This is a genomic window from Sphingobium wenxiniae (assembly GCF_007830065.1).
Taxonomy (GTDB): Bacteria; Pseudomonadota; Alphaproteobacteria; order Sphingomonadales; family Sphingomonadaceae; genus Sphingobium; species Sphingobium wenxiniae.
Window position 1 is genome coordinate 107345 of record NZ_VLKK01000007.1, and the last position, 53723, is coordinate 161067.

The window sequence follows — 53723 nt, forward strand, 5'->3', positions numbered from 1 at the left end:
GGCAATCCGGCTGGACGCCCCGGTCGTGGAACTCCACACGGGCCGCTATGCCGAACTGAGCGGCGCGGAACGGGCGCGGGAATTGCGGCGGCTGTCGGACGCGGCGGCGCTGGCCGCGAAGAACGGCATGGAGCCTCATGCCGGGCACGGCCTGACCTTCGACAATGTGGGACCGGTCGCCGCCATTCCGCAGGTCGCCGAACTCAATATCGGCCATTTCCTGATCGGCGAGGCGATCTTCGGCGGGCTGGAAAACGCCATCCGCGAAATGCGGCGGCAGATGGATCTGGTGCGTTGATTATCGGCCTGGGTTCCGACCTGTGCAATATCGAGCGGATACAAAATTCGCTCGACCGCTTCGGCGATCGTTTCGAGCAGCGTGTCTTCACCGACATCGAACAAGCCAAGGCCAACCGCCGCCCCTTCACCAAGGCGGGCACGCTCGCCAAGCGCTTCGCCGCCAAGGAAGCCTTTTCCAAGGCGGTCGGCACCGGCTTCAAACGCGGCGTGTTCATGAAGGATATCGGCGTCGTCAACGCGCCGAGCGGCGCGCCGACGCTGGCGCTGACCGGCGGCGCGCTCGCGCGGCTTCAATCCATGGTGCCCATGGGCTACAAGCCGGTCATTCACCTGACGCTCACGGACGATCATCCATGGGCGCAGGCGTTCGTCATCATCGAAATCCTGCCGCAGGACGATGCGGCGCCAGAGCCAAGCCCCCATCCATGACGGCATCCGACATGACCGAGAACAGCCCGCCCCCCGCAGAGGAAAGCCCTGCGCCGCAGGAGGCCGATACCGCCTCAAGCCCCGTCAACTGGTGGCATGAGGCGCGGAGCATCGCGCTGCTGATCCTGGCGGTGCTCGCCTTCCACAGCTTCGTCGCCAAGCCTTTCTACATTCCATCCGAATCGATGATGCCGGTGCTGTTGAAGGGCGACCGGCTGGTGGTGAGCAAATTTCCCTATGGCTGGTCCTATGTCTCGCCCAGCTTCCACCCGCTGCCTTTCCTGAAGGGGCGTATCTTCGGCCATATGCCGGCGCGCGGCGACATCGTGATCGTGTCGCCCCAGAATCGGCGGGAGGATTATATCAAGCGCGTGATCGGCCTGCCCGGCGACATCGTGGAAGTGCGCGGCGGACAGGTCATCCTGAACGGCCAGCCCGTGCCGCAAAAGGCGCTGAAACCCATCCGCGTGCCCATCGACGGCAATGCCCCCTGCCCGCCCATGCAGTTCCCCGGCGCGCGGCGGACGGGCGCGGACGGCGCGTCTTATTGCGAATTGCCGGTGAAGCAGGAAGTGCTGCCGGGCGGCAAAACCTATGTCACCATCGACATGGGGCCGAGCGCGCTGGACTGGTATGGGCCGGTCCGCATTCCGCGCGGCCATGTCTTCCTGATGGGCGACAATCGCGACAACAGCGCCGACAGCCGCGCGCCGCTGGAGGAGAACGGCCTGGGCGGGCCGGTGCCGTGGGAAGCGATCGGCGGACGGGCGGAATTCATCACCTTCTCGCTGGACGGCGATTCCACCTGGAACCCCCTGACCTGGCTTCACGCCCTGCGCAGCGGGCGGGCCGGGAACAGCCTGCGTCCCCGGAGCGTTGACGCGCCGAAATAGACGATCCATGGGGGAATCGGGTTTGAGCGACAAGATCCATATCGAGGAACCCGGCCCCAGCGAATACCGCAGTCCCCTTGTCCAGCATGAGATGAAGCGCGCGGGCGTATGGATTGCGATGGGCGTCGCGGTCGCGCTCATCGTACTGCTGGCCCAACCGATCATGCTCATCATGGGTGCGCTGGTGCTGGCTACGATGATGGATGGCGGAACCCGTCTGCTGGGCCGCGTGCTGCCCATCGGACGGGGCTGGCGGCTTGCCATCGTGCTGCTCGCCGCGCTGGCCTTCCTGATCTACACCTTCTTTCTCACCGGATCGAGCCTCGCCGCGCAGGCGCAAGCCATGCGCGTCATCGTCGAGGCGCAAGTGACGCGGATCGGCGGATGGATGCAGCAGCTTGGGATCACGACGACGCCCGAGGACTTCAAGAACCTGGCGAGCCAAGCCATGAGTTCGCTGGGCCGCGTCACGGCGGCGGTCGGGACGATGGTGGGCGCGCTGACCAGCGGGGTCATGATGCTGGTGCTGGCCATCTTCATCGCCGTCGAGCCGAAGCTCTACGAGCGCGGCGTCGCCTGGATGCTGCCGATGGAAAATCGCGCGCGTTTCTACAGGATCGCGGACAAGATGGGCTGGACGCTGCGCCGGCTGATGTTCGGGCGGCTGATCGGCATGGCGGTGGAGGGCGTGGGCACATGGCTGCTGCTGTGGGCGGGCGGCGTGCCGATGGCGGGGCTGCTCGGCATATTGACGGGCCTGTTCGCCTTCCTGCCCAATATCGGGTCGATCATATCGGGCATATTGATTGTTCTGGTCGGTTTTTCGGCAGGGGTGAACGCCGGATTCTATGCCTTTGGCGTTTATCTGGCCGTGCAGATCGTGGACGGCTATCTGATCGTGCCGATGGTCGCCAAGCGCGCCACGGACCTCGCCCCCGCGCTGGTGCTGGCGGCGCAGATCCTGTTCGGCGCGCTGTTCGGCATATTGGGCCTGTTCCTGGCGGACCCGATGATCGCAATGCTCAAGGTCTATCTGGAGGAACGGTCAAGGATGCTGGAGGCCGAGCGGACGGACGGCCTCGCCGTTGATCAGGAAACGCCCTAAGGAACGCGCATTCGATGGCGGTTATGGGTGGGGAGCGGACGTAGCGTGGGCCCTCTTTCTTCCGTCATGCCAGCGACCCGAAGGGCGGCGTAAGCCGCCATTCAACGAGTTTTTGCAATCCCCAAGCAAAAAAAGAGGCCCGCAAGCGGGGCCTCTTCCTTGATCCTGCGATGGAAGCGCCGGTCAGTTGCCGGGCAGAGGGGGCGGCGGCGCGCCCTGTTGCATCATCTGCTGCATCTGCATGATTTCCGCGCGCGACTTGAAGTCGTGGAGCTGGACGTCGAAGACCAGGACCGAATTGGCCGGGATCGGTCCGGCGGCCTGGTCGCCATAGCCGAGCTGCGGCGGAATCCACAGGCGGTACTTGCCGCCCTTCTTCATCTTCTGAAGCCCTTCGGAGAAGCCCGGCACGACGCCGTCCACCGGCATGGCGGTCTGCGGATTCTCGTCGAACACCGTGCCGTCGAGCAGCGTGCCCTTATAGCCGACCAGCGCCACGTCCTGCGCGGTCGGGCTGGGACCGGCCCCTTCTTCCAGCACCTTGAACTGGAGGCCCGACTGCGTCGTCTCGACGCCGTCGGCCTCCGCATTCTGCGTCAGGAAAGTCGCGGGCGACGGTTCCAGATTGCGCTGCCCGGCCCAGGCAAGGCCCCCCGCCGCCAGCACGATCGCGGCGACGCCGATCCAGAGGCGCGTCAGCGACCCCTTGGCAATGGGATGAAGGGGAACAGCCGTCGTGGACATGGGCGCGCGCCTTGCAGTTGGAAGAAGACTATTAAGGAAAGGGCGGCCCTGCGGCCGCCCCGTCAGACATGCTTACCGGACGCCGTCGCGCTCGGCGCGCTTGCGCTCCAGCTTGCGGGCGCGGCGGACGGCCGCGGCCTTTTCGCGGGCGCGCTTTTCCGAGGGTTTTTCGTAATGACGGCGCAGCTTCATCTCGCGATAGACGCCTTCACGCTGCAGCTTCTTCTTGAGAGCGCGAAGAGCCTGATCCACATTGTTATCGCGAACGATGATTTGCATAAGCCAGTCAATCTCCAATCGAAAACGGGCGGTCCGCCAGGAATAAAACCCTTCCCGGCGGGCCTCCCGAATAAAAATCCATGAGTCGTCGCAAGTCACCCTGCGCCGTGTGGGGCGCGCCCTACCAGCAGAGTCGCGCAAATTCAACCCTAAAGCCATCCAATCCCGGCAATCCGCCGCATAAGCGGTCCCCGCCTTGCGCGGCGGAGGGGATGGCGACCCGCCTTTATCCAGCCCGGCGGGCAATTTTCCGGCCTTTTCCCGCTCTTTGCGGTTGATCGGCGCGGCACTTCGTGATTTCCTTATCTCCGCCCGGGCGAAATGGAGGATGAGGTTGGCGACAATTATGAACAATCGCGCGGCGCGGGGCCATCGAAACCCCTCCTTTGCCAAGCGGATCAGTTCGCACCTTGCCGCCGCGCTCGTCGTCTTCTGCCTGCTCCAAATCTTCATCGTCGCGAAAATGGGCGGGTCGCTGGTCCTGCATCTGGGGATCATCATCGCCATCGGCGGCTTCGCCGTGGCCGCGCGAGGGCTGGAACGGCGCTGGCAGATGATCGAACATGCCGGACTGTCCCAGAACGGGCTGGCGCTGCGGTTCCGGCGCGATCTGCTCCAGCTTTGGGCTGCCAGCCTGATCGGCGCGCTGCTGTGGATTCCGGTGGCCATCATATACCACGCGCTGTTCGGCTGAATCCGCGGAGCTAAAGAGCCTTTCCTTCGTTCCTTGCCTGTTACAGGAGGAGCGGACATGGCCGACGCCACGATTTTCGACCGGCTCAAGCAGGATCACGATGCGCATCGGCAATTGCTGGACAAGATGGACGATGCCGGGGATCAGGCGGATCGGCTGGAAAAACTGTTCGAGCAGTTCAAGGTCGAAGTGACCGCCCATGCCGCGGCGGAGGAGGAAACGCTCTATGCCACCATGCTGGCGCGGCCGGACCTGCGGGAAGACGCGCAGCACAGCGTGGCGGAGCACAAGGAAATCGGCGATTATCTGGAGGAGATGGACGGCCTCCCCTTCGACGGCGAGGCGTGGAGACGCACCTTCGCCACGATGAAGAAGCGCTACATCCACCATATCGACGAGGAAGAGGAAGAGATGTTCCCCGATGCCGCCAGGGAACTGACGGCGGAAGAGGAAGAACGGCTCGCGGCTGTCTTTGCCCGGCGCAAGCCCGCCGAATTGAAGCGCGCCGAAGCGGAGAACGAAGCAGGGAAATAGGACGCGGCGCTTAGCCGGACGCAGGCTTGGCATTGCTTTGTCCGATTTAGAGTGGGACGCTCTTCTACTTGGGCACGCCCAGCCGGAGGGAGATGCCAGCGTTGGCTTACGCCGCCCTTCGGGTCGCTGGGATGAAGGATGTTGAATGTCCCCTTCAGCCAAAACGCGTCCATCCGCTTATCCATTCGCGCCCGATCGGTTTCCAGGCGCGTTTTCCCGCTGGCACGATCGCTTCGGCCGATCGATAGTGGAGAGGCAGGAGGATCAAGCCATGAGCGGACGGATCAGGGTCGGTATCGGCGGCTGGACCTATGAGCCGTGGCGCGGCACCTTCTATCCCGAAGGGCTGCGGCAGAAGGATGAGCTGGCCTATGTCGGCGCGCATCTGACCGCGACGGAAATCAACGCGACCTATTACGGCACGCAAAAGCCGGCGACCTTCGCCAACTGGGCCGGGGCGGTGCCGGACGGCTTCCGTTTCGCGGTCAAGGCGTCGCGCTTCTGCACCAACCGGCGCGTGCTGGCGGACGCGGGCGAGTCCGTCGCCAAATTCGTGGGGCAGGGTCTGGCCGCGCTGGGCGACCGGCTGGGGCCGATCCTCTGGCAGTTCATGCCGACCAAGACTTTCGATCCCGACGATTTCGGCGCTTTCCTGAAACTGCTCCCCGCCAGCGTCGAGGGCATGCCGCTGCGCCATGCGCTGGAAGTACGGCATGAAAGCTTCGACGATCCTGCTTTCCTGGCGCTTGCGCGGGATGCGGGCGCGGCGGTGGTGCTGGCCGATCACCCGGAATATCCCGCCCTGCATGGCCATGATGCGGGCTTTTCCTATCTGCGCCTGATGCGCAGCCGCGAGGAGGAAGCGACGGGCTACGCCACGGCGGATATCGCGCAATGGGCCGATACGGCGCGCGAAAAGGCACGGGACGGCGACGTGTTCGCCTTCTTCATCAGCGGCGAGAAGGTCAGGAACCCGGCGGCCGCCATGGCGATGATCGCGCGGCTGGAACGCTGAAACGGCGGCCTTTCCCCACTGACTGTGTTCCATGCGCAACAGGCTGTTGCATTTGCCGCAACTGCGAAGGCGTGCTTTGCGATTGTTACAACCGTGAGACGGGCGCATAGGCGCGGTCCCGGCCCGTCGGGTAATATAAAAAAGTCAAATGTTCGAAGGAATTTCAATATGCGTCATGCTTTCCAAGGTATCGCGCTGGTGGTCGCAGTCGGTGCACAGGTGCTGACCTTCTATTCGGTGCTTTTTGCCTGAGCGCTTTTCCGCGCTTTCCTCATTCCCGATCTGATCGGGACTCAAAAGGCCGCCCCGGGCATTCGCCAAGGGCGGCTCTTTTATTTTTCATCATGCCAGCGAACGCTGGCCTCTTTCTTCTTCTTAGGCATGATCCGGCCCAGGGAGATCCCAGCATTGGCTTATGCCGCCCTTCGGCTCGCCGGGATGACGGATTGGGCGATATTCGTTCCTGGCCGAACGGTCGTCGCGAGAATAGGACTCGCAAGCTGCGTAAAGGGGCGTGTCAGCCCTCCGCCAGCCAGCCCGCCAGCAGATAGGCGACAAGCCCGACCGGCCCGAGTGCGCAAAGCGTCAGCAGGACCACGGCGATGCGGATGAGCGTGACGTCCACGCCGATGCGGTTGGAAAGACCCGCGCACACGCCCATGATCTTTCCGTTGCGGCGGTCGAGGGTGAAGCTGTCGTTCATGAATCCGGCCTTTCGATGCGATGTTGCGATTGATGCGGAGCGGGGCGGCTCAGGCGATCGGAACCACCGGAACCGCCGCGCCGACGAAGATGCCGGCGAACAGGAAAGCCCCGGCGAGGGCGAAGGCGACGTTCTGAATCCTGACGATGGACATGGCGGTGACTCCCTTGACTTGGGGCAGCCGAACCATCCGGCCTGATGCCCCTTCGATTGCAGATTCGTTTGCAGGAGCCGTAAGCAGGAGCCGTGCCAATTGTGCTTTCCGGCTGAAATGCGGGTTTTGGGATGAAGTGCCGGCGAAATTGCGGTGAGAGAAATTCCGTAAGTTGGGATTATTTCCCTTTTATCGGGAATATTTTCGAACTGTAAGCAGGCGGGAGAGACAGCGGCCGGCTTGCCCGACCATGGTTGCGCCGCAAGCCGTTGCCGCTAGTCTGGGGTCGGGCGGGAAACAGGAGAGACCATGTCATGACCCAGCGCCACCAGCCTGAACGCTTGCCCGAGGACCGCAACTGGATCGCCTCCGCCGGACTGGACCGCCGCCGCCTGCTGGTCGCAGGCACCTTCGCCGCCGGTTTCGCCGCGGCCTGCCGCCCCGTCTCCAGCAGCGCGATCCAGACCTCGGCCGAAGGGCTGGTGGAAGAAAGCGTGTCGATTCCCGCCGCCGACGGCTTCGCCATGCCCGCCTTCGCCGCCCGTCCGGCAGACAAGGAAAACGCCCCGCTCCTCTGCGTGGTTCACGAGATTTTCGGCGTCCATGAATGGATTCGCGACATATGCCGCCGCTTCGCCAGGGCAGGCTATTATACCATCGCGCCCGACCTGTTCGCCCGCCACGGCGATGCGACGAAGATCGCCGACTTCAAGCAGCTGGTGAGCGGCATCGTTTCCAAGGCATCGGACGCGCAGGTGCTGGCGGACATCGACGCGGCCTATGCCTGGGCGGGCGGCCATGGCGCGGACGGGTCGCGGCGGGGCATCACCGGCTTTTGCTGGGGCGGGCGGATCGTCTGGCTCTATGCGGCGCACAGCGCGCAACTGGATGCGGGCGTCGCCTTCTACGGCCGCCTCGTCAGCCAGAAGACGGCGTTGCAACCGCTCAGCGTGATTGAGGAGGCGGGGAAGCTCAAGGCCCCGGTGCTCGGTCAATATGGCGCGCTGGACCAGGGGATTCCGCTGGCCGATGTGGACGCGATGCGCGCGGCGCTTGAACAGGCGGGCAAGTCCCCGCCCGACGAGATCACCGTCTATCCCGGCGCGGACCATGGCTTCATGGCGGATTACCGCCCCAGCTACGACGAAGCGTCCGCCAAGGCGGCATGGCAGGCGGCGCTGGGCTGGTTCGACCGTTATGTGAAAGCGGGCACGTGATTATTTCCCGGTCATCGCCTTCACCGCCGCCAGCGCGCTCTTCACATGATCGACATAGTTCATTTCGCTGTGGACGAAGGCGATCCGGCCCGACGGCGCGATGACATAGGAGGTGCGGTCGGTCAGCCCCGGCCGCATCTTGAGCGCCACGTCATAGCCCTGGACGATGCCCGGCCCCGCCGACGCCACCGCGAACTTGCCCGCGCACTCCCTGGTGGAGAAGGCGACCAGATCGTCGACCGGATCGGCGGACATGCCGATCACGGTGGCGCCCGCCTTCTTGAAATCATCGATATGGGCGGCAAATTCGCGCGCTTCGGCCGAGCAGCCGGGCGTGAACGCCTTGGGGAAGAAATAGAGGACGACCGGGCCGCGCTTCAACTGGTGCGACAAAGTGAGGGTGAAGGTCTTGCCCGCCAGGGCGCCGCGCGTGGTGAAGTCGGGCGCTTTGGCTCCAACGGCCAGCGCCGCCATCGCGCCGGTCGCGCCCAGGGCGGCGGCGGTGCCGAGGAAAAGGGCCGCGATTCGCGCGATCAATGGGCTTGGCATGGTTCAACTGTCCTTGTCTGGCGAAGCGGGCGGTTCCCACAATTCGATGGCATTACCTTCCGGATCGTGAATGCGGGCGAAACGGCCCGCATTGGGATGATCCCATTCGGGCTTGGTGATGACCCCGATCCGCGCGGCGCGCAAGTGGGCAAGCAGGTCGTCGAGATCGGCCACGCGGAAATTCATCATGAACGCCTTGTCGGCGGCGAAATAGTCGCTGTCCTGCTTGAAGGGCGAAAAGACCATGGGGCCGCCCAGCGTCTGCCACACCCATTCATTCGCCTGTGCGGCGGGATCGGACGTGCAGCCCGCGCCGACGCCCAGATGTTCCCGATACCATGCGGCCAGCGCATCGGGATCGCGCGCCCGGAAGAATAATCCGCCCATTCCCAATACCGGCATGGCTGCGCTCCTGATGGAGGGGCGGCGTGTCGCTGCCCTTGCCGCAGCGGAACTCTTTCAGGCGTCGCCGGTTCCTTGCGGATGCGTATCTATCTGCTCTTCGCCCTGCCGCTCCTGCTCCTTGCCTGCGATGGGGGGCATGACCGGCAATCCGGCATGACCGCCGATATCGAGAACGCCGCGCCGCCGGACGGGCAGGAGGAAGCGCCCGCGAACAATGCCGTCCCGACCCCGGAAAATGCGGCCTCGCCAAACGAGACGGAGGCCGGATCGCTGATCCCGGCGGCATTGCGCGGGCGCTGGACGGGCATGGACGAGGATTGCAGCGACAAGGGCGCTGAACTGAAGCTTTCGATCACGCCGAAGGATTTGATCTTCCATGAGAGCGTCGGGACGGTGACGGGCATCGAACGGCAGGCGGACGGGCGGATCAGGATCGACGCGTCCTTCACCGGCGAAGGACAGAGCTGGACCCGCAGCCTGACGCTCAAACCCTCCGCCAGGGGGCAGGAGCTGACCATGATCGATGACGGCGTGGCCGTGACGCGCAAGCGGTGCGGCTGAGAGGCACGGGTCGCGCTTCCTAAACCGGCTCCGCATCGCTAGAGCGGCCTGATGATCGGCCGACTGACACTGAGCGATTTCCGCAACCATGCGGATGCGCTGATCGTGCCCGATCATGCCTTCATCCTGCTGACCGGCGAAAACGGCGCGGGCAAGACGAACATATTGGAAGCCGTATCCATGCTGGCGCCGGGGCGCGGCCTGCGCGGGGCGGCGCTCCGGGACATGGCGCGGCAGGACGGCGCGGGCGGCTTCGGCATAGCGGCGGAAGTGGATGGCGTGATGCTGGGCACGGGCGTCGCGGCGGGCGCGCCGGACCGGCGGCAGGTGCGGATCGGCGGCGTCGCCGCATCGGCCAATGCGCTGGCGGATCATCTGGCCATCGTGTGGCTGACCCCCGCCATGGACCGGCTGTTCATGGACAGCCCCGGCGGACGGCGGCGCTTCCTGGATCGGCTGACGCTGGCGCTCCATCCCGGCCATGCGGTCCACAGCGCCCGGTACGAAGCGGCGATGCGCGCGCGCAACCGGCTGCTGGCCGACCCGCGGAGCGCCGATCCGCTCTGGCTCGACGCGCTGGAGGCGCAGATGGGGGAGCATGGCGCGCCGCTGGCGGCGGCGCGCGCCGATCTGACCGCGCGATTGAACGCGATGCTGGCGGATCAGCCGGACGCGCCCTTCGCCCGGCCGCTGCTGGCGCTGGAAGAGGCGGAGGGCGGGGGAGACGAGCCGCTTGGCCCGCGCCTCGCGCGGGAACGGCGGCGCGACGCAGCGGCCGGGCGCACCTTGTCGGGACCGCACCGACAGGACCTGACCGTCACCCATAGAGCCAAGGGGCAGGCGGCGGCGCTCTGTTCGACGGGGGAACAGAAGGCGCTGCTGCTGTCGATCCTGCTCGCCCACGCCGCGCTGGTGGCGGCTTCGCGCGGGCAGCCGCCGGTGCTGCTGCTCGACGAAGTGGCCGCGCATCTCGACCCATCGCGCCGTGCGGCCCTGTTCGACCGGCTGCGCGGCATGGGCGCGCAGGTGTGGATGACCGGTACGGAACGCGCGCTTTTCCAGGATGTTGGGGAGGCGACTCGGCTCTCCGTCACGTCCGGGCACGTTTTTCGTTCCGCCAGCTAACGCACCGCAGCAACGATTCGTCGCCCCGCACTTTTCAATTCGTCCCGCCTCTGCCCTAAGGCCGTCACGGGGATGAAACGTCTTTGAATAGTCGGGGGTTTGCACGGATGATCGGTGGTTTTCGCGCTCTGTTCGCGGCAATGATGCTTGCGCTCGGCGCCCTGACCGTTACGCCCGCCGCCGCCGGCGTCCTCCAGTGCGTACCCTTTGCCCGACAGGCTTCCGGTATCGAGCTTTACGGCAATGCGAATAGCTGGTGGGGCCAGGCGGAGGGCCGTTACGATCGCGGGCATGAGCCGCGCGTCGGCGCGGTGCTGGCCTTTTCGTCCAGCCGCGCGATGCCGGTCGGCCACGTCGCCATGGTGAGCAAGGTGGTGAACGACCGCGAAGTGCTGCTGACTCATGCCAACTGGTCCTATCGCGGCGGGATCGAGCGCAATGTCCGCGCCATCGACGTGTCGCCGGACAATGACTGGACCGATGTGCGCGTGTGGTACGGTCCCATCGGCAAGCTGGGCCTGCGTTCCAATCCGGCGCGCGGCTTCATCTATGCCAACCCCCCGCGCGACGAGACAAGCGGCGTGCGGTTCGCTTCGGCCGACCGCGCCACCGCCGGCGCGGAGGCCGCGCGCGGCGCCTACTGAGCGCTTAACCACTTCCTAAAAGTTCGCGGCCTAGGATCGTCCCCGGTGGGGCGATTCTCCGATTGAGGTCGCATGATGTTTCGTTACGTTCGCTGGGCGGCGGCGCTGCTGCTGTCCGGCGTGATGGCCGCGCCCGTGCTGGGCGCGACCGCGCTCCAGTGCGTTCCCTATGCGCGCATCGTGTCCGGCGTGGAGATCTACGGCGACGCGCTGACCTGGTGGGATCAGGCGGAGAATCGCTATCAGCGCGGGCACAGGCCGCGGACGGGCGCTGTCCTCGCCTTTCGTCCGGCGGGACCGATGACGCTGGGCCATGTCGCGGTGGTCAGCCAGGTGCTGGGCGATCGGCGCATCCTGATCCGTCATGCCAACTGGTCCGCGCCCGGCGCGATCGAGGAAGACGTGATGGCTGTGGATGTATCCCCGGCCGGCGACTGGAGCGAAGTGCGCGTGTGGCACAGCCCGACCGGGCAGATGGGCGCGCGCGTCAATCCTGCGTTCGGCTTCATCTATGGCGAAAAGGGGAAGCTGCGTCCGTTCACGCCCGATCCAGCTCTTGGGACCAGCACGCGTTTCGCCGGCGTCGATCAGAATCTGCGGAAGGATGTTCGCGTTCCGGCGCGTCCGGCGGCTTTGCGTTCCGCCTCGGACGACGCCCAACTGCGGCAGGCTGTGCTGGCGGATACGCGGGAAGTGCGCAGGGCTCCGCGCGGCCCGCGTCTGGAAAGCGATCCGCGCGTTCTCGAATATGCCGACGGCACGCCGGCTTCACGCTCGCTGCACGACATCATCACTGACGTGAAGCAGGAAGCGCGGCTGCGCTGAGGATTATTCCCCGGCCGCTTCGGGCGCATCCTGGGCGGCGTTTTCGAACCAGGCTTCGACGGGGCCGGACAGCTTGATCGTCAAGGGATTGCCGTGGCGGTCGCGAGTCTTGCCCGCCGCGACGCGAATCCAGCCTTCGGAAATGCAATATTCCTCGACATCCTTGCGCTCGCGCTCCTTGAAGCGGATGCCGATGCCGCGTTGCAGGACATCCATGTCGAAATGGGGGCTGCGCGGGTTGGTCGAAAGACGATCCGGGGGCGTGTCGCTCATATCTTGCTTCCTGTGGCCATGCGGCGCGCCTAGCCGCCGCCCCGCCCTCCGTCAACCATGGGCGGCGGCACGAGAGCAGCCCCAGGATCGATGGGCATTCAGCGACGGCAGGCGGGCCGTTCCCATTCATGCGATCGAACCTTTTTTCACGCGGAGGCGTGAAGTATCCGGAAGTCACGATGCGCAGCCCACCCATCAGCGTGCGGAGGGTCGGTCAGCAGGGCAACAAGCGCCTTTCGGCGCGCCCTTTTCCGCTTCTCCGCGCCTCCGCGTGACTCGGTCAGATCAGCCGGCTGCGCAGGACGATCCCTGAACGTCGATCCGGCCTAGCGGCATATCCGGACACGCACGCGCCGGCCGGTATAGGGGCTGCGGCGCCATTCGATCCAACAGCGCTGGCGATGCCCGCGCCAGTCGCTGCGGTTGTCGCGCCAGTGCCGCCGGTCGTTCCAGCGATGATCCCGGTCGCCGCGCCAGCCGTCGCGATAGTGATGGTCGCGCGCCTGTGCGGGAATAGCCGTCGCGCCGAGTCCGGCAATGGCCAGTCCCAGCACCGCTACGCCTTTCCATAAAAAGGTCATGATGCTTCTCCTCACCGATCCCGCCGCTCCACCGGCGGGACGTGATGGAGAGGATGGACAATGGCGGCTGAACGGTCCGGGAACGCGCCTGTCAGTTTGCGTTCAGCCTGCGCTACTGTTCCGCAGCGCCGCTTCGGTCTCCGTCATATAGTCGCGCGTGATCGGCAACGTGCGCCGGTCGCGGACATATTGGACCTGATAATTCACCATCCCGCCATGCTCGAACACCGTCGCCGCTCCGGCGAGATAGAAGGTCCACAGGCGGAAGAAGCTTTCGTCATACAGGGCGACGATCTCTTCCCTGTGCTCCATTGTCCGCTTGTACCATTCGCGTATCGTCAGCGCATAATGCAGGCGGAGCACCTCCACATCCGTCACCATCAGGCGCGTTCCTTCGCTGCCCCGCAGCATTTCGGACAGGGCCGGGATATAGCCGCCGGGGAAGATATATTTCTGCGTGAAGGCGTCGGTGATGCCGGGGCCGTCGATGCGGCCGATGGTGTGGAGCAGCATCACGCCGTCGGGCGTCAGCAGGTCGCGGCATTTGTTGAAGAAGGTGCGGTAATGTGCCGTCCCCACATGCTCGAACATGCCGACCGACACGATCCGGTCGAACGGCCCGTTCATGTCGCGATAGTCGATCAGTTCGAAGCGGACATGATCGGATACACCCGCCTCCTGCGCCCTCTGGCGCGCGACCTTGAGCTGTTCCTCCGACAGGGTGATGCCCGTCACGTCGACGCCGCAGGTGCGATGGAGATAGAGCGCCATGCCGCCCCAGCCGCAGCCTATGTCCAGCACCTTCATGCCGGGTTTCAGCAGCAGCTTGGCGGCGATGTGCGCCTTCTTGTCCTCCTGTGCCTGTTCCAGGCCGATGCCCGCCCGATTGTCGGCATCGGGCCAGTAGGCGCAGCTATATTGCCGGTCCTTGTCCAGGAACAGGGCATAGAGCGCGCCCGACAGATCGTAGTGATGGGCGACGTTGGCTTTCGCGCGGGAGCGGTGGTTGGCGCGCCAGAGCGTCTGGCGAAGCGCCTTGAACCCGCGCTTGAGCGGTCCCCTGCTGCTGATCGATCGGCCCTTTTCCCAGGCGTTGTTGACGCGGATGAGGGAGATCAGCTCCATAATGCCGCCGCCCTCGATCGCGACCCGCCCGTCGATATAGGCTTCCGCCATGCCGAGCCGCGGGTCCTTCAATATGTCCAGCGGAACGCGCGAATCGAGGAATGTGAGCGTCAGGCCGGGGAAGGCCGGATCGGGCGTCCCCACCGTGCTGCTGGAGCCGTCATGATAGATGACCGTAAGCTGGCCCTGCGAAACCAACCGCCTGAGAATCCGTTCGAATATCTTCATGTGCCGCAACCTGCCCTGTCATGACGCGGGCGTCAAATGCCTGCGTACCAATCATAGCCTGCGCGGTCTTCCCAATAGCCGCCCTTGCCCGCGCCGATACCGGACAGGCTCTCCACCGCCTCTATCGCCATCAGATATTTGGCGTGCTTGTAGCCCAATTGCCGCTCCACCCGCAGCCGCAGCGGCGCACCGTTCGCCACCCGCAGCGGCCGGTCGTTCAAGGCGAAGGCCAGGATGGTCTGGGGATGGAAGGCATCGATCAGGTCGATGCTTTCATAATAGCGCGCGCCCCCGCCCATATCGTCGGCGCAGCGCAGGACGACATAGCGCGCCCGGCCGTGCATCCGCGCGGCGTCGAGGATGAGCGACAGCGGCACGCCGCGCCACTTGCCGATGGCGCTCCAGCCTTCGACGCAGTCATGGCGGGTGATCTGCTCGCGATGGGGCATGGCGTGGAGTTGGGCGAGCGAGAGCGACAGGGGCCGGGCGACCATCCCGCCGACGCGCAGCCGCCAGTCGGCAAAGCCGCTCCGCCACAGCGCCCTATAGGCCGGCGTGTCGGGATTGGCGGTGCCGTTGGCGCGGAAGAAGGGGGAGATCTGATCCGGCCGGAATTCATGCGCGAGGGCGTCGGGACGCATCAGGCCACGCTGCGCCCATTTATGGAAATTGTCCGCCGAAAAGAGCGCATCGCGCACCGTTTCATGGCGCGCCAGCCGGTCGCAGCCCGCCAGCGCGGCGGCTCCCCCCAGCACCAGCGCGCGGCGGGAGAGAAGGCGCGTCATCGCCTTTTCTCCGGCACGCGATATCTGCCCGTGAGCATGGATCGAACCTCATTGAGCGGACCCGCCAACAGCACCATGAGGATGTGGACGAGGAAGAAGGCCGCAAGCGCGAAGGCGGCGATAAAATGGATCGACCGGGCGGACTGCCGCCCGCCGAACAGGTCGATCAGCCACGGCCAGGCCGCGTTCATGCCCGGCGACATGGCAAGGCCGGTCAGGATCGCGACTGGCAGCAGCAGGAAGATCACCGCCCCATAGCTGCCCTTTTGCAGCACAGTGTAGCGAAGCGCCGCCTCCCCCGTGGGAAAGCGCAGGCGGGCATGATCCTGGATATCCCGCCAGACGTGGCCGGGGGCCAGCTCTCCCCGGCGGAAGAGCAGGTCCCGGCGGATGTGCCCGTTGCCCAGGCTCCAGAACATATAGACAAGCAGCGAGAAGAGAAGGACCGGCGCGGCGGTCAGGTGCCAGTGCCGCGCCATGGCGAGATCGTAGAGCGCTGGCAGCGTGATCCAGCCGGGGAAGCGACCCGGTTCCAGCCAGGCATGATCGAAATTGGCCCCATATTGGCCCCAGTAAAGCCGCGGATGCGCGTTGAAGATACCCAGGCCGCTGGTGAACAGCATATAGAGCAGCATCGCATTCAGCCAATGCCACAGGCGCGTCGAAAGCCGATGGCGCTGCACCATGCGCGGCATGACGGCGGCGGCCTGGCCCTGTCCCATGACGGCAACTGTTACCCTTTTGCATCAGTCAGGTCAAAATGGATGTTCGGGGCGCAAAAGGAAGGACGCCGTTCATCTGGCAGCCATCTGGCGGGCGCATAAGCGCGCTCCCACCGCAAGTAAGCCGGCGGGCCCTGAAACGACTATGGAATGATAGCTGTATTTTTCAAGAGGGTCAGGATCAGAATAAATTTATAGATCAGTCCCTTTTAAAAACTGATTGAGTATCTAGATAAAGCTCATCCCGGTTCAGGGTGTCGAATAATATATGAGGAATATGATGAAGACTGCGTTTATCGCGGCGATTGCTGCTGCTACCGTTTCCGTCCCCGCTTTTGCACAGGATGCAGCTCCCTTTACTGGCCCGCGCGCTGGCGTGGTCCTGGGCTATGACAATATCCAAGGCAGCGACGGTTTCACCTATGGCGGCTCCACCGGTTATGACATCGCGGTCACGCCGCGCGTCACCGTCGGCCCGGAAGTGTCGTTCAGCGACTCCACCACCAAGGACAGCGGCGTCCATGCCAGCCGCGACCTCGCCGCTTCGTTGCGCCTCGGTTATGTCGTGACGCCGCAGGTGCTGGCGTTCGGCAAGGTCGGCTATGCCAATACCCGCTTTGAATATGCCGGCGCGCATCAGTCGCTGGAAGGCGTGCGTTTCGGCGGCGGCCTGGAATATGCGGTGACCCCGCGCACCTATATCTCGGCCGAATATCAGCGGACCGAATATGAGGATGATTTCGGCGGCCGTAATGCCGGCCTGGTAGGCGTCGGCTTCCGCTTCTAAGCGCGGCCGATCGCAGGAAGAAGGGCGGCTCCCCTTGCGGGCCGCCCTTTTTTTTTGGGTCAGGTCGCTTGCAAACCCTCGCGCCGGATGGCGTTTATGGGTGGTTTGCGGTCGCCCCCTCCCCGTTGTCATGCCAGCGAAAGCTGGCATCTCTCTTTCTTAGGGTGCAACCAAGCCTAAGGGAGATCCCGGCTTTCGCTGGGATGGCGGATAATGAACGTCCGCAACTGGCCGAAAGAAGCCGCCGGCGCGAGGGTTTGCAAGGTGCGTCATTCCCCTTTTGCAGGCCAGCAATGGACCTGCGGCGAAAAAAGCGCCAATCTTCGTCAATGTTCATGGGATGTTTCATGACGCTGCCGGGTCATCGCGCTCCGGCTTTCCTAGCGCAGGCACCTGTCCAGCCCGTCCCGCTGGACCACGCCGACGCGCGCGGCGATGCTGTTGCCGTAGCGCCTGGTGAAACCGCTCGGTGCGACCGCCGCCCGCTTCTTCGGCAATGGCAGGACAGCGGCGATCCGCGCCGCCTCCGCCCGCGTCAGGCGGCTGGCGTCATGATGGAAATACCGCAGCGCCCCCGCGTTCGCGCCATAGGTTCCAATGCCGGTTTCCGCGACGTTCAGATAGACTTCCATGATCCGCCGCTTTCCCCATATGGCCTCGATCAGCACCGTGAACCACGCTTCGAACCCCTTGCGGACAAAGCCGCCGCCCTGGATCAGGAACACATTCTTCGCGGTCTGCTGGCTGATCGTCGATCCGCCCCTGATCCGGCCGCCGCTGGCGTTATGCCGCATGGCCTGCGCGATGGCGTCGACGTCGAAGCCGTGATGCGTGCAGAAGCGGCTGTCCTCCGCCGCGATGGCGGCCCGCGCCATGTTCGGGTCCATATCGTCCAGGCTCATCCAGTCCTTCGTGAAGCCCCTGGAATCGAACAGCATCGTCAACGTCACCGGCGGCGGCACGACGCGATAAATCCCCACCATGAGCAGCGAGAACACCGCAAAGACGACCACGATCCTGATCGGAACGGTGATCCAGCGGGAAAAACGGCGCGAGGAGGAAACGGGTTTGGCGTTCATGGCGTCCTCGTAACGCGCCACCCCCGCTTCGTTCAAGCGGCCGCGGGCATTCTCCTTTCGGACCGTCGCCGTTCGATGCGCGGCATCATGGGAGCGCCGGAATGACCTTGCCCGGCGGCTGGCGGCAGATGGAGGCAGCCGATATCGCGGCCGTGTCGGCCATTTCCGATGCCGTGCACGGACCTTTCACGGAGGATGCGGAAATCTACGCCGAAAGGCTGGCGCTTTATCCGGCGGGATGTTTCGTGCTGGAACGGCAGGAACGCATATCGGGTTATCTCATTACCCATCCGTGGCATGCGGCGACACCGCCCCCATTGAACCGGCCCGTCGGAGCAATGCCGGCCGATGCGGATTGCTATTATCTGCACGACCTCGCGCTGCTGCCGGAGGCGCGGGGGTGCGGAGCTGGCCGGGCTGCGGCGGACTGCGCCCTGCGTGCCGCGCGCGCGGCGGGGCAGGAGACCATCCTCCTCATCGCCGTCGGCGGCGCGGAGGCTTTCTGGAAAAGGCAGGGTTTCGCCGCCATTGCCGGCAGGCGCGACGATGCGGGGAAGTCATCCTACGGGGAGGAGAGCGTGCTCATGCGCCGTCCGGTTTGCGCCGGGGACCGGGATAGGCTGTAAAAAAGCAGGATGCGGATGCTGTCCGATCCCCAATCGTCAAAGCCGCTTCACCCGGATGGCCTGGCGATTGAGGACAGCGCTTCCGAAAACCGTCATGAAGGCGATATCCGTCGCGTCGCGGCCCACGGCGATGCGGACCATGGTTTCAATGGGCGCAAGGCCGGTGGCGTCGACCAGATGCCAGGCTCCGTCCAGCCAGACTTCGACCACGGCATGGAAATCGGGCGGATCGAGATCCAACGCATAGACGGAGACGAGCCGGGCCGGAATGTCGCAGGCGCGGATGAGCGCGGCGGTCAGATGGGCATAGTCGCGGCAAACGCCCTGTTGGGTGACGAAGCTGTCGACCGCGCTGGTCGTCGCGTCCGAACTGCCGGACACATAGCGCAGATTGTCCCGGACCCATTGGACAAGGGCCTGCACCAGCACGCCGCCTTCCAGTCCGGGGAAATGCCCTTCGACGAAGCCGCCGAAACGGTCCGCCTCGCAATAGCGGCTGGGCCAGATGAAGGGGAGCACCGATTCCGGCAAATCGGGCAAGGGCGATTTGCGCAGCCCCGAAAGATCGGGTGCGATGCGCTCCACCTCCACCGCCGCATGATAGCGCAGCGTCATGCGCCCGCCGCCCGCGCGCGTCCAGGCCCGGCGGCCCACGGCGCTTCCTCCGCCCAGGGTGGAGACAGGCCCCGCCCCTTCGACCATCAGGGATTGTTCCAGCACATGCTGGTCGTGCATTTCCGCCGCCTCAAGCGCCAGCAGGACATCGGCCGACCCGGCAAAATCATAGTCCAGCACGGTTTCGATTTCGAGGCGCATCCCTGCCCTTTCCGTTGTCCCGCAACATAACCGGTCAATCCCGCGTCCGTTCCTTCCGCGCTGTGCTCCAGCTATTTACATGATCCACGCGAAGGAAAAGGCGATTATGCCGCTTGCAACCTTGAATGGCGGTTATGTGGTGGAGAGAGGACAAACCGCTTCCCAGTGGAAACGTCGCCCCCCCTTCGCAGGAGCACGGCGCAAGCAACGTCTCCTTCTGATCGTTAGCCGATTTTCAGTCGCTCGGCTTTGCAAACGCCATCATCGCTCATGTAAAAGGCCCGCCGTGCTTCCTTGCGCGGCGGGCCTTTTCAGTGCGTGAAGCGTGAGACGGGCAGCGCCGCGCCGGCCAGCTTCCGGTTGATCCGTCCGGAAGCCGGTCAGCGCTTATTCGCCGCCGTCATCCGCTTCGGATCCCGCCATCATCCCTTCGGCGACCTCCTCGGTCTTGCCCCGGATCGCCCTTTCCAGACGATCCGCCATTTCGGGATTTTCCTTGAGGAAGGTCTTCGCATTCTCCCGGCCCTGACCTATGCGGACCGAGTCATAGGAGAACCATGCGCCCGATTTTTCGACTACGCCGGCCTTGACGCCCAGATCGAGGATCTCGCCGATCTTGGAAATGCCCTCGCCATACATGATGTCGAATTCGACCTGCTTGAAGGGCGGAGCGACCTTGTTCTTGACCACCTTCACGCGGGTCGCGTTGCCGACGAAGTCGTCGCGATCCTTGATCTGCCCCGTGCGGCGGATGTCGAGACGGACGGAAGAGTAGAATTTGAGCGCATTGCCGCCCGTCGTCGTTTCCGGATTCCCGTACATGACGCCGATCTTCATGCGTACCTGGTTGATGAAGATCACGATGCAGCGCGAACGGCTGATCGAGCCGGTCAGCTTGCGCAGCGCCTGGCTCATGAGGCGCGCCTGGAGGCCGACATGGCTGTCGCCCATTTCGCCTTCGATCTCCGCGCGGGGCACCAGCGCGGCGACCGAGTCCACCACCAGCACGTCGATCGCATTGGACCGCACCAGCGTATCGACGATCTCCAGCGCCTGTTCCCCGGTATCGGGCTGCGACACGATCAGTTCGTCGATATCCACGCCCAGCTTCTTGGCATAACCCGGATCGAGCGCATGTTCGGCGTCGACAAAAGCCGCGACGCCGCCGCCCTTCTGCGCTTCGGCGATGACATGCAGCGCCAGCGTGGTCTTGCCCGAGCTTTCCGGCCCGTAAATTTCAACGACGCGCCCGCGCGGCAGGCCGCCGATGCCGAGCGCGATGTCGAGGCCGAGCGAGCCGGTCGAAATTGCTTCGATCTCCATCTTCTCGCGGCTGCCCAGCTTCATCGCCGAGCCTTTGCCAAAGGCGCGGTCGATCTGGGAAAGGGCCGCTTCCAACGCTTTTTGTCTGTCCATTGTCCCTGTCTTCTTGGAATCGATGAGTGAGAGCATTGCGGTCATGGCCCTGTCCCCTGTCAAGTGGAACGCGCCGATTCTTCCGGCGCCTGGCCATCATGTATCCTGTTTGTTCCACAAGAACAAGAGGGGAACAGAATTTTCCTATCGCCCCTCCAGCGCCTTGCTCAGGGCGCGCTCCACCGCTCCGATGGTGAACGGCTTGGCCAGGGTGGGCCGCGCCGCATGGGTGGTCGGCAGATCGTCGGCCATGCCCCCGGTCGCGAAGACGAAGGGTATGGCATGTTCGACCAGGATGTCGGCGACCGGCCAGCTCTTTTCGCCCTGAAGGTTGCAGTCCAGCAACGCGGCGTCGAAGCCGCCCTGCCGAGCAAGCATGCAGGCTTCGTCCAGAGACGTCGCCAGACCGTGCAACCGATAGCCCAACGTGTCGAGATAATCCTCCAGCATCATGCCGATCATCGCTTCATCCTCGACGATCAGGATGGATTTGCCGTCCGACATGCCTGCATTCCCTGTTGCGAAAGGCTTCGCTATCGCATCGGATGCGGCTTGCCCAGCCCCAATCCCCTGATCCACCGCAAAGTCATTCCGCCGCCGGCGGGCGCAAAGCGAGCGCGTCGCGCGCGGCTTCGGCCAACTGGCTGACGGAAAAGGGCTTGGGCAGGAAGGCGACGTTGGCGATGTCGATGGATTTGCGAAGCTGTTCCTCGGCATAGCCGGACATGAACAGGACCGGCAGGTCGGGGTGCGTCCGGCGCGCGCGCGCGACCATCGCCGGACCGTCCATATTGGGCATGACCACGTCCGAGATGAGAAGGTCGATCCGCTCGTCCCCGGCCAGCACCTCCAGCCCTTGTTCGCCGTCGCTGGCGGTCAGCACCTTGTATCCCTGCCGCACGAGCGCGCGTTCGGCGACGGCGCGGACCATGTCCTCATCCTCCACCAGCAGCACGGTGCCGGTGCCCCATGTCTCGCTGCGGCGGACGGGAGCCTGCGGCTTTGCGGGCTGATGCGCGTCCGCGCCCTGATAGACGGGGAGGTAGATGACGAAGCTCGCGCCCCGCCCCAATTCCGATTCGGCGAAGATATAGCCGCCCGACTGCTTGACGATGCCATAGACGGTCGACAGCCCCAGGCCCGTGCCCTTGCCCAGTTCCTTGGTGGTGAAAAAGGGTTCGAAGATCTTCGCCAGCACCTCCGGCGCTATGCCAAGGCCCGTGTCGGATACGCGCAGTGCGGTATAATCGCCCGCGGGCATGATCTGGCTGCGCATCTCGCGCACGCGCGCGGCGGGCACGGCATAGGTCTGGATGTTGAGCGTGCCCCCTTGCGGCATGGCGTCGCGGGCGTTGACGGCCAGGTTCACGATCACCTGCTCAAGCTGGCCGGGGTCCGCGCGCACCGCGCCCAGATTGCGGCCGTGGCTGACTTCCAGCTTCACGCTTTCGCCCAGCAGGCGCTTCAGGAGGTTGGACACGTCCGCCACGATATCCGGCAGTTGGAGAACCTGCGGCCGCAAGGTCTGTTGACGGGAGAAGGCGAGCAGCTGGCGCGTCAGGCCCGCCGCGCGGTTGCTGTTCGACTTGATCTGCTGGATGTCGTCATAATCGCTGTCGCCCGGCGTATGGCGCATCAGCATCAGGTCGCAATGGCCGATGATCGCGGTCAGGATATTGTTGAAGTCATGCGCGACCCCGCCCGCGAGCTGGCCGATGGCCTGCATCTTGGTCGCCTGCGCCACCTGCCGCTTGAGCTTGCTTTCCTCGCTATTGTCCTTGAGGCTGAGCAGCACCGCCGCTTCGCCCAGGCCGCGCACGCCCGCGAGGCTGAGCGCGGTCGGCTCGTCGGGCTGGTCGCGCATCCTGACGGCGATGTCGCCCGACATTTGCGGGCCGACGGCGAAGCGGCGCACGGCGTCGGCCACCGCCGCCTGATCCTCCCGCACGACAAGGTCGCCGGGATAGCTGGGCTTCTCGCCGGGATTAAGGCCCACCGCCCGCCCGAATGCGTTGTTGAGGAAGAGCACGCGCCCGTCCCGGTCCGCCATGGCGAGGCCGAAAGGCAGCAGCGACAGCAGCGTTTCGATATAGGACAGCGCCGACGTCCCGCCTCCGCCGCCCGGCTCGTCGATGAGGAGGAGGAGCATCGGCCCGTCCTGCCCGCCGCCTGCCTGGGTCGCGCGGCGCAGCGGCACCTGGAGCAGGCGCAGCGGTAGCCCGCCTGACTGCTCGCGCGCCAGGAACAGCCGTCCCTTGTCGTCCACCCGCATGTGCTGGGCGAAATCGCGGCCCGTGGCGTTGGCGTCGATCCGCCCCACGGCGCGGAGCAGGAAAGCGCCATTGGCCGCCCGGATGCGCCCTTCGCCGCCGATCATCACCGCCATGACGCCCGCCTCGCCAAGCTGGCGCCCGGCCTCGCCCGTCAGCAGGCGATGCACGTCGTCCAACGCGCTGGGCTGTCGGACGGGCGTGAAGCGCCAGAGCAGATAATCCTCCGCACGGCCCGTCCGGCAGATGTCGACGTCCAGCCGCAGCGCGCCATGCGCCATGCCGCGCACCGCCGCTTCGCCATCCTTCCACGCCTTGCGCGCGGCGGCCGTCAGCTTTTCGGTCGCGGCGGGGTCGGCGATGAGGGCGGGCGGCGTGGGATAGCCCGCGAACCATTCCCCGAACAGGTCGCTGGCGCACAGCAGGCGGCCGGTGCGGTCGGTGACGGCGATGGCGACGTTGGACGCGTCCGCGGCGGCGCGGGCCACGGTCCAGTCGGGCATCGCCTCGCTATCGGCGGGGGCGGGGGGATAGAGATGGCGGAACCAGGACAATAGCGCCGCGATCACCAGCACCGCGGCGGCAAAGCCCGCCGCCGGCGCCCATTCGCCCGCCGCGAATAGAACCAGCCCCGCCGACAGCAGCGCCCCGCCGACCAGCAGAGGCAGGGCAAGGCGCGAAGGCGGCTGCGCCAGCCACGCATCGTCCTTGCCTTTCAACCGCGTGGCCATGCCCGCGTACCCCCTGCGCCCATTGCGGAACTGTGCCCCTCTTCGATCAGACGGGCGCGATTTCCTCCAATGCGCTGCTTTCGGCCTGCTTGCCAATCCTCAATTTGCGGGCATTCCATTTCCGGCCCATGCGATGCCGCCAGAACCAGTCGGCCAGGAAATAGCCGACCGCCGCCGCGGCACAGGAAATCAGCGCCAGGCCGAACAGCATCGCAGGCGCGGCCTCCGAAAAGAGCCAGGCGCACCATTGCCCGATGGTCGCATGATCGTTGACCAGCGCCATGAAGCCGGACGCATCGGCGGAGCGCCCCAGCGTCCAGTTGCCGATATAGACCGACGCCCAGAGGATGAACGGCGTCGTCGCGGGATTGGAGAGGAAAGTCATCGCCGCCGCGACCGGGATATTGGCGCGGAACGGCAGGGCCAGCAGCGCCGCGCCCGCGATCTGGACGCCGGGGATCAGCAGGAAGATGCCGACCAGCAGCCCCAGCGCGACGCCGCGCGGCACCGACCGGCGGGTGAAACGCCAGAGCGAGGGTTCCAGCACGCGATGCGCGACGGGGGCGAGAAAGCGGTTGTTCTCCAGCGATTCACGAGTCGGGGCGTTGGCGTGCCACCAGCGTGTGAAGCGGCTGGTCATCAGCCGTGCGCCTTCATGATGCGCTGCTGATCGCGTTTCCAGTCGCGTTCCTTGATCGTCTCGCGCTTGTCATGAGTCTTCTTGCCGCGGGCGAGCGCCAGCTCGACCTTCGCCTTGCCGCGTCCATTGAAATAGATGCTCAGGGGCACCAGCGTCATTCCCTGCCGGGCGACCGCGCCGTGCATCTTCGCGATCTCCCGTTCGTGCAGCAGCAGCTTGCGGGGGCGTTTCGGTTCATGGTTGTAGCGGTTGCCGTGGCTGAATTCGGGGATGTTGCTGTTGACCAGCCACACCTGCTCGTCGCGCACCTCGGCATAGCTTTCGGCGATGTTGCCTTCGCCAAAGCGCAGCGATTTGACCTCCGTGCCCTGAAGCGCGATCCCGGCCTCGAACACGTCGTCGATGAAATATTCGAAGCGCGCGCGCCGGTTTTCGGCGACGATCTTCTTCTTGTCGAATGTTTCGGGACGGGGACGGGCCATGATTTCCAGAACTAACCGCTATGCTTTCTATATGGGGCCGCCGGCCCCTTAAACCAGACCGGCGATCTCCAGCGCGCGGTCGACGGCGGCGCGGCTCGATTCCGATGGCCAAGTGACTGGCAGGCGGACGTCGCCGGGCATGTCGGGCCGAACGCGGGTGAGCGCATATTTGACAGGTCCAGGTGAAGAATCGCTGAACAGCGCATCGTGCAGCGGATAAAGGCGGTCGTGCAGCGCCAGCGCCCCGGTCCAGTCCCCGCGCGCGCAGGCCGCCTGAAATTCGGCGCACAGGCGCGGCGCGACATTGGCCGTGACCGATATGCAGCCCCGTCCGCCGGACGCGTTGAAGGAAAGCGCGGTTTCGTCATTGCCCGACAGCTGGCAGAAATCCGGCCCGCAGGCGAGGCGCTGCGCGGTGACACGCCCCAGATTTCCGGTCGCGTCCTTTATGCCGACGATCGTCTGGAAATCCTGCGTCAGCCGATGGATCACCGGGACGCCGATGTCGGTGATGGTGCGGCCCGGCACATTGTAGATGACGATGGGCAGGTCGCAACGCTCGGCCAGATAGGCGTAATGGCGATAGACGCCCTCCTGGCTGGGCTTGTTGTAATAGGGCACGACGACCAGCGCCGCATCCGCCCCCGCCGCCTGCGCCGCGAACATATGTTCAAGCGCGATGCGCGTGTCGTTCGATCCGCAGCCCGCGATCACCGGCGCCCGGCCCGCCGCCTGGTCGACGCAGACGGCGACGACGCGATTATGTTCCGCCACCGTCATGGTCGAGCTTTCGCCCGTGGTGCCGCAGGGGACGAGGGCGCTGCTGCCTTCCGCGATCTGCCAGTCGACCAGGGCGCGGAAAGCCGACTCGTCGATCGCCCCGTCGCGAAAGGGGGTCACAAGAGCCGGTATGGACCCGGAAAACATGATTTTACTCCTTCAATTCTCCGGGATTCCGGGGCATTGTCTGGTTGAACGGGGCGCTATAGCGCTTCATTCAGAGCCTGATAAGGATGCAATTACGATTATGTCCATAATGCGCTCACCCGCTCCTCCTGAAATGTTGATGGTTCGTATGCCCCTTATTGCCCTTTTGCTTGCCACCGCCAGCGCCAGCGCGCAGGTGGATACCCCTGCCTCCCCCGCCCCCGCCTATCCGCCCGGCGCGGTGGTCCAGCCCCTTCCGGGCCAGGGCGGCCAGCCCTCCAGCTCCGGCCAATGGGACCGGGTGAGCAGCCGCATCGGCGTGTCGTCCGACGCGTCGGTCAATGGAGCGATCAGCCAGTGGCGCGCCTTGCAGCAGAGCGACGGCCTGGGCTTTTCCACCTATGCGAGCTTCATCATGGCCAATCCCGGCTGGCCCGGCGAGGACCGGATGCGGCGGCTGGCGGAAACCGGGATCAATCCCGACAGCTACGATCCCCGGCAGGTCGCCGCCTTCTTTGCCCGCTTCCCGGCGCGCACGGCGGTCGGTCATGCGCGCAACGCGCTGGCGCTGATGCAGCTTGGCCGCATGGACGAGGCGCGGGTGGCGGCGCGCAGCGCGTGGATCGGCGGATCGCTGGCGCCGACCGACGAAGTGCGGCTGTTGTCGCTGTTCGGCTCGGGCTTCAGCGCCGCCGACCATGACCAGCGCGCCGACGCCCTGCTGTGGGGCAATGACGTGATGGGCGCGACAAGGATGCTCGCCTATGTCTCCCCGGCGCGGCGCCCGGTCTATACGGCGCGGATCGCCTTCCGCCAGAAAGCGCCCGACGCGGCGATGAAGATGCAGGCCGCCGAAGCGCTGGGCGCGACCGATGCGGGCTTCGTCGCGGACAAGGCGATGTGGCTGCGCGACACCGGCAACTGGGTCGCGGCGCGGCAATATCTGGCCAATCGCGCCACCCTGTCCTTCCGGCCGAGCAATGCCGAGAAATTCTACGAGGTGCTGCTGGATCAAGCCCGCGCATCGGCAAATGACAGCCAGTGGAGCTTCGCCTGGGGCATAGCGAGCCGGATCGACGATGCCTATGCGCCCGGCACCGACGTCAGCGGACGGCCCATCGGCGAGCGCGACGATTATACCAGCCTCGCCTGGCTGGCGGGGACCACGGCCTTCTACAATCTCAACCGGCCCACCGACGCGGTGGGCATGTTCCGCCGCTACGCCGCCGCCGCCAAGTCGCCGCAGACCCAGTCCAAGGGCTATTATTGGGCGGGACGCGCCGCGTTGGCGGCGGGGGACGCGGCATCGGCCAACAGCTATTTCCAGCAGGCGGCGGTCTTCCCCGACCAATTCTACGGACAACTGTCGCTGGAGCGGCTGGGCCGTCCGATCCCCGCCCCTGTCCCTTATGAGCGGCCGGTGGAGATTTCCGCCGCGCAGCGCAGCGAGTTCAACGGCCGTTCGGTCGTGCGCGCCGTCCGGGCGCTGGGCGCGATGGGCTATTGGGAGGATCAAAGCAAATTCGCCCGCGCCATCGCCAATAATGCCGACAGCGACAGCGATCATTATCTGGCCGCCGAACTCGCCAAGAGCATCGGCCGCCCGGACATGAGCGTGATGGTGGGGCGGCGCGCGGTTTCGAACGGCCTCACCGGCTATGGCGAAAGCGCTTTCCCCCGCGTGCCGGTGCCCCCTTCGGCCCAGTCCAACTGGACCATGGTGCACGCCATCGCGCGGCAGGAAAGCCAGTTCGACCGCGCCGCCGTCAGTCATGCCGGGGCGCGGGGCCTGATGCAGCTCATGCCCGGCACCGCGCGGGAACAGGCGGGGAAGCTGGGCATGGGTTACAATCCCGGTTCGCTGACCACCGACACCAGCTACAACATCATGCTGGGCTCGTCTTATTTCGAGCGCATGATGAGCTATTATGGCGGCAGCTATCCGCTGGCGGTGGCGGCCTATAATGCCGGGCCGGGCAATGTGAACAAATGGCTGGCGGCCAATGGCGACCCGCGCATGCCCGGCGGCGACATGCTCCGCTGGATCGAGCTGATCCCGATCTTCGAGACGCGGAACTATGTCCAGCGGGTGCTGGAAAACGCCGTCGTCTATGAAGCGATGAACCCGGAACGGGCGCGCTTCCGGGGCACGCAGGCGGTGCTGAGCCGCTATCTGGGGAAGCAGACACCGGGCTGAACCTGCGCTAAAAGGCAGGGCATGACCGGCCAACCCAATTACATCACGCCCGAAGGCTTCGCGAAGCTGCGGGCGGAATATGACCATCTGCTGGGGCATGAGCGGCCCCGCGTCGTGGAGGTGGTGAGCTGGGCGGCGGGCAATGGCGACCGCAGCGAGAATGGCGACTATCTCTACGGCCGCAAGCGGATGCGGGAGATCGACGGGCAGCTCCGCCGCCTGTCGCGGAAGATGAAGGACGCCAAGGTCGTCGACCCGAAGGCCCAGCCGGACAAGAGCCGCGTCTATTTCGGCGCGACCGTCACCATCGCGGACGAGGACGACAACCGCCGCACCGTCACCATCGTCGGCAATGACGAGACCGGCGCGGGACGGATCGGATGGGGATCGCCCATCGCGCGGGCGCTGCGCGGGGCGGCGGCGGGCGATCTGCGCCGGGTGGCGCTGCCCGCGGGCGAGAAGGAATATGAAGTGATGACGATCACCTACCCCGAATAGGAAAGCGCAGCGCGCAAGCGCACCGTTACCGGGCTTGATCCAAGTCGATGATTTGTGCTGCATTTTCCATGCGGGGAAACTATGAGGACGCGCGGACAGTCGGGGGTGGAATCAGGTTTGCGTCATCTATCGTTCTTCTGCCTTCTGCTGATGCCATCGGCCGCCGTCACGGCAGTTCCGGCCTACCAGCCCGTGGCGATGCCGATCGGCAATGGAGCGGACCCCTTGGCTTCCGGCGCGGCGCGCATGGTCGGCGCGATATTGGAATATACGCGCTGGCCGGCCGAACATCCCGTCATCAGGCTGTGCGTCGTAGGCGCGACGCGCCATGCGGGCCGGCTGGACGAGGCAAGCCCGCCCCATGGCGCGAGAATCGACCTGTCGCCCCTGTCCGACCCGACCGAACCGGCGCGAAACCGTTGCGACGCGCTCTACATCGGGCAGCTCGCGCCCGTTCCGCTGCGCCGCCTGATTGGCGACATGCGCGGCAAGCCCGTCGTCACCATCGCGGAAGACGATCCCGACTGCCGGAGCGGCGCGATGTTCTGCCTGATCTTCACGCCGCAAACCCTGTCCTTCCAACTCAACATCGATGCGGTATCGCGGTCCGCGGTGCGGATCGACCCGCGCGTGCTGCGCATGTCGAAAGGGGGATATTGAGCCATGGCCGCTCCGTCCGGTCCCGCCATGCCGACGCTTCGCACCGTGCTGGCGCGGGTGCACATGCGCCTGATCCTCTTCGCCGTGCTGATGGCCGGCGCGACATTGCTCATCACCGGGGTCGTGGTCATTCGCGGCTATGCCGAACGCAACCTGTCCCTGATCGCGCAGACGGTCGCCTATACGGTCGAACCGGCGCTCGTCTTCGACGACATGCAGGCGGCCCGCGACGGGATCGCCACGGTCGCCGCATCCGAAAGCGTGCGCGCCGTCGAAGTGCGCGATGTGCGAAATCGCCTGCTGGTGGAATGGCGAAGGCCCGATAGCGGCGTGATGGCGGCGATCGGACGAGGCGGCGGCCTGTTCGCGCCATCTCCCGCGCTGGCCGCGGTCCGGCGCGGCCAGGATGTCGTCGGCCATGTCCGCGTGTTCGGCGATGCGGGCGGGCTGGGCCGCTATATCCTGGCGGGGCTGCTGGCCGCGCTCACCTGCCTCGCTTTGACCGTCATCGCCACGCAGATGCTGGCGCGGCGGCTGCAACGCGACGTCACCGAACCGCTGGCGCGCATCGCCGAGGTCGCCCATGCCGTGCGCGCCGACCGCCAGTTCGACCGGCGCGTGCCCGCATCCGACATATTGGAGGTCGATCAACTGGGCCGCGACTTCAACGCGTTGTTGGATGAACTGGATGACTGGCACGCGGGCCTGCTGTCCGAAAACCGGATGCTGGAAAAGCAGGCCACCCGCGATGCGCTGACGGGGCTGGGCAACCGCGTCATGTTCGAACAGGTCCTGCCCGTCGCCATCGCGCGGGCCGACGCCCAGGGCAGCGCCTTTGCCGCCGTCTATATCGACGTGAACCGGTTCAAGCAGGTCAACGACCGGCACGGCCATGATGCGGGCGACGCGATGCTGATCGTGATCGCCGCGCGGCTGCGCGCCGTGCTGCGGCCCGGCGACCAGGCTTTCCGGCTGGGCGGCGACGAATTCGCGCTGATCCTGGCGCCGGACATCACGCGGGAGGATGTCGCCATCCTCATCCGCCGCCTCCTTGCGGGCATGGAGCAGCCGATCATGCTGCCCAGCGGCGAAAGCACCGTCGCATCGCTGAGCGTCGGCAGCGCGCTCTATCCCGACGACAGCGCCGACGCCCGCGATCTGCTGCGGCACGCCGATGCGGCCATGTATGCCGCCAAGACCGGCCGGACCGGGCCCCATGACCGCCGCAACCCATAACCGATAGACACGGGACAGCCATGATACGCCAGATCTTCACCCTCCTGCTGCCGATGTTCGCGCTGGCCGCCTGCCAGACCGTCCAGCCGCAACCGCAGCAGGCCGGTTTCACGCCGCAGCAGGTCGCGGCGCTCCAGCAGCAGGGGTTCGAACCGGCGGGGGACGACTGGCAGTTCGGCATGGCCGACCGCCTGCTGTTCGCGACCGACGAAAGCACGCTGATCCCGGACCAGCAAGCGGCCATAAGCCGCATTTCCAGGGTGCTGGCGGCGGTCGGCATTCGCGGCGCAAGGGTCGAGGGGCATACCGATTCGACCGGATCGGCAAGCTATAATGAGGCGTTGTCGGCGCGGCGCGCGCAGGCCGTCGCCGATGCGCTGGTGAACGGCGGCATGGCGCGGCAGGCGATGCGCGTCATCGGCATGGGTTCGCGCGTCCCGGTGGAGAGCAACCATCTGGTCAGCGGGCGGCGGGAAAACCGGCGCGTCGTGATCATCGTGTCCCCCGCCGACGCGGGCGATTGAGCGCCCGGCGCATCGAAGGCGTTCATATCTCTTTCTTCGCGGGCCGATAACCGAAGGCTTCCCGCGCCAGCTTGACCACGGCGGGGTCGGCGTCCGGGAAATCCATCGGCACCAGCTTTTCCAGCGTTTCCGCGACATAGCTGAGCGCGGCGATGCGGCCGGTCTTGCGGTGGTTGTTGTCGATCACATGCCAGGGCGCATGTTTCGTGTCGGTCTTCGCGAACATGTCGTGCATGGCGTCGAGATAATCGGCGCGGCGGGCGCGGTTGCGATAGTCGTCCGCGCCGGTCTTCCACCGCTTCCAGGGCGTGTCGAGCCGTTCGGCAAGCTGCTTGTCCTGCGTTTCCTGCGTGATGTGGACGAACAGCTTCACGATGTGGCTGCCCGCTTCGATCTGCTGCCTCTCGAAGGCGTTGATGTCGTCATAGGCGCGCTTCCATTCTTTTTTCGAGCAGAAGTCCTCCACCCGTTCCACCAGCACGCGGCCGTACCAGCTTCGGTCGAAGACGGAGATGTTGCGCCCGGACGGCAGGCGTGTGGCGAAGCGCCAGAGGAAATGATGGTCGCGTTCCTCCTCGGTCGGGGCGGCGATGGGGTGGACCTGATAATAGCGGGGGTCCCAGTCGGCGGTCATGCGCTTGATGATGCCGCCCTTGCCCGCCGCGTCCCAGCCTTCGAACAGGATGACGCTGCGGCGTTTGTGGATGATGTGGGCGACCTGGACCTTGGCGAGGCGTTGCTGGAGATCGGCGAGGGCGGCGTCGTAATCGCCCTTGAAGCGGGGAGTATTCTCGTGATCCGCGAGATTGATGGCCATGCGCTGCCTCCGTCCGGTCTGAGCAAAATCAATGCCCTGTCCTTCCTTGTAGAGAAGAACAGGCCTTCGACAAGCGCAGGCCGAACGGAGGTTCCGCCTATGCCTTGGCCTGCGGCTCCACGACGCGGATGTGGAGTTCGCGAAGCTGCTTGAGGTCCGCTGGGCTGGGCGCGCTCATAAGCAGGTCTTCGGCGCGCTGGTTCATCGGGAACAGCGTGATTTCGCGCAGGTTCTGCGCGCCGCAGAGCAGCATCACGATGCGGTCCACGCCCGCCGCCATGCCACCATGGGGCGGCGCGCCATATTGGAACGCGCGGTAAAGGCCCCCGAAGCGGTCCTCCACATCCTGCTGGCTCAGGCCGACCAGCTCGAACGCCTTCACCATCGCTTCGGGCGACTGGTTGCGGATCGAACCGGAGGCGATCTCGAACCCGTTGCAGACCATGTCATATTGATAGGCGTTGATGGTGAGCGGATCCTGCCCGTTCAGCGCATCCAGCCCGCCTTGCGGCATGGAGAAGGGGTTGTGGGCGAAGTCGATCTTCTTCTCGTCCTCGTCATATTCGTAGAAGGGGAAGTCGACGATCCAGCACAGTTCGAACCGATCCTTGTCGATGAGGCCGAGCTGTTCCCCCACGCGGATGCGGGCGAGGCCGGCGAGCTTGGCGGCCTGCGATTCCTTGCCCGCCGCGAAGAACACGCCGTCATTGGGGCCAAGGCCCAGCGCGGCGACGAGCTTCGCGGTCGCTTCCTCGCCATGGTTCTTGGCGATGGGGCCGCCGGGGACGCCGTCCTTGATGTTGATATAGCCAAGGCCCGAATAGCCCTCGCCCCGCGCCCAGTTGTTCATGTCGTCGAAGAATTTGCGGCTACCCGCGCCCGCGCCGGGGGCCGGGATCGCCCGGATCACGCTGCCGCTTTCCACCAGCGACGCGAAGATGCCGAAGCCCGAGCCATGGAAATGCTCGGTGACGTCGGTGATGAGGATGGGATTGCGCAGGTCCGGCTTGTCGCTGCCATATTTCAGCATGGCTTCGGCATGGGGAATGCGCGGGAAGCTGCCCGCCGGGGTCACGGGCTTGCCGTCGGCGAAACGCTCAAACACCTGCGCGATCACCGGCTCCATGGTGTTCCACACATCTTCCTGCGTGACGAAGCTCATTTCGAGATCGAGCTGATAAAATTCGCCCGGCAGGCGGTCGGCGCGCGGGTCTTCGTCGCGGAAGCAGGGCGCGATCTGGAAATAACGGTCGAAGCCCGCGACCATCAGGAGCTGCTTATATTGCTGCGGCGCCTGCGGCAGGGCGTAGAATTTGCCTGCATGGATGCGGCTGGGGACGAGGAAATCGCGCGCGCCTTCGGGGCTGCTCGCCGTCAGGATCGGCGTCGAATATTCGGTGAAGCCCGCATCCTCCATGCGGCGGCGCATGTCGGAGATGATCTTCGTGCGCTTGACGATGTTCGCATGCAGCGTCTCCCGCCGCAGGTCGAGGAAGCGGTAGCGCAGGCGAATGTCTTCGGGATAGTCCTGCTCGCCCGCGACCGGCAGCGGCAGATCGGCGGCGGCGGAGAGGACCACGGCATCGTCGGCGCGGATTTCGATCGCGCCGGTCGGCAGGTTCGGATTCACCGCTTCGGCGGCGCGGGCGACGACGCGGCCCGTCACCGTCACGACGCTTTCGGCGCGCAGGCTCTCGATTACCTGAAAGACGGGGCCGTCCACCTCGGTGACGATCTGCACCATGCCATAATGATCGCGCAGATCGATGAAGACGAGATCGCCATGATCGCGCTTGCGATGCACCCAGCCGGAGACGCGGACCGTCTCACCGACGTTGGCGGCGGTCAGTTCGCCGCATTTATGAGTGCGATAGGCGTGCATGGCGTCTGTTTCTTCCCACTGCGTTTACGGAAATGACAAAGTGTTGCGGCCCCGCTAAGAGCAGGATTGTCGAGCAACGACCAGCCCGCCGGGGCGCGGGCCTGCCCATAATAAGATCGAAGACCATATGCAAATCCATCCGCTGATTACCGACAGCAAGACACTCGCCGAATTTTGCGCCCGCATCGCCAAATCCCCCTATATCGCGATAGATACCGAGTTCATGCGGGAAAACAGCTATTGGCCCGACCTGTGCCTGGTGCAGGTGGCCGACCCGCATGAAGCTGCCGCCATCGACCCGAAGGCGCCGGGACTGGACCTCTCTCCCCTGCTCGACCTGATGGTCGACAATGAGGATGTGCTGAAGGTCTTCCACGCGGGCGGGCAGGATCTGGAGATCATCTACAACCTGACCGGCAAGACGCCCCACCCGCTGTTCGATACGCAGATCGCGGCGATGGCGCTCGGCCTTGGCGAACAGATCGGTTATGGCAATCTGGTCGACGCATGGTTGGGGGTGCAACTGGACAAGGGCGCGCGCTTTACCGACTGGGGGCGGCGGCCGCTGGACAAGCGGCAGATCGACTATGCCATTGGCGACGTCACCTATCTGATCCAGATTTTCCCCATGATGCTGGAGGAACTACGCAAGACCGGGCGCGGCGGCTGGCTGGATCAGGAGATGGAGCGGGTGTGCGACCCTGAAAACTACCGCAACGATCCGCAGGAAGCGTGGCAGCGCGTCCGCATCGCCAGCCGCAAGGCCGATGTGCTGGGACGGCTGAAGGCGCTGGCGGCATGGCGCGAACTGGAGGCGCAGGACAAGGACCTGCCGCGCGGGCGCATCGTCAAAGACGAGACGCTGGCCGACATCGCCAGCCATCCGCCGCGCACGCAGGAGGATCTGGGCAAGGTGCGCGGGCTTTCCGCGACATGGAAGACCAACGACATAGGGGGGCGGCTGATGGCGGCCTTGGCGGCTTCCCAGCCGCTGCCGCGCGATGAGATGCCGGATCGGGAGCCGCGCCGTCCGGGACTGGGCAAGGATGGGGCGCTGGTCGCCGATCTGCTCAAGCTGCTGCTCAAAATCCGGTCGCGGGATATCAATGTCGCCTCGCGGCTGATCGCCCGGACCGACGATATCGACGCGCTGGCGGCAGGCGTGCGCGACGGGCTGTCGATCCTGGAAGGCTGGCGTTACGATCAGTTCGGACGGGATGCGGTCGATCTGGTCGAGGGGCGGCTGGCCTTCGCGGTCGATAACGGCCGGCTCAAGATGACGCGGACGGAAGAGGAGAAATAGGATGCGCTTTGCGATGATGATGACAATGCTGCTGCCGCTGGCCGCTTGCGCGGGCGCGGGCGAGGAAGGCCCGTCCACGCCGCCCGCCACGGCGCAAGGGACATGCCGCGACGAGCCGGTCGCCGGTTTCGTGGGCCGGACCGCCACGGCCGAACTGGGCGCGCAGATGCAGAAGGCTTCGGGCGCGAAGGTCCTGCGCTGGGGCGGTCCCAATATGGCGATGACGATGGACCTGCGGCCCGACCGGCTGACTGTGCTTTACGACGAGAAGATGGCCATCACGTCGCTTTCCTGTAGCTGAGGCCAAGGGGTCAGGCGCCTGCCTTGACCCTCTTCCATCGCAGGCGCGTCACATAGACGCGGCCCGATCTGGACACTTCCGGGTTCGTGGCCAGCTCCATCGTGTCGTCGTCGATGACGTGGATGTTCCGCACGAAGCTGCTGCCGACGCGCTGAGGGTGGGAGCTGAACATCACATGATGGGTGATGCTGTCTCCGTCCCGCTTCCATGTGCCGCCATAGGAGAAGAATTCGGTGAAGCCGTCCGCTAGCTGGTTGCCGCGTTCCACCCAGGCGGGGTCCATCAGGAAGGCCGACATGCGGCCGTCGGCGGTATACTGGATTTGACCGGCGGGCGGATCGCCATAGGCCGTGGCGGCGTCCTCCCCCCGGATATTGGTGCAGGACAGCAGCGACCAGGCGCCCAACAGATCGACCATTCGCGTTTCTCTCCCCGCCTTTGCTGTCCGGTATATGTCCAGCATAAAGCGGAGAAACGGCCAGCGCAGCACATTTTTGGAGGCCGATGCCCGCATCGGAGGAATGTTTCGGCCATCTTCCGGCATTCAATGAAGAGAGAAGGCCTGCGCCACGCCCGCTCCCCACCCCAAACCGCCCTCCGTTCGCAAAAGCCGGAATCCAGCACCCCGAATCAGCATTCCAGCCCGATTAGCGCGCCGCCCCCGATCCGCCCGACATGGCGTTGCCCGTCGATTTCCAGCCAATCCGGCGTGGCTTCCAGCCGCCGGCCGCGAATCGTGGTGCGCAGATGCTCCACGGCGATGCGGTTGCGGGCGATGATCCGCAGGATCGCAAGCCCGTCTCCGCGCGCGGCCATGATGCTGTAGCGGTCGCCGCGCAGCAGGAAATGCCAGCTTCCGTCCGTGGGCAGCCATTCATTGCCGTCCACCACCTGAACCGGCGAGCCATCGGGCGCGCCCATCCGCACGCTGATGCGGGTGGCGCCGTTCCCGCGCCGGGGCGGGGCGAAGATCAGGATCGGCTCGCCGTCCAGCGTCAGGGGAATGGGCGTGTCCCGCAGCAGGCGCGAACCGCCAATGGCGAGCTGCGGCAGGTCGCCGGAAAAAGGCAAGCGGTCGCGGGAGAAATGGCGTTGCCGAACGACCGGATTGGCATGGAAATTCTGGACCTGCGCCGGGGTCAGCCGCCCTTCCTCCACCAGCCCGTGACAGGTGGGGCACATCAGCGTCACGCCCCGTCCCTCGGGCAATCCCAGATAGCGGTAGATGGTGACGCCGCATCGGACGCAGGCGAACCCGCAGGCCTGACGGACCGCGGCGCGCTCCTCCGCCGTCAGGTCCGGTAGTGAAGGCATCACACGCAAGGCCATGCACGACGCTCCCTGGCAAGCGCCGTCCGCCTGATGCGGACCGGCGACACCTTTGCAGCGTCCTCCTGCCTATGAGAACTCTCGTGGCCCCTTTGGCCTTATCGTTGTAATATATGGCCGCAAGTCAAGCGGATTGCGCCGGACAGGCTATCGTTGGGGCAGCAGGTCCAGATTGCGCGCCGCCGCGATGGCGCGGATGCGGCCGGGCCGGGGCATGGACTTGATCGCGATTTCCGCTATGTCGCCCGCGCTGAACAGCTCCACATTGCCGACGTCGAGCAGGCGCTGGCCGAAGCTCTGCGTGATCCGCACGCTGCGGATGCTGGAGAGCGCGATTTCGGTGCGCTGCTTGGCCAGCAGGCCGCGCTCCATCAGCACTTCGCGTTCGCTGAGCGCCAGCCGCTCACCCTTGTTCATCACCCACCACACGCCGATGGCGAGGATGCCGACCACCGAGATCAGCAGCAGCAGAAAAAGGAAGGGATGCGCCCGGAACATCGCGGGATGTTCATCATATAACCAGGTTTCGCTCATCGCTCGCTCCCTCACGTCCGCCGACTTGGCATCGATCCCGGCCCGCCGTCAAGCAAAGGGAGGGCAGGCGCGTTAACCGGATTTTTTCATCCTGATTCTACACTCCCCGCGTGAAAGGCAAGGATCATGGCAAGAGGCCTGTACGATATAGACGACCGCACGGTGGGGCGCTTCAACCTGCATCAGGCGGAGGCGGAGAAGAAGCCGATCGGCTTTCCGCTCAAAACGCTGTTTCTGGCACTGGCGGGCGGAATCGCGATGATACTGGCCGCCGGCCCGCACCTGCTGTGGTCGCAGCCGGAAGCGAAACATGGCGGCGGCTTCGGCGGCTTCGTCATCAACACGACATTCGATTCATGCGGCGGCAAGTCTCCTGCCTTCTCGGCCTCGGCCTGCGTGCTTTCGCCGCGGGAATTTTCCTATGGCAACACCACCTATCACCTGTCGGACATACGCACGCCCGACGGGCGGCTCCCGGCCTGCGACGCGGAGGAGCGGCTCGCGGGCAAGGCCAAGCGGACCTTTATCGGCATCCTTAACGGAGGCGCATTCGAATCGCTGCCCGATCCGGCCGATTCCAACCCCGGCGCGCGCATCCTGATGCGCGACGGCGTATCCATCGGACAGATCATGATCGCCAAGGGGGTCGCCCAGCCCTGGGCGCCCCAGCGCTACAACTGGTGCGCGCACGTCTGAGCGCGAGGCCGGATCGGACGGGTTCACGCGGAGACGCGAAGCCTCCAGGAGGCCGGCCATGCGTATCCGATCACAGCAAGCGCGAAGGGGGTGCCGGTCAGAGGCGGGAAATACCTTGGACCCGCGCCCGAAACTCCGCCCCTCCGCGCGAATTGGTCCGTCCGCCAAAGCCGGATTAACGGCAGGCGCCAAGCCGGCGGGCTTCCATGACGCGGGCAAAGGGCGCGCCGTCGGCCACGCCCTGCGATCGGATCTGCACCAGGCGCGGCGTTTCGACGCGCACATCGGTGCGCCCTCCGCCCGCTTGCGCGCAGTCATAGGTCACGGATGCGGCGGCCGGCCCGTCCTTCACGACAAAAAGCCGGCATTGATGGCGGGCATGTTCCGTCCGGAGAAGCTGGCGCGGATCGCGCACGCACAGCCGGCGCTTGCCCCCGTCCTTCTCCAGCGGGCGCAATTCCCACTCGCCCGGCTGCACCGTATCGAGGGCGACCAGCCGCTCCGGCGCCGCCGCGGCTGTCCCGCCCGCCGTCATCAGCGCTCCCACGAGCATCGCGCGCAACCACATCGTCACCATAGATCCTCTATAATCCCCGCCGCGCATCGACGGCGAACCGCCGACCGTTCCGATGCGCTTCCCCGATAGCGCAATAGCGTTCAATTGCGGCAATTTGATAGCGCCGGAACGATGGCCCTGCCCCATTGCTGGATGCGATCCTGTGTGTTCGGCGGGCATCAATGTCGCGTGAAGCTGTCGAGCGCGAGCGGGAAAAGGCGCGAGCAAAAGGCGCAATCGACGCCGATCACGCCCTGTTCGTCCGCCATCTCCGCGCGCTCCTGCTCGGAAAAGCGGCCGATGACGTCGCGAATATGATCAAGGTCGCAGCGGCACCCCTTGGCCAGGACCGAAGGCTCGGTCAGCCGGACCTCCCGCTCCTCATGGAAAAGCCGCCAGATCAGGTCGGCGAAGGGGAGCGTGTCATCCGTCAGTTCCGCGTCCTTGAGCGTGATCGCCAGCGCCTGCACATGCTCCCATTCGGGATGGTCGTGGCGGACGTGCAGGCGTTCGCGCCCGACCTCCCCTTCGGGCAGATGCTGGAGCAGCATCCCCGCCGCGAAGCAGCCTTCGCCCGCATCATGCCGGGTCGCGATCTGGATGACGCTGGGGATCTGTTCGGACTGGAAGAAATAATGCTCCGCCGCCTGCGCGAGCGAATCGCCGTCCAGCGGCACGATGCCCTGATAGCGCTCGCCGGTGACGGCCTGGTCGAAGGTGATGGCGAGATAGCCCTTGCCGAACAGCCCGAACAGCGTGGGATCGGGGCCAAGCTCCGCCAGGCGGTCGGCGTCGAATTTGGCGTAGCCCCGCAGCTCCCCCGCCTTGTAGTCGGCGACCAGCAGGCTGACGACGCCATTCTCGGTCTGCGCCTGGAGCGTCAACTGCCCGCCCGCGCCCTTGAGCGTGCTGCCCAGCAGCGCCGCCAGCACCAGCGCGGAGGCGAGCAGCCGCTCGATCTGGGGCGGATAGGCGTGGGCGGCGAGCACATCGTCCAGCACCGGGCCCAGCCGCACGATCCGCCCGCGCACATGGCGCGTGGGAATGGTGAAGCCAAGGGCTTGGTCGACATCGGCGGAAAAGGTCAAATCAGGCTCCGTTCATCCGGGCATCATGCTGCGGGAGAGTGGCGGCATCCCCGTGGGACAGGGCGCGAACCCCGGTTAGATAGGAATGCCGCCGCAAAACTCAACCGAGCAGGCCGAACGCCCACAGCAGGACGGATTTCTGGGCATGGATGCGGTTTTCCGCCTCGTCCCAGATCAATGATTGCGGGCCGTCGATAACCTCTGCCGCCACTTCCTCGCCGCGATGGGCGGGGAGGCAATGGAGGAACTTCGCGTCCGCCTTCGCCCCGGCCATCAGCGCGGGCGTCACCTGATAGGGCATCATGGCCTTGAGCTTCTCGTCGGCATGGGCCTGGCCCATGGAAATCCATGTGTCGGTGACGACCACGTCCGCATCCGCGACGGCCGCCCGCGGATCGCGGGTCAGGGTGATGCGCGATCCCAGCGCTTGCGCGGCCCTGGCGAAGGACGGATCGGGATCATAGCCCTCGGGCACGCCGATGCGGACATCGAACTTGAGCAGACCCGCCGCTTCCACGATGGAATGCAGCACATTGTTGCCGTCGCCCAGCCATGCCCACCGGCTCCCCGGCAGGGCAAGCCCATGCTCCACCACCGTCAGCAGGTCCGCGACGATCTGGCAGGGATGCGACAGGTCGGTGAGGCCGTTGACGACCGGGACGCCGGCATGATGGGCCATTTCCTCGATCTTCGCATGGTCGTCCGTGCGGATCATGATGGCATCGCACATGCGGCTGAGCACGCGGGCGGTGTCCGCCACCGTCTCGCCGCGCCCAAGCTGGCTGGTCGCGCCGTCCAGGATCAGCGAATTGCCGCCCAGTTGCCGGATCGCCATGTCGAAGGAGACGCGCGTGCGGGTCGAATTCTTCTCGAAGATCATCGCCAGCGTCCGCCCGGCGAGCGGCGCATCCGCATCCGCCGCGCCCTTGGGCAGACCCCTGCGCGCCGCCTTGCGGTCGATCGCGTCGGCGATCATCGCGGCGATGGCGTCGCCGCCCGCGTCGGAAAGATTGAGGAAATGTCTGGTCATATCGAAACCCCCTCCCTGCCTCCGTTCGTTTCGAGCTTGTCGAGACGCCGTGCAAGGCTTCCCGACTGCGCTCGACGCGAACGGATGGGGATGATTGGTGTCAGGCCGCCGCCGTTTCTCCGGCAAAGCTGCGCGCGCCGGCGGAAATCTTCTCGATGCATTCGGCGACATGGCTGTCCTCGATCACCAGCGGCGGCAGGATGCGCACGACATTCTGCCCCGCCGATACCGTCAGCAGCCCATGACGGTCGCGCAGATGCGCCACGAAAGCGCGCGCGTCATAGGCGTCCTTCATCTTGACGCCCAGCATCAGTCCCATGCCGCGCACATCCTCGAACATGCCGTCATGATTGGGGATGAGCTGCTCCAGCGCGGACCGCAGGCGTGCGCCCATCGCCTTGACGCGATCGAGGAAACCGTCGGCCAGCACTTCGTCCAGCACGGCAAGGCCCGTCGCCATCGCCAGCGGATTGCCGCCATAGGTCGACCCGTGGGTGCCGAACACCATGCCCCTGGCCGCGTCCTCGGTCGCAAGGCATGCGCCCAGCGGGAAGCCCGCGCCGATCCCCTTGGCGACAGCCATGATGTCGGGCGCGACGCCATATTGCTCATGCGCGAAGAAGGTGCCGGTGCGCGCATAGCCGCATTGCACTTCGTCGAGGATCAGCAGCAGGCCCTTCTCGTCGCACAGCGTGCGCAGGCCCGTCAGGAATTCCCGCGTCGCGGGCATGACGCCGCCTTCGCCCTGCACCGGCTCCAGCAGGAAACCGGCGGTGTCGTCGTCGACCGCCGCGCTCGCCGCCGCCAGATCGTTGAACGGCACCACGGTGAAGCCCGGCAGCAGCGGCTCGAACCCGTCGCGCATCTTGGGCTGGCTGGTGGCCGAAATGGTGCCAAGCGTCCGCCCATGGAAGGCGTTGTCGAAACTGATGATCTTGTGCCGGTGCGCCGCGCCGTTCGCATAATGATAGCGGCGCGCGGTCTTGATCGCGCATTCGACCGCTTCCGCGCCCGAATTGGTGAAGAACACCGTGTCGGCGAAGGTCGCATCGACCAGGCGCTGCGCGAATTTTTCGCCCAGCGGCATCCCGTAGAGGTTCGACGTGTGCATCAGCGTCGCGGCCTGATCCGCGATCGCCTTCACGATCCGGGGATGGCCGTGGCCCAGCAGGTTGACCGCGATGCCGCTGGCGAAATCGAGATAGCACTCGCCGCGCTCGCCGACCAGGTAGCAGCCTTCGCCTCGCACCGGACGGACATCGCACCGGGGGTAGACGGGCATGAGCGGCGTGATCGACATGATGCTCCCTTTCCTGGGCTGATGATGAATCGTCCGAAGGCCATTTGGCGAAACGCAAAAAGGCGGCCCCGCCGGGCCGCCCTGTGCGAGAGCCGCCTATACAAGCGCGCCGAACCCCGCGCAACCCCGGACGGAGGAGAAGGTTTTCGGTCAGGAGGGAACGTTTCGCTCGCATGACGAACCACCCAGGACCGCTTCTTCAGCCGATCTGGCCCCAGGCGTCCGCGATTTCGCCGATCATGGCGCGCGCCTGTTCGACGGGTCTGGCATCGCGCTCCTTCGCGCCCACGAGCAGCAGGCGGCGCGCTTCGCGATAGATCTGGGCGAGGCCCACGGCGATGTCGCCGCCCTTGTCGAAATCGAGGCTCGATTCGAGCGCGAAGAGGATCGACATGGCCCGCGCCTGCTTGTCCGAAACCTTCAGCCGGTCGTTCTGCCGCTCGGCCAGCATGGTGGCGTCCAGCGCGATCAGCAGTTCGTCGAACAGGATCTTCACCAGCGCATGGGGCGTCGCGCCTTCGGTCCGCGCGCCCGAATGGACGGCCGCATAACGCCGCGCCGCCATATTGCCTGCATATCCCTGATTGTAGAACATCGCCCTGTGCGTCCCTGCTTAATTGTCGCTGTTGTTCCAGGCGTCGATCTGCTGCTGCAGATAGCTCTGGGTGGCCTTGAGCGCGGTCAACCGCGTTTCCATGGCCGTGTAGATTTTCGTGAGCTGCGCCTGATAGTCGGTCATCTGGTCGCTGAGTTTCTCAAGCTGCTCGGACAGGCTCTTTGCCAGCGCCTCATATTTGCTCTGCGCGCCGGCGAGGGGACCGTCCTTCTTCTGGATGCTGTCGCGCACCTTGTCCATCAGGCCGGCCAGACCCGGATTGCTGTCCGACTTGACCGATGGATTGAGCAATTGCGTGATCGCGGACGGATCGGCCGCCATCGCCTTGTCCAATGCCTTGGTGTCCAGCGTCAGCGTGCCGTCGCGATTGGTCGCAATGCCCAGGTCCGCCAGCGTCCTGTATGTGCCGGTGGGGGACAGCGCCGCCGACGTCATCTGCGAAAGCTGGCGCTTCATGTCGCGGATGGACGATTCGCCGTTCAGCACGCCCGCGCCGGAGGAATCGGTTCCCTTCGCCGTCGCCGTGTTCAACGCCTTCATCAGCGTGTTGTAGGCGTTGACGAACTCGACCATCAGGTCGCGCATCGACGTGGTAGGCTCGGTCGTGGCGAGCGTCACCGGCGTGTTCGGCGACGCCTTGTTAAGGTCGATCCGCAGATAGGGAATGGCCGTGTCGACGGTGTTGGTCGCATAATGCTGCTCCACGCCGTCCAGCAGGATGACGGCATCCTGCGCCGTGGATACGGAGGTGAAGGCGGAATTGGCGTTCGGCCCCGTCTTCGACCAGGCGAATGGTTCCAGCGCGGCGGAATCGGCGGTCAGCGAGAAGTCGTTCGCCTCGCCGGTCGCGCCTTTCATCACCAGCCGCGTGCCCTGCGTATCGGTGACGAGCGAGGCGGTGACGCCGGTTCCGCTGGCGTTGATGGCGCTCACCAGATCGGCATAGGTGCTCGATGCGGTGAGGACGATATCCCTGGGCGTGCCGCTTCCCACCGTCAGGGTCAGCGTGCCCGCCCCGACGAGGGAGGTGGCCGACACATTCGGGTCAGGCGCGGTCGCGAGCGTGCGGCTGGCGGCAAGCTGCTGCACCTGAAGCTGCGCGGGCAGGCCCTGCGGCGTGCCGCCCGGCAGGGCGCTGACCGCCGCGATGCTGGGATCGTTGGAAGCGGGCACGCCGGAATAGCCGGTGCCCGACAGCAGGCTATTGAGCGCATCGGCAAAGGTGTCGAGCGAGCTGGACGCCGAAGCCAGCGCGGAAATGCGCGCGCTATTGAGGTTCTGGCGGCTGGTGATGACCTGCTGCTTGGGATCGCGGGCGGCGCTGACCAGACTGGAAACCAGCGCGCCCGTATCGATGCCGGACCCGACGCCCAGAGCGCTTGAGATGCTGCTGCCAATCGAAGCCATGTGCCCGTCCTTTCAGAATAGAAGAACGGCCCTAGCGCACAGACCTTTAGGAAAGATTTTCGTGGAATGCCGGTCGGGGGAAAAAGCGCCCTTCAGACGACCGCGGACAGGATCTGGTCCACTGTCCCGCGCCGCAGATGCGCCTGCGCGGCATGGGCATAGCGGGACTGTTCCGCCAGCCGCCGCGCGAGCAGCACCGTGCTTTCCACCGCTTCCTTGCTGGCGGGAGGGAGCGGCACGATGACGGTGGGCGTCGGCAGCATGGACTGGATTTCCAACGCCGCCGCTTCGACCGTGACCGATGCGCCGGCCCGCACGTCCGCCATGATGTCGGCGATTTCCGCGTGAATGCGCGCATATTCCGCTGCGCTGGCGACCTCATCGTCGAGAGCCGCCCTATCGCTGGCGGACCCGAGAGGAGCGCGCCCGCGAGAGGCTGCCGCATCGCCATTGTCCGGCCTCACGGTCGCGGACTGGGCCGCCGAAACGGCCGGCACGGCATTGGTCCGGGCGGAAACCCGGTCGACAGACGATATCTCGGTCTTCGAAAGATACTCGTTCATGACGCACCATCCTAATGCGTCCCCATGAAGGGAATACGGACGAGTTCAGCTAAACTTTAATTCACCATGGCGATTTTTCTGGCGGTGGTGCGGCTTGCGAATGCACGGTGCGGCCATGGTTGTAATTGGCCGGCCCCAATCCGTCATCCCAAACCACTATCCATCACACCGGCTCACCCGCCATCAAACCTTCCGCCCGTCCGCGTCGAAACGCAGGTCGTCGGGCACGCTGATGAACGGCCGGTCCATCTCGCTCGCCATGCGGTTTTCCACGCGGAAGACGAACGCCAATACCGTCGCGACCGCCATATACAGCCCTTCATTGACGATCTGCCCCGCGCGCGAGGTAAAGTAGATCGCGCGCGCGAGTTCGGGAAACTGCATGACCGGCACGCCGTTCTGGTCGGCAAGATCGCGGATTGCGGCGGCAATCGCATCGCATCCCCGCGCCACCACCACAGGCGCGGCGTCCTGCCCCGGCGTGTAGCGCAACGCGACCGCGAAATGGGTCGGGTTGGTGATGATGACGCTGGCTTCGGCCACGGCCTTGCGGGTGGAACCGTTCAGCACCTCATATTGCTTGCGGCGGATATGGCCTTTCAGTTCGGGCGATCCTTCGCTTTCCTTATTCTCGTCCTTCAAGTCCTGCTTCGACATGGCGAGGCGCTTGCCCCGCTGGAATATCTGCGCTGGCACGTCGATCCCCGCGATCAGGAACAGCCCGCCCGCCATGATGAGGCAGGTCATGATGAACATATCGCCCAGGCTCGACATGGCGGGCGCGACGCCAGCCTTGCCCAGCCCGACTATAGCCGTCAGCCGGTCCCAGATCACCCACACGCCGATCGCGCCGAGCAGGCCGACCTTCGCCATGGATTTCATCAGTTCGATAAGCCCGTTGACGCCGAACATGCGCTTGAGACCCGATGCCGGATTGAGCTTCGACGCCTTGGGCGCGAACGCTCCCGGCCGAAACCCCAGCGATCCCAGCAGCGCGGGCGCGGCGATGGCGGCGATCAGCGTCGCCAGCAATATGCCGCCCACCGGCAGCGCGATCCCCGACAGCAGCGCCATGCCCCGGTCGGCAGGCGCGAAGTCGACAATATCCTCCCGCCGGAAACGCAGCGCTTCGATCAGCATGTGCGACAAAGCCTCGACAAGCGAAGGCCCCATCACCGCCAGCCAGCCGATTCCCGCCATCACCACCAGCGCGGTTCCCAGCTCGCGGGACTGGAGGATGTCGCCCTTCTTGGCGGCGTCCTGCAATTTCTTCTGTGTCGGCTTTTCGGTCTTTTCGCCGCCATTGCCCTCCGCCATGGCTCAGCGTCCTTCCGCAATCGACTGGGCCTGCTCCAGCCCGGCCTTGAGCGCGGCGGCGATACCCTCGCCCATCACCGGCGTGGCGATGGCGAGCAGCACCAGTCCCGCCATCAGCGCAACCGGCATCCCAACGGCGAACAGGTTGAGCGAAGGCGCGGTCCGCGCCAGCATCCCCATCACGATCTGCACCAGCACCAGCGCGAAACCCACCGGCAGCGCGATGGTCACGCCCGCCCCCAGCAGCGCCCCGCCAAATTCGATCAGGTGCCATACCGCATCGTTGCTCAGCATCGCCGCGCCCGGCGGCAGCGCCTGATAGCTCTGCACGACGAAGCTCGCGAGCATCAGATGCCCATCCATGGCGAGCAGCAGGAAGGTTGCAAGGATGGACAGGAACTGCCCCACCACCTGTGTCGACTGGCCCGATTGCGGATCGACCATCGCGGCAAAGCCCAGGCCCATGCTGTTGCCGATCGCCTCCCCCGCGACGAAGGCGGCGGCATAGCCGATCTGCACGGCGAACCCCATGGCAAGCCCGGCCAGCACTTCCCCCGCGACCAGCATCACGCCTTCGAAGCTCGCCACGCCGTCCTGCGGCAGATGGATCGGCACGGCGTTGAGCGCGGCCAGCCCCAGCGCCAGCGACAGGATCAGCCGCAACTGCAACGGCACGGCAGGCGCGCCGAACACGGGCGCGGCGATAAAGGCCGCTCCGGGCCGGATCATCGCGATCAGCCAGATCCAGAGCTGTGTTTCCACGCCCGCAAAGCCGGGCGCCATCATTGCAGCAGGTCCGGTATCCGCTCAAATATTTCGCGAGTGAAGTCCGCGACCAGCACCATGATCGACCCGCCGAACAGCGCCAGCATGGCGCACACCACGATGATCTTGGGAATGAAGCTCAACGTCTGTTCGTTGATCGAGGTCGCGGCCTGCACCATGCCGATCAGCACGCCCGCGATCAGCGCCGGAATCAGGATCGGCGCCGCCGCCAGCGCCGTGATCCACAGCGCCTGCTGCGCCAGCCCCATGAAGAAATCGGCGTTCTCCATCGGTCCGGCCCTATGTCGCGAAGGAGCCGGCAAGCGACCCCATGGTCAACGCCCAGCCATCGACCAGCACGAACAGCAGCAGCTTGAACGGCATGGATATGATCGTCGGCGACAGCATCATCATGCCCAGCGCCATCAGCGTGGATGCGACGACAAGGTCGATGATGAGGAACGGCAGGAAGATCATGAACCCGATCTGGAAGGCGGTCTTGAGTTCGCTCGTCACGAAAGCGGGCAGCAGGATCGAAAAGGGAATGTCGGCCGACGACCGGAAAGCGGGCGCTTCGGCCATGTTGGCGAAGAGCTTGAGATCCGTCTCCCGCGTCTGCTTCACCATGAAGCCGTGCAGCACCTTGCCGGAGCGGCCCACCGCTTCCTCGATGGAAATCTGGCCCTTGCCATAGGGATCGAACGCCTGCGCGTTGATCTGGTCGATGGACGGGCGCATCACGAACAGCGAGAGGAACAGCGCGAGGCCCACCAGCACCTGATTGGGCGGCGTCTGTTGCAATCCCAGCGCCTGCCGCAGCAGCGACAGCACGATGATGATGCGGGTGAAGCTGGTCATCATGAGCACGAGCGACGGCAGCACCGTCAGCAGGCTCATCAGCACCAATATCTGGAGGCTTAGCGACAGCGGACGGCCGTCGCCGGAAATCTGCCCCATGGCGCGGCTCAGCGCCCCGCCATTGTCGACGGGTGCCGCCGGAACCGCCTGCGCCAGCGCCGGATGGGCAAGCAGCAACCCGCCCCCCAGCAGCGCAAAACCGATCAGAAGCGTCTTAACGCGCACGGAACGGATCGCCTTCCGCGATCTTCTCGATCCGCCCGCGCGTGACGGACAGCAGGATTTTCTTCCCCTCGAACTCCACCACCGCCAGCTTGCCGAACGTCCCCATCGGCAATGCCTCAAGCAGTTTGAGCGACCGGCCGTCCTGACCCGCCATCATGCCGGGCTGATATTTGCGCCACAGCCACAGCGCGCCGAAGGCCATGCCGCCGACCAGCGGCAGCAGGATCAGCAGTTTGACGAAATACCAGAACATGAAGCGGCCCCGCGACTATGGTTAATGCGCCATCCGATCCGCAAGAACGGCCCGCAACGCAAGCGAAAAGACTTGCGCCTGCGATCAGCCGCGCCGCTCGACGCCCGCCAGACGGGTCTCGGTGGCGGCGATATCGACGATGCGGATGCCGTAGCGGCCATTGACCGTCACCACCTCGCCCTTGGCGATCAGCGCGCCGTTCACCATGATGTCGAGCAGATCGTCGGCCTGACGGTCCAGTTCCACGATGGAGCCTTCGGCCAGGTCCATGACTTCGGCCAGGCGCAGGGACGTCGATCCCACCTCCACCGACATGCGGACGGGAATGTCCGCCAGCAGCTTGAACTGACGATTGGCGGTCATGCCGACCGCGGCGTCTTCCTGCCGGTCCAAACGCGGCGCTTCAGTCATGTCACTCATTGATCCGATCCTTGTGCAAGCTTTTCGATCTGGAAGGCGGCGCGCCCGTCCTGTTCACCGATGGTCCCGTGCGCGACGATGCGGTCGCCCACGATCAGCGGCAGGCTGCGCCCGATGGTCACGGGGATGACGTCGCCCGTCTTCAATTGCATCAGATCGGCGAGCGAGAGATTGGGCCGCGCCAGCACGGTGCGGGCGGGCAGGCGGATGTCCTGCATCCGGCGGGCGATACGCGCCTGCCAGACGGGATCGACATGCTCCTCGTCGATGGGCATCCTGACGCCCATCAAGGCTTCCACGCCGCGCAGGGCGGACAGCGGAAACAGAAGGTCGATGGGCCATTCGTGATTCCGGCTGAGGCTGAGCGTGAAGCGTTGCAGCACCATCTGGTCGCCCGGCTGGGCGACGGCGGCGAAGCCCAGCCCCGTCTCCCGCGCGGCAAGCCCCGCATCCAGCGCGATCACCTCGCTCCAGCATTCCACCAGCCGCGTCACGAGCGATTCCGCGATCCGCGCGATCAGCCGGTCTTCGGTGGGCGTGAACTCTCCCCGGGAGGGCATGGGACGGTTGCCGACGCCGCCATAGAAGCAGTCGACCAGCACGGAAATCATCGCCGCATCCATCCGCAGCAGCATCTGCCCCTTGAGCGGAGCCAGGCGATAGAAGGACATGCTGCAAAAATCCGGCAGCTCGGCCGACCATTGGCCGAAGTCGAGCACGCGCGTCGCTTCGGCGGTCACATGCGGGCGGATGCCGGAAATCGGCTCGATCAGCGTGCGGATGCGCCGGCCGAGCTTTTCGCCCAGCCGGTCCAGCCCCGACAGCATGACCGGAGCCTGCGATTCCCCGCGTCCCAATGCATAGGATTGAACGTCGTTCATGAAAGTCCCCAACCCGTTCGTCAGGGGACTTCCCGACGTTCAGGCAGCCCTATTGAATAACGAAATTGGTAAAATAAACGTTATCGACGCCGCCATAGCCCGTCTTTTGCTTCAAAACATCGTTGATAACGCCCTTGATCCGGGTCTGGAGCTGCTTCTTCCCGTCGGGCGTCGCCAGCATGGCTTCGGGCTGCTGTGCCAGCAGCATCAGCACCTGGCTGCGAATCGCCATTTCATGGGTCTTGATCGCCTCGATCACGCGCATGTCGTAATAGGTCGACACGGCGAGCGCGATCTGGGCGAAGGCGTCGCTGTCCGACATGTTGGACGTGAAGGGCGTCTGCAACTGGAAATAGGTCGCCTGATAGGCGGCGGGATTGGCCGGCGTGGGCAGGTCGATGCCCTTGCCCGGCGCATGGCCCGCGACGGCCGCGCCGCCGCCATGTCCTGCACCGCCCATGCCGTGCGCCTTGGCCACTTCCTCGGCATTTTCGCCCGCCAGCACGAGCACCGGCTTGTTCGGATCTTCCTTCGGGCCTTCTTCCTTGTGCGAGAAGAAACCGGCCGCATACAGCCCGCCGGCGGCCCCCGCGCCCCCGACAAGCGTGGCGATGACGAGCATGACGATCATCTTCATGCTCCCGCCCTTTTTCTTCTTGGCCTTCGCCTCATCGCTCATGGTTCATGTTCCCCGGAAATGATCGGTCACGCATAGCGCGCGCGGCGGGCATCGCCCGCGCCGTCGCCTGCGTCCTTTTGGTTAATAACGGCCCGGTCGGAGCTTGCTTTAAGGCCGGACGCGAAATTTTCGCGCGATTGCCAGTGCCCCTGCCGTTCGGACTGGCCCATGCCCTGTCCGCCCTGTCCGCCGCCCTGCCAAGCGGATGCGGCCCCCTGCGAGGAGGATTGCTGCCCCGGCTGCTGCTGCCCGGATTGCTGGCCGCCGGATTGCCCGGCTCCATCGGGGCGCGCGGCCTCCGTCATAGGGGGCGCGCGCTCGATCTTCACGTCGGAGATGCGGACCGCCGCCAAACCCGCGTCCAGACGAAGGCGGTCGCTGTCCTGCTTGAGGGCCAGCTCCGCCGCCTCATTGGCGACCGTCAGGCTGATCGCCGCGCCATCCGCGCCATGGCGGATGTCGACCTGAACCGGCCCCAACCGGCTGGCATTGATCTGGAAGCGTCCCTGCGCGCCATGCTGCGCCAGCCCGGCAATGTCGCGCGCCAGACCGTCGATCCATTGACCCGACACGCCCATGTCGACGACCTGCGCGCCCAGGCTCGCGCCGATATCGGCGGCCGGCATGACGGCGGCAGGCGCGGCAGGCGCGCCGGCAGGCGCGACTTGCGGCAAGGGCGCCGTCCCATTCCCGGCGCTGTCCGTCTGGCCGATGGGAGCCGCGAGAGGCGCCATTTCCACGATCACCCGCTTCGCGTCCCGTCCGCCTGCATGCGCCGTTGCGATGGCTTCGGGTGCGCGGGCGGTTTCGGGCGACGGGCGCGCAAACTGCTCGCGCACCATCTGGAGCAGCGAAAGCGCTTCCGACCGCGGCAGCTTCGGGGCAGCGGCGGCGGACGGCGGCGCCTTCTCCGTCATCGCAGCAGCCACGGCATCGTCATCCGACGTCGACGCCGCCGCCTTGTCCATCGGGGCGACCGGCGGCTTGTCCACCGGGGCTACGGACGGCTTCGCTTCCACAAAAGCCGTGCCCTTGCCTTCCTTTTCCGGCACGGGAGGGGCGTTGCCATCGGGCTTGGGGGCTTCATCCGTCACGACGGGCCCGGCCTGCGTCCGCACGGGATTTTCCGGCTTGCCGGCCGCGCGCGCCGATCCCTGCGGGACCGGAACCGGCGGCGCGGATGCATCGATCTTTTCTGCCCGCTCCACCATTCCGCCCGGCTTCGCAGCCGATGGCGCGGATAGCACAACCTCCCCGTCCTTCGCGGCCGACCCATGCGGCGGGGCAGGAACAGCCGGGACCGCAGGCGCGACGATCACCGGCGGGGCTGGCAATGCCGGCGACGCAATCGCCGTTGCGGTCTCGTCCGTCGTCTTCGCTTGGGCCTTATCGGCCGGTTTCTCGTCCTCCACGGGTTTGGCGTCACCGGCCTCCATGTCCAGGGCGTCACTGGCGGCCTCGGGCCGCTCCTCCGACGGAGGGACCGCCATGGGCTTTGGATCGGCCTGCACGGCCACCGCCGGGGCCTTGCCGATGTCCTCCGGTTCGACCGGCACGTCCGTCGCTTCGACGGGCGGCAAGGGCGTGGCGGGCGCGGTCGGGAAGAACCGCTCCCCCGGATTGCCGGGAACGATCGTCATGGGCGGAACGAAATCCGCGCCGCCCTCCTCCATCTCCGCTTCGCCAAGGCGCGGCGGGGCGTCGGAAACCGCAACGGCATCCCCCTTCATGGAGCCGTTCAGCAAGGCCGCGAAATCGACCTCGCCCGCCGGAGAAGCCGCGCCGGTCCCATCGCCGGGCACGGGCAGCTTCATCGCGGCGGAGGAAAACAGAAGCGCCTTGAGACTGGTCAACATGGTCATGTCACAGTTCTCCCCTGCGTTGCATCCGGCGATAGCTTGGCAGCGCCGCCAGCCGGTTTTCACGCCATTCTTCCAGGTCCGCCCGAGCGCGGTCCTTCAATCTCGTTGCGATTTCCTTGTCGCGGTTCGCCGCGAGGCTGAGATTCTCTTTCACCTCCACCTTGCGCCGCGCATCATAAAGAGCGCCGTCGAGCTGGCGTCCCGCCTGCTCCAGCCGCCCCGCCAACTCCTGCATCGCGGCGAAGGACGCGCCGTTCGCCGCGCCCTCGGCCTGGAACAGGTCGCTCCGCACCCGGCGCAGGCGTTCGGCATTATGGGCGATGCCCTCCGCCTCGTCCCGCGCGCGCGCCGTTTCCGCCGCCGCCATGGCATGTTGCACATGGCGCACGCGCAGCACGCGCTGGCGGCGGGCGACAAGGCCCTTCACGCGCCGAACTCCGCCATCAGCGCGTCAGCACTGGTGGAAAGGTCGACGCGGCTTTTCTGGTCCTGCTGGATGAAGTCCAGGATTTCCTGCCGCCGCTGCACCGCTTCGTCGATCACCGGATCATTGCCGGGGCGATAGGCGCCCATCAGGATCAGGTCGCGATTTTCCTCATAAGCGGCCCAAAGCCGCCGATAGGCCGCCGCCGCCACGCGATGCTCGTCCGGCACCACATCGGCCATGACGCGCGAGAGGGACTTGCCGATGTCGATGGCGGGAAAGATCGCCTGCTCCGACAGATGACGGGAAAGCACGAAATGGCCGTCCACAATGGCCCGCGCCGCATCCACGATGGGATCGTCAGTGTCGTCGCCATCGGCCAGCACCGTATACAGCGCCGTAATAGATCCCCCCGTGCGCGAATCCACGCCCGCCCGCTCCACCAAACGCGGGATCAGCGCCAGCGCCGAAGGGGGATAGCCCTTCATCGCGGGCGGTTCGCCCAGCGCCAGCCCGATTTCCCGCTGGGCATGGGCGCAGCGCGTCAGGCTGTCGATCAGCAGCAGCACCTTCTTGCCGCGCGCCCGGAAATATTCGGCGATGGCCGTCGCCCGCGCCGCCGCGCGCAGGCGCAGGATCGGCGGATGATCGGCCGGAACCGCGACGACGATGCTCTTGTGCATCGTGCCCTTGAGCTTGGTTTCGAGGAAATCGCTGACTTCACGTCCGCGCTCGCCGATCAGGCCCGCGATCACGATATCCGCTTCCGCGCCCGCGATCATCTGGCCCATCAGCACGGATTTGCCGACGCCCGAACCCGCGATGATGGCGATGCGCTGTCCCCGCCCGGCGGTCAGCAGCGCATTGACGGCGCGCACGCCGAGGTCAAAAGGCTCAGTCACGCGCCCGCGATCCAGCACATTGCCCTGAACGCCGTTCAGCGGCCAGCTTCCGCCCGCGATGATCGGTCCCTTGCGGTCGAGCGGCTGCCCCATGGCGTCGATGACGCGCCCGATCAGCCCTTCGCCGACCTGCACCATGTTCGCCTGGCTGTCCGGCTCGACCCGCGCGCCATTTTCCAGCGGCGCGCCATTGTCGAGCGGCACCAGCAGCGTGCGTTCCCCCCGGAAACCCACGACCTCCGCCCGCGCGATCGTTCCATCGGAAGCGATCACCCGCGCGCCCGCGCCGATGGGGCGGCGGAAACCCGTCACTTCCAGCATACCGGCATCGTGGCTCACCAGCCGTCCCACATGGCGGGGCTGGCGGTTCTGCACCTGCAAATGATCGAACAGCGTCTCCGCCTGGGCGATTGCGGCCCGGATCATGCCCAATCTCCTTTCATGAACGGCCCTCCATATCGTCGAGCAAAGCGCGCAGCCGGGCGAGCCGCACGTCCGGCCCATCCTCGACCCAGCCGTCAGCCGTATCGAGCCGCACGCAGCCCCGGCTCATCGACGCGTCCGCGACCAGCTTCACGCCGACCTGCCCGCCATCGACCAGCGGCATGTCGTCGGGGTGCAGGTGCAGGGCGCTCTTGCCCTCATTCTCGTCGATGAAGGCCGCAATGGTTTCGCATCGCTGTTGCAGCAGCTCCGCGTCGATCGCCACTTCGCCCACAATCTGCGAGACGAGCCGGATGACCGTGGCCGACAGCATCGTGGCCAGGGTTCCGCTGGGCGCGGGCGTCAGCATCTCCAACGCCTCGGCCAGCCGGTTGCGCGCTTCCGCATCGCTGGCCATGCCCTCTTCGGTCACGCGGCAGCCTTCATCGAACCCCTGCGCGAAGGCTTCGATCCGCGCCTGCTCCAGCGGATCGCCTTCCGGTTCCGCATCGG

The 53723-nt window shown here is 65.7% G+C and carries 65 protein-coding genes (2 of these 65 running past the window's edge); 22 read left to right on the forward strand and 43 right to left on the reverse strand.

Annotated features, from left to right (window positions below):
- The 4 genes in view from IQ35_RS11105 to IQ35_RS11120 are tightly spaced (at most 7 nt apart) and all read left to right on the forward strand, a layout consistent with a single transcriptional unit that may run on beyond the window.
- On the forward strand, positions 1 to 298 hold the final stretch of the coding sequence (locus IQ35_RS11105; protein WP_021244999.1) for a pyridoxine 5'-phosphate synthase. The gene continues 440 nt to the left of window position 1, outside the view; only the last 298 of its 738 coding nucleotides appear in the window; the start codon falls outside the window, past its left edge; its stop codon occupies positions 296 to 298.
- Entirely contained in the window at positions 295 to 729 is a 435-nt protein-coding gene (acpS, locus tag IQ35_RS11110) for a holo-ACP synthase (protein WP_021244998.1), read from the forward strand. The genes IQ35_RS11105 and acpS overlap by 4 nt, the downstream gene beginning before the upstream one ends.
- Positions 726 to 1622 (forward strand): signal peptidase I, encoded by an 897-nt coding sequence (lepB, locus tag IQ35_RS11115; RefSeq protein WP_145073542.1) that lies wholly within the window; start codon positions 726 to 728, stop codon positions 1620 to 1622. The genes acpS and lepB overlap by 4 nt, the downstream gene beginning before the upstream one ends.
- A gap of 7 nt (positions 1623 to 1629) precedes the next feature.
- Positions 1630 to 2727, forward strand: coding sequence for an AI-2E family transporter (locus IQ35_RS11120; protein WP_021244996.1), 1098 nt, complete (start codon positions 1630 to 1632; stop codon positions 2725 to 2727).
- A gap of 183 nt (positions 2728 to 2910) precedes the next feature.
- On the opposite strand, the gene IQ35_RS11125 is transcribed toward IQ35_RS11120, so the two are convergent.
- Positions 2911 to 3471, reverse strand: a complete 561-nt coding sequence (locus tag IQ35_RS11125) for an FKBP-type peptidyl-prolyl cis-trans isomerase (RefSeq protein WP_021244995.1) — start codon at positions 3469 to 3471, stop codon at positions 2911 to 2913.
- 72 nt (positions 3472 to 3543) lie between these two features.
- Entirely contained in the window at positions 3544 to 3750 is a 207-nt protein-coding gene (gene rpsU, locus IQ35_RS11130) for a 30S ribosomal protein S21 (protein WP_004208618.1), read from the reverse strand.
- A gap of 328 nt (positions 3751 to 4078) precedes the next feature.
- Here rpsU and IQ35_RS11135 point away from each other — a divergent pair, with 328 nt between their 5' ends.
- The 3 genes from IQ35_RS11135 (at position 4079) to IQ35_RS11145 (ending at position 5993) form a co-directional block, all read left to right on the forward strand.
- Positions 4079 to 4444, forward strand: coding sequence for a hypothetical protein (locus IQ35_RS11135; RefSeq protein WP_236709875.1), 366 nt, complete (start codon positions 4079 to 4081; stop codon positions 4442 to 4444).
- A gap of 57 nt (positions 4445 to 4501) precedes the next feature.
- Positions 4502 to 4978 carry a hemerythrin domain-containing protein gene (locus tag IQ35_RS11140; RefSeq protein ID WP_021244993.1) on the forward strand — a complete coding sequence of 159 codons (477 nt, stop codon included), beginning with the start codon at positions 4502 to 4504 and terminating at the stop codon, positions 4976 to 4978.
- A 271-nt stretch (positions 4979 to 5249) separates the two neighbouring features.
- On the forward strand, positions 5250 to 5993 hold the full coding sequence (locus IQ35_RS11145) for a DUF72 domain-containing protein (protein ID WP_021244992.1): 744 nt from the start codon (positions 5250 to 5252) through the stop codon (positions 5991 to 5993).
- Positions 5994 to 6137: 144 nt separating this feature from the next.
- Here IQ35_RS11145 and IQ35_RS21070 read toward each other — a convergent pair whose 3' ends face one another.
- Both IQ35_RS21070 and IQ35_RS11155 read right to left on the reverse strand, forming a co-directional pair.
- Positions 6138 to 6314 carry a hypothetical protein gene (locus tag IQ35_RS21070; protein ID WP_158636661.1) on the reverse strand — a complete coding sequence of 59 codons (177 nt, stop codon included), beginning with the start codon at positions 6312 to 6314 and terminating at the stop codon, positions 6138 to 6140.
- Positions 6315 to 6510: 196 nt separating this feature from the next.
- Positions 6511 to 6696 (reverse strand): PspC domain-containing protein, encoded by a 186-nt coding sequence (locus IQ35_RS11155; RefSeq protein WP_145073547.1) that lies wholly within the window; start codon positions 6694 to 6696, stop codon positions 6511 to 6513.
- A gap of 468 nt (positions 6697 to 7164) precedes the next feature.
- Here IQ35_RS11155 and IQ35_RS11160 point away from each other — a divergent pair, with 468 nt between their 5' ends.
- Complete coding sequence (locus IQ35_RS11160; protein ID WP_021244989.1) at positions 7165 to 8067, forward strand: dienelactone hydrolase family protein; 903 nt, start codon at positions 7165 to 7167, stop codon at positions 8065 to 8067.
- Here IQ35_RS11160 and IQ35_RS11165 read toward each other — a convergent pair whose 3' ends face one another.
- Both IQ35_RS11165 and IQ35_RS11170 read right to left on the reverse strand, forming a co-directional pair.
- On the reverse strand, positions 8068 to 8616 hold the full coding sequence (locus IQ35_RS11165) for a peroxiredoxin (RefSeq protein ID WP_145073550.1): 549 nt from the start codon (positions 8614 to 8616) through the stop codon (positions 8068 to 8070).
- Between the two features lie 3 nt (positions 8617 to 8619).
- Complete coding sequence (locus IQ35_RS11170; RefSeq protein ID WP_145073552.1) at positions 8620 to 9018, reverse strand: VOC family protein; 399 nt, start codon at positions 9016 to 9018, stop codon at positions 8620 to 8622.
- A gap of 81 nt (positions 9019 to 9099) precedes the next feature.
- Between IQ35_RS11170 and IQ35_RS11175 the strand changes: the two genes are divergently transcribed.
- From IQ35_RS11175 to IQ35_RS11190, 4 genes are all read left to right on the forward strand, one after another.
- The gene (locus tag IQ35_RS11175) at positions 9100 to 9582 is read left to right on the forward strand and encodes a hypothetical protein (protein WP_145073555.1); all 483 of its coding nucleotides are present in this window, start codon (positions 9100 to 9102) and stop codon (positions 9580 to 9582) included.
- 51 nt (positions 9583 to 9633) lie between these two features.
- Entirely contained in the window at positions 9634 to 10707 is a 1074-nt protein-coding gene (gene recF, locus IQ35_RS11180) for a DNA replication/repair protein RecF (protein ID WP_145073557.1), read from the forward strand.
- A 107-nt stretch (positions 10708 to 10814) separates the two neighbouring features.
- The gene (locus IQ35_RS11185; RefSeq protein ID WP_145073560.1) at positions 10815 to 11351 is read left to right on the forward strand and encodes a CHAP domain-containing protein; all 537 of its coding nucleotides are present in this window, start codon (positions 10815 to 10817) and stop codon (positions 11349 to 11351) included.
- 75 nt (positions 11352 to 11426) lie between these two features.
- The gene (locus IQ35_RS11190; protein WP_145073697.1) at positions 11427 to 12176 is read left to right on the forward strand and encodes a CHAP domain-containing protein; all 750 of its coding nucleotides are present in this window, start codon (positions 11427 to 11429) and stop codon (positions 12174 to 12176) included.
- A 3-nt stretch (positions 12177 to 12179) separates the two neighbouring features.
- Here IQ35_RS11190 and IQ35_RS11195 read toward each other — a convergent pair whose 3' ends face one another.
- From IQ35_RS11195 to IQ35_RS11215, 5 genes are all read right to left on the reverse strand, one after another.
- Positions 12180 to 12449, reverse strand: a complete 270-nt coding sequence (locus tag IQ35_RS11195; RefSeq protein ID WP_145073563.1) for a DUF3297 family protein — start codon at positions 12447 to 12449, stop codon at positions 12180 to 12182.
- 326 nt (positions 12450 to 12775) lie between these two features.
- Positions 12776 to 13030, reverse strand: coding sequence for a hypothetical protein (locus IQ35_RS11200; protein ID WP_021244626.1), 255 nt, complete (start codon positions 13028 to 13030; stop codon positions 12776 to 12778).
- A 102-nt stretch (positions 13031 to 13132) separates the two neighbouring features.
- Positions 13133 to 14383 (reverse strand): SAM-dependent methyltransferase, encoded by a 1251-nt coding sequence (locus IQ35_RS11205; RefSeq protein ID WP_145073567.1) that lies wholly within the window; start codon positions 14381 to 14383, stop codon positions 13133 to 13135.
- A 32-nt stretch (positions 14384 to 14415) separates the two neighbouring features.
- Positions 14416 to 15168 (reverse strand): molybdopterin-binding protein, encoded by a 753-nt coding sequence (locus IQ35_RS11210; RefSeq protein WP_145073570.1) that lies wholly within the window; start codon positions 15166 to 15168, stop codon positions 14416 to 14418.
- A complete protein-coding gene (locus IQ35_RS11215; RefSeq protein WP_242003328.1) occupies positions 15165 to 15890 on the reverse strand; it encodes a cytochrome b/b6 domain-containing protein in 726 nt (241 codons plus the stop codon). The genes IQ35_RS11210 and IQ35_RS11215 overlap by 4 nt, the downstream gene beginning before the upstream one ends.
- A gap of 280 nt (positions 15891 to 16170) precedes the next feature.
- Between IQ35_RS11215 and IQ35_RS11220 the strand changes: the two genes are divergently transcribed.
- Complete coding sequence (locus IQ35_RS11220) at positions 16171 to 16677, forward strand: porin family protein (RefSeq protein ID WP_031290911.1); 507 nt, start codon at positions 16171 to 16173, stop codon at positions 16675 to 16677.
- Positions 16678 to 17057: 380 nt separating this feature from the next.
- Here the strand turns inward: IQ35_RS11220 and mtgA are convergent, their stop codons facing one another.
- Positions 17058 to 17756 carry a monofunctional biosynthetic peptidoglycan transglycosylase gene (mtgA, locus tag IQ35_RS11225; RefSeq protein ID WP_145073573.1) on the reverse strand — a complete coding sequence of 233 codons (699 nt, stop codon included), beginning with the start codon at positions 17754 to 17756 and terminating at the stop codon, positions 17058 to 17060.
- 101 nt (positions 17757 to 17857) lie between these two features.
- Between mtgA and IQ35_RS11230 the strand changes: the two genes are divergently transcribed.
- A complete protein-coding gene (locus IQ35_RS11230) occupies positions 17858 to 18382 on the forward strand; it encodes a GNAT family N-acetyltransferase (protein WP_145073576.1) in 525 nt (174 codons plus the stop codon).
- Positions 18383 to 18418: 36 nt separating this feature from the next.
- On the opposite strand, the gene IQ35_RS11235 is transcribed toward IQ35_RS11230, so the two are convergent.
- The 7 genes from IQ35_RS11235 to dapA all read right to left on the reverse strand — a co-directional run bounded on the left by IQ35_RS11235 (position 18419) and on the right by dapA (position 25664).
- Positions 18419 to 19198 carry a transglutaminase-like domain-containing protein gene (locus IQ35_RS11235; RefSeq protein WP_021244619.1) on the reverse strand — a complete coding sequence of 260 codons (780 nt, stop codon included), beginning with the start codon at positions 19196 to 19198 and terminating at the stop codon, positions 18419 to 18421.
- Positions 19199 to 19585: 387 nt separating this feature from the next.
- On the reverse strand, positions 19586 to 20659 hold the full coding sequence (gene recA / locus IQ35_RS11240; RefSeq protein WP_021244618.1) for a recombinase RecA: 1074 nt from the start codon (positions 20657 to 20659) through the stop codon (positions 19586 to 19588).
- Positions 20660 to 20758: 99 nt separating this feature from the next.
- The gene (locus tag IQ35_RS11245; protein WP_031290908.1) at positions 20759 to 21118 is read right to left on the reverse strand and encodes a response regulator; all 360 of its coding nucleotides are present in this window, start codon (positions 21116 to 21118) and stop codon (positions 20759 to 20761) included.
- Positions 21119 to 21200: 82 nt separating this feature from the next.
- On the reverse strand, positions 21201 to 23615 hold the full coding sequence (locus tag IQ35_RS11250; protein ID WP_021244616.1) for a PAS domain-containing sensor histidine kinase: 2415 nt from the start codon (positions 23613 to 23615) through the stop codon (positions 21201 to 21203).
- Positions 23616 to 23661: 46 nt separating this feature from the next.
- A complete protein-coding gene (locus IQ35_RS11255; protein WP_021244615.1) occupies positions 23662 to 24255 on the reverse strand; it encodes a DUF2062 domain-containing protein in 594 nt (197 codons plus the stop codon).
- Positions 24255 to 24737, reverse strand: a complete 483-nt coding sequence (gene smpB / locus IQ35_RS11260) for an SsrA-binding protein SmpB (RefSeq protein ID WP_021244614.1) — start codon at positions 24735 to 24737, stop codon at positions 24255 to 24257. Before smpB ends, IQ35_RS11255 begins: the two co-directional genes overlap by 1 nt.
- A 48-nt stretch (positions 24738 to 24785) precedes the next feature.
- A complete protein-coding gene (dapA, locus tag IQ35_RS11265) occupies positions 24786 to 25664 on the reverse strand; it encodes a 4-hydroxy-tetrahydrodipicolinate synthase (protein ID WP_021244613.1) in 879 nt (292 codons plus the stop codon).
- Positions 25665 to 25812: 148 nt separating this feature from the next.
- Between dapA and IQ35_RS11270 the strand changes: the two genes are divergently transcribed.
- The 5 genes from IQ35_RS11270 (at position 25813) to yfiB (ending at position 30779) form a co-directional block, all read left to right on the forward strand.
- Positions 25813 to 27861: a lytic transglycosylase domain-containing protein gene (locus IQ35_RS11270; protein ID WP_145073579.1), complete on the forward strand. Its 2049-nt coding sequence runs from the start codon at positions 25813 to 25815 to the stop codon at positions 27859 to 27861.
- Between the two features lie 21 nt (positions 27862 to 27882).
- Positions 27883 to 28359, forward strand: coding sequence for a transcription elongation factor GreB (gene greB, locus IQ35_RS11275; protein ID WP_145073582.1), 477 nt, complete (start codon positions 27883 to 27885; stop codon positions 28357 to 28359).
- Positions 28360 to 28476: 117 nt separating this feature from the next.
- Positions 28477 to 29019 carry a regulatory sequestration protein YfiR gene (gene yfiR / locus IQ35_RS11280; protein ID WP_199739949.1) on the forward strand — a complete coding sequence of 181 codons (543 nt, stop codon included), beginning with the start codon at positions 28477 to 28479 and terminating at the stop codon, positions 29017 to 29019.
- 3 nt (positions 29020 to 29022) lie between these two features.
- Positions 29023 to 30255 (forward strand): diguanylate cyclase DgcN/YfiN, encoded by a 1233-nt coding sequence (dgcN, locus tag IQ35_RS11285; RefSeq protein ID WP_145073588.1) that lies wholly within the window; start codon positions 29023 to 29025, stop codon positions 30253 to 30255.
- A gap of 20 nt (positions 30256 to 30275) precedes the next feature.
- On the forward strand, positions 30276 to 30779 hold the full coding sequence (gene yfiB, locus IQ35_RS11290) for an outer membrane lipoprotein YfiB (RefSeq protein ID WP_145073591.1): 504 nt from the start codon (positions 30276 to 30278) through the stop codon (positions 30777 to 30779).
- A 22-nt stretch (positions 30780 to 30801) separates the two neighbouring features.
- Here yfiB and IQ35_RS11295 read toward each other — a convergent pair whose 3' ends face one another.
- Both IQ35_RS11295 and aspS read right to left on the reverse strand, forming a co-directional pair.
- Positions 30802 to 31596, reverse strand: coding sequence for a polyphosphate kinase 2 family protein (locus IQ35_RS11295; RefSeq protein ID WP_021244607.1), 795 nt, complete (start codon positions 31594 to 31596; stop codon positions 30802 to 30804).
- Positions 31597 to 31693: 97 nt separating this feature from the next.
- Positions 31694 to 33478, reverse strand: a complete 1785-nt coding sequence (aspS, locus tag IQ35_RS11300) for an aspartate--tRNA ligase (RefSeq protein ID WP_145073594.1) — start codon at positions 33476 to 33478, stop codon at positions 31694 to 31696.
- Between the two features lie 127 nt (positions 33479 to 33605).
- On the opposite strand from aspS, the gene rnd reads away from it, so the two are divergent.
- Both rnd and IQ35_RS11310 read left to right on the forward strand, forming a co-directional pair.
- Positions 33606 to 34781 (forward strand): ribonuclease D, encoded by a 1176-nt coding sequence (rnd, locus tag IQ35_RS11305; protein ID WP_021244605.1) that lies wholly within the window; start codon positions 33606 to 33608, stop codon positions 34779 to 34781.
- 1 nt (position 34782) lies between these two features.
- A complete protein-coding gene (locus tag IQ35_RS11310) occupies positions 34783 to 35082 on the forward strand; it encodes an I78 family peptidase inhibitor (RefSeq protein ID WP_145073597.1) in 300 nt (99 codons plus the stop codon).
- Between the two features lie 10 nt (positions 35083 to 35092).
- Here IQ35_RS11310 and IQ35_RS11315 read toward each other — a convergent pair whose 3' ends face one another.
- The 3 genes from IQ35_RS11315 to IQ35_RS11325 all read right to left on the reverse strand — a co-directional run bounded on the left by IQ35_RS11315 (position 35093) and on the right by IQ35_RS11325 (position 36945).
- Positions 35093 to 35500, reverse strand: a complete 408-nt coding sequence (locus IQ35_RS11315) for a lipocalin-like domain-containing protein (protein WP_021244603.1) — start codon at positions 35498 to 35500, stop codon at positions 35093 to 35095.
- A gap of 212 nt (positions 35501 to 35712) precedes the next feature.
- Positions 35713 to 36396: a hypothetical protein gene (locus IQ35_RS11320; RefSeq protein WP_031290903.1), complete on the reverse strand. Its 684-nt coding sequence runs from the start codon at positions 36394 to 36396 to the stop codon at positions 35713 to 35715.
- Positions 36397 to 36558: 162 nt separating this feature from the next.
- The gene (locus IQ35_RS11325; RefSeq protein ID WP_021244601.1) at positions 36559 to 36945 is read right to left on the reverse strand and encodes a PH domain-containing protein; all 387 of its coding nucleotides are present in this window, start codon (positions 36943 to 36945) and stop codon (positions 36559 to 36561) included.
- Between the two features lie 126 nt (positions 36946 to 37071).
- Here IQ35_RS11325 and IQ35_RS11330 point away from each other — a divergent pair, with 126 nt between their 5' ends.
- A complete protein-coding gene (locus tag IQ35_RS11330) occupies positions 37072 to 37641 on the forward strand; it encodes a hypothetical protein (RefSeq protein ID WP_145073603.1) in 570 nt (189 codons plus the stop codon).
- A 175-nt stretch (positions 37642 to 37816) separates the two neighbouring features.
- Here the strand turns inward: IQ35_RS11330 and IQ35_RS11335 are convergent, their stop codons facing one another.
- From IQ35_RS11335 to IQ35_RS11425, 19 genes are all read right to left on the reverse strand, one after another.
- The gene (locus tag IQ35_RS11335) at positions 37817 to 38218 is read right to left on the reverse strand and encodes a DUF3617 domain-containing protein (protein ID WP_031290901.1); all 402 of its coding nucleotides are present in this window, start codon (positions 38216 to 38218) and stop codon (positions 37817 to 37819) included.
- A 158-nt stretch (positions 38219 to 38376) separates the two neighbouring features.
- The gene (gene hslO, locus IQ35_RS11340) at positions 38377 to 39285 is read right to left on the reverse strand and encodes an Hsp33 family molecular chaperone HslO (protein ID WP_145073606.1); all 909 of its coding nucleotides are present in this window, start codon (positions 39283 to 39285) and stop codon (positions 38377 to 38379) included.
- Between the two features lie 100 nt (positions 39286 to 39385).
- Positions 39386 to 40315, reverse strand: coding sequence for an ornithine carbamoyltransferase (argF, locus tag IQ35_RS11345; protein ID WP_021244597.1), 930 nt, complete (start codon positions 40313 to 40315; stop codon positions 39386 to 39388).
- Between the two features lie 100 nt (positions 40316 to 40415).
- Positions 40416 to 41615, reverse strand: a complete 1200-nt coding sequence (locus IQ35_RS11350; RefSeq protein ID WP_145073609.1) for an aspartate aminotransferase family protein — start codon at positions 41613 to 41615, stop codon at positions 40416 to 40418.
- A gap of 199 nt (positions 41616 to 41814) precedes the next feature.
- On the reverse strand, positions 41815 to 42210 hold the full coding sequence (locus IQ35_RS11355; protein WP_145073612.1) for a flagellar export chaperone FliS: 396 nt from the start codon (positions 42208 to 42210) through the stop codon (positions 41815 to 41817).
- A gap of 18 nt (positions 42211 to 42228) precedes the next feature.
- Positions 42229 to 43638 (reverse strand): flagellar filament capping protein FliD, encoded by a 1410-nt coding sequence (gene fliD / locus IQ35_RS11360; protein ID WP_145073614.1) that lies wholly within the window; start codon positions 43636 to 43638, stop codon positions 42229 to 42231.
- A gap of 92 nt (positions 43639 to 43730) precedes the next feature.
- The gene (locus IQ35_RS11365; protein WP_145073618.1) at positions 43731 to 44201 is read right to left on the reverse strand and encodes a hypothetical protein; all 471 of its coding nucleotides are present in this window, start codon (positions 44199 to 44201) and stop codon (positions 43731 to 43733) included.
- A 183-nt stretch (positions 44202 to 44384) separates the two neighbouring features.
- Entirely contained in the window at positions 44385 to 45518 is a 1134-nt protein-coding gene (locus tag IQ35_RS11370) for an EscU/YscU/HrcU family type III secretion system export apparatus switch protein (RefSeq protein WP_021244592.1), read from the reverse strand.
- A gap of 3 nt (positions 45519 to 45521) precedes the next feature.
- Positions 45522 to 46304 carry a flagellar biosynthetic protein FliR gene (fliR, locus tag IQ35_RS11375; protein WP_062063406.1) on the reverse strand — a complete coding sequence of 261 codons (783 nt, stop codon included), beginning with the start codon at positions 46302 to 46304 and terminating at the stop codon, positions 45522 to 45524.
- Positions 46301 to 46573, reverse strand: a complete 273-nt coding sequence (fliQ, locus tag IQ35_RS11380; protein ID WP_021244590.1) for a flagellar biosynthesis protein FliQ — start codon at positions 46571 to 46573, stop codon at positions 46301 to 46303. The genes fliR and fliQ overlap by 4 nt, the downstream gene beginning before the upstream one ends.
- Before the next feature lie 10 nt (positions 46574 to 46583).
- Complete coding sequence (gene fliP, locus IQ35_RS11385) at positions 46584 to 47366, reverse strand: flagellar type III secretion system pore protein FliP (RefSeq protein ID WP_021244589.1); 783 nt, start codon at positions 47364 to 47366, stop codon at positions 46584 to 46586.
- Positions 47356 to 47619 carry a FliO/MopB family protein gene (locus tag IQ35_RS11390; RefSeq protein ID WP_021244588.1) on the reverse strand — a complete coding sequence of 88 codons (264 nt, stop codon included), beginning with the start codon at positions 47617 to 47619 and terminating at the stop codon, positions 47356 to 47358. Before IQ35_RS11390 ends, fliP begins: the two co-directional genes overlap by 11 nt.
- A gap of 84 nt (positions 47620 to 47703) precedes the next feature.
- Entirely contained in the window at positions 47704 to 48039 is a 336-nt protein-coding gene (gene fliN / locus IQ35_RS11395) for a flagellar motor switch protein FliN (RefSeq protein ID WP_021244587.1), read from the reverse strand.
- Positions 48036 to 48920: a flagellar motor switch protein FliM gene (locus tag IQ35_RS11400; RefSeq protein WP_021244586.1), complete on the reverse strand. Its 885-nt coding sequence runs from the start codon at positions 48918 to 48920 to the stop codon at positions 48036 to 48038. The genes fliN and IQ35_RS11400 overlap by 4 nt, the downstream gene beginning before the upstream one ends.
- 49 nt (positions 48921 to 48969) lie before the next feature.
- Entirely contained in the window at positions 48970 to 49599 is a 630-nt protein-coding gene (locus tag IQ35_RS11405) for a flagellar basal body-associated FliL family protein (protein WP_145073621.1), read from the reverse strand.
- A 26-nt stretch (positions 49600 to 49625) separates the two neighbouring features.
- Positions 49626 to 51461, reverse strand: a complete 1836-nt coding sequence (locus IQ35_RS11410) for a flagellar hook-length control protein FliK (RefSeq protein ID WP_145073624.1) — start codon at positions 51459 to 51461, stop codon at positions 49626 to 49628.
- Position 51462: 1 nt separating this feature from the next.
- Positions 51463 to 51888 (reverse strand): hypothetical protein, encoded by a 426-nt coding sequence (locus tag IQ35_RS11415; RefSeq protein WP_145073627.1) that lies wholly within the window; start codon positions 51886 to 51888, stop codon positions 51463 to 51465.
- Positions 51885 to 53213: a FliI/YscN family ATPase gene (locus tag IQ35_RS11420; protein WP_145073630.1), complete on the reverse strand. Its 1329-nt coding sequence runs from the start codon at positions 53211 to 53213 to the stop codon at positions 51885 to 51887. The genes IQ35_RS11415 and IQ35_RS11420 overlap by 4 nt, the downstream gene beginning before the upstream one ends.
- Before the next feature lie 13 nt (positions 53214 to 53226).
- Positions 53227 to 53723 carry the 3' portion of a FliH/SctL family protein gene (locus IQ35_RS11425; RefSeq protein WP_145073633.1) on the reverse strand. Its footprint extends 148 nt past the window's final position, so only the last 497 of its 645 coding nucleotides appear in the window; the start codon falls outside the window, past its right edge; the stop codon is at positions 53227 to 53229.

Coding starts and splice junctions, on each gene's coding strand:
- IQ35_RS11370 (WP_021244592.1), bottom strand. CDS start 45,518: ATGGCGGAGGGCAATGGCGGCGAAAAGACCGAAAAGCCGACACAGAAG.
- fliR (WP_062063406.1), bottom strand. CDS start 46,304: ATGATGGCGCCCGGCTTTGCGGGCGTGGAAACACAGCTCTGGATCTGG.
- rnd (WP_021244605.1), top strand. CDS start 33,606: ATGCAAATCCATCCGCTGATTACCGACAGCAAGACACTCGCCGAATTT.
- IQ35_RS11175 (WP_145073555.1), top strand. CDS start 9,100: ATGCGTATCTATCTGCTCTTCGCCCTGCCGCTCCTGCTCCTTGCCTGC.
- IQ35_RS11295 (WP_021244607.1), bottom strand. CDS start 31,596: ATGGCCATCAATCTCGCGGATCACGAGAATACTCCCCGCTTCAAGGGC.
- IQ35_RS11200 (WP_021244626.1), bottom strand. CDS start 13,030: ATGACCTTTTTATGGAAAGGCGTAGCGGTGCTGGGACTGGCCATTGCC.
- rpsU (WP_004208618.1), bottom strand. CDS start 3,750: ATGCAAATCATCGTTCGCGATAACAATGTGGATCAGGCTCTTCGCGCT.
- IQ35_RS11365 (WP_145073618.1), bottom strand. CDS start 44,201: ATGAACGAGTATCTTTCGAAGACCGAGATATCGTCTGTCGACCGGGTT.
- fliN (WP_021244587.1), bottom strand. CDS start 48,039: ATGAGTGACATGACTGAAGCGCCGCGTTTGGACCGGCAGGAAGACGCC.
- IQ35_RS11315 (WP_021244603.1), bottom strand. CDS start 35,500: ATGGTCGATCTGTTGGGCGCCTGGTCGCTGCTGTCCTGCACCAATATC.
- yfiB (WP_145073591.1), top strand. CDS start 30,276: ATGATACGCCAGATCTTCACCCTCCTGCTGCCGATGTTCGCGCTGGCC.
- IQ35_RS11195 (WP_145073563.1), bottom strand. CDS start 12,449: ATGAGCGACACGCCCCCGGATCGTCTTTCGACCAACCCGCGCAGCCCC.
- IQ35_RS11400 (WP_021244586.1), bottom strand. CDS start 48,920: ATGAACGACGTTCAATCCTATGCATTGGGACGCGGGGAATCGCAGGCT.
- IQ35_RS11355 (WP_145073612.1), bottom strand. CDS start 42,210: ATGTTCTACAATCAGGGATATGCAGGCAATATGGCGGCGCGGCGTTAT.
- recA (WP_021244618.1), bottom strand. CDS start 20,659: ATGACCGCAATGCTCTCACTCATCGATTCCAAGAAGACAGGGACAATG.
- IQ35_RS11335 (WP_031290901.1), bottom strand. CDS start 38,218: ATGGTGACGATGTGGTTGCGCGCGATGCTCGTGGGAGCGCTGATGACG.
- IQ35_RS11390 (WP_021244588.1), bottom strand. CDS start 47,619: ATGTTCTGGTATTTCGTCAAACTGCTGATCCTGCTGCCGCTGGTCGGC.
- IQ35_RS11420 (WP_145073630.1), bottom strand. CDS start 53,213: ATGATCCGGGCCGCAATCGCCCAGGCGGAGACGCTGTTCGATCATTTG.
- mtgA (WP_145073573.1), bottom strand. CDS start 17,756: ATGAACGCCAAACCCGTTTCCTCCTCGCGCCGTTTTTCCCGCTGGATC.
- IQ35_RS11205 (WP_145073567.1), bottom strand. CDS start 14,383: ATGAAGATATTCGAACGGATTCTCAGGCGGTTGGTTTCGCAGGGCCAG.
- IQ35_RS11210 (WP_145073570.1), bottom strand. CDS start 15,168: ATGACGCGCCTTCTCTCCCGCCGCGCGCTGGTGCTGGGGGGAGCCGCC.
- IQ35_RS11235 (WP_021244619.1), bottom strand. CDS start 19,198: ATGCGCCTCGAAATCGAAACCGTGCTGGACTATGATTTTGCCGGGTCG.
- IQ35_RS11230 (WP_145073576.1), top strand. CDS start 17,858: ATGACCTTGCCCGGCGGCTGGCGGCAGATGGAGGCAGCCGATATCGCG.
- greB (WP_145073582.1), top strand. CDS start 27,883: ATGACCGGCCAACCCAATTACATCACGCCCGAAGGCTTCGCGAAGCTG.
- recF (WP_145073557.1), top strand. CDS start 9,634: ATGATCGGCCGACTGACACTGAGCGATTTCCGCAACCATGCGGATGCG.
- IQ35_RS11120 (WP_021244996.1), top strand. CDS start 1,630: ATGGGGGAATCGGGTTTGAGCGACAAGATCCATATCGAGGAACCCGGC.
- IQ35_RS11270 (WP_145073579.1), top strand. CDS start 25,813: ATGCCCCTTATTGCCCTTTTGCTTGCCACCGCCAGCGCCAGCGCGCAG.
- IQ35_RS11310 (WP_145073597.1), top strand. CDS start 34,783: ATGCGCTTTGCGATGATGATGACAATGCTGCTGCCGCTGGCCGCTTGC.
- IQ35_RS11330 (WP_145073603.1), top strand. CDS start 37,072: ATGGCAAGAGGCCTGTACGATATAGACGACCGCACGGTGGGGCGCTTC.
- IQ35_RS11410 (WP_145073624.1), bottom strand. CDS start 51,461: ATGACCATGTTGACCAGTCTCAAGGCGCTTCTGTTTTCCTCCGCCGCG.
- IQ35_RS11245 (WP_031290908.1), bottom strand. CDS start 21,118: ATGTCGGACGGCAAATCCATCCTGATCGTCGAGGATGAAGCGATGATC.
- dgcN (WP_145073588.1), top strand. CDS start 29,023: ATGGCCGCTCCGTCCGGTCCCGCCATGCCGACGCTTCGCACCGTGCTG.
- IQ35_RS11405 (WP_145073621.1), bottom strand. CDS start 49,599: ATGAGCGATGAGGCGAAGGCCAAGAAGAAAAAGGGCGGGAGCATGAAG.
- IQ35_RS11135 (WP_236709875.1), top strand. CDS start 4,079: ATGAGGTTGGCGACAATTATGAACAATCGCGCGGCGCGGGGCCATCGA.
- IQ35_RS11350 (WP_145073609.1), bottom strand. CDS start 41,615: ATGTCGATCACGCCGCTCATGCCCGTCTACCCCCGGTGCGATGTCCGT.
- IQ35_RS11145 (WP_021244992.1), top strand. CDS start 5,250: ATGAGCGGACGGATCAGGGTCGGTATCGGCGGCTGGACCTATGAGCCG.
- argF (WP_021244597.1), bottom strand. CDS start 40,315: ATGACCAGACATTTCCTCAATCTTTCCGACGCGGGCGGCGACGCCATC.
- IQ35_RS11220 (WP_031290911.1), top strand. CDS start 16,171: ATGAAGACTGCGTTTATCGCGGCGATTGCTGCTGCTACCGTTTCCGTC.
- IQ35_RS11215 (WP_242003328.1), bottom strand. CDS start 15,890: ATGGGACAGGGCCAGGCCGCCGCCGTCATGCCGCGCATGGTGCAGCGC.
- IQ35_RS11170 (WP_145073552.1), bottom strand. CDS start 9,018: ATGCCGGTATTGGGAATGGGCGGATTATTCTTCCGGGCGCGCGATCCC.
- IQ35_RS11140 (WP_021244993.1), top strand. CDS start 4,502: ATGGCCGACGCCACGATTTTCGACCGGCTCAAGCAGGATCACGATGCG.
- IQ35_RS11250 (WP_021244616.1), bottom strand. CDS start 23,615: ATGGCCACGCGGTTGAAAGGCAAGGACGATGCGTGGCTGGCGCAGCCG.
- IQ35_RS11155 (WP_145073547.1), bottom strand. CDS start 6,696: ATGAACGACAGCTTCACCCTCGACCGCCGCAACGGAAAGATCATGGGC.
- aspS (WP_145073594.1), bottom strand. CDS start 33,478: ATGCACGCCTATCGCACTCATAAATGCGGCGAACTGACCGCCGCCAAC.
- IQ35_RS11255 (WP_021244615.1), bottom strand. CDS start 24,255: ATGACCAGCCGCTTCACACGCTGGTGGCACGCCAACGCCCCGACTCGT.
- lepB (WP_145073542.1), top strand. CDS start 726: ATGACGGCATCCGACATGACCGAGAACAGCCCGCCCCCCGCAGAGGAA.
- smpB (WP_021244614.1), bottom strand. CDS start 24,737: ATGGCCCGTCCCCGTCCCGAAACATTCGACAAGAAGAAGATCGTCGCC.
- fliQ (WP_021244590.1), bottom strand. CDS start 46,573: ATGGAGAACGCCGATTTCTTCATGGGGCTGGCGCAGCAGGCGCTGTGG.
- IQ35_RS11185 (WP_145073560.1), top strand. CDS start 10,815: ATGATCGGTGGTTTTCGCGCTCTGTTCGCGGCAATGATGCTTGCGCTC.
- fliD (WP_145073614.1), bottom strand. CDS start 43,638: ATGGCTTCGATTGGCAGCAGCATCTCAAGCGCTCTGGGCGTCGGGTCC.
- dapA (WP_021244613.1), bottom strand. CDS start 25,664: ATGTTTTCCGGGTCCATACCGGCTCTTGTGACCCCCTTTCGCGACGGG.
- IQ35_RS11160 (WP_021244989.1), top strand. CDS start 7,165: ATGACCCAGCGCCACCAGCCTGAACGCTTGCCCGAGGACCGCAACTGG.
- IQ35_RS11165 (WP_145073550.1), bottom strand. CDS start 8,616: ATGCCAAGCCCATTGATCGCGCGAATCGCGGCCCTTTTCCTCGGCACC.
- IQ35_RS11190 (WP_145073697.1), top strand. CDS start 11,427: ATGTTTCGTTACGTTCGCTGGGCGGCGGCGCTGCTGCTGTCCGGCGTG.
- IQ35_RS11325 (WP_021244601.1), bottom strand. CDS start 36,945: ATGAGCGAAACCTGGTTATATGATGAACATCCCGCGATGTTCCGGGCG.
- IQ35_RS11125 (WP_021244995.1), bottom strand. CDS start 3,471: ATGTCCACGACGGCTGTTCCCCTTCATCCCATTGCCAAGGGGTCGCTG.
- IQ35_RS11320 (WP_031290903.1), bottom strand. CDS start 36,396: ATGCCTTCACTACCGGACCTGACGGCGGAGGAGCGCGCCGCGGTCCGT.